We start from the raw sequence: 46,597 nt of genomic DNA, 5'->3' as shown, positions 1-46,597 counted from the left end.
CGCTCCGCTCCGCCGAAACCGCCTCCATCCAGGGCATCAGCGGCAAGGCCAACACCCGCGAAGTCATCGATGCCGTCATGAGCGCCGAACAGTCGCTCCAGACCGCGATCGCCATCCGCGACAAGATCGTCACGGCCTATCTCGAAATTGCCCGTACTCCGATCTGACGCGGATCTAAAGGACCAGTACCATGAAGGCTCTCTCCATTGCCGCTACCGGCATGAATGCCCAGCAGTTGAACCTCGAAGTGATCGCGAACAACATCGCGAACATCAACACGACGGGTTACAAGCGGGCCCGCGCCGAGTTTTCCGACCTTCTCTATCAGACCGAGCGTGCGGCCGGCGTGCCCAACCGGGCAAACCAGGCGGTCGTTCCGGAAGGCGCCAATGTCGGCCTCGGCGTCCAGACCTCCGCCGTGCGCAACCTGCACATCCAGGGCAGCCTCGTCTCCACGGGCAACGACCTCGATATGGCGCTGATCGGTCGGGGATGGTTCCAGGTGGAAACGCCGGACGGCCAGACGGCCTATACCCGGGCAGGCGCCTTCAACACCAACGATACGGGCCAGCTCGTCACCATCGACGGCTACACGGTCGTGCCCGGCATTACCATTCCGCAGGGTGCGTCGGAAGTCACGGTCAGCACCTCCGGCCAGGTCATGGCGCGCATCAATGGCAGCTCCATTCCCCAGGCGATCGGGCAGCTGACGATTGCCAACTTCATCAACGAGGCTGGCCTCGCACCGCAGGGCGACAACCTGTTCAAGGAAACGCCGGCATCGGGCGCGCCTGTCGTCGGATCTCCCGCAGATCCGGGCTATGCGCAGATCAAGCAGAAGTATCTTGAGGCGTCGAACGTCGATCCGGTCAAGGAAATCACCGACCTGATCTCGGCGCAGCGCGCCTACGAGATGAACTCCAAGATCATCCAGGCCGCCGACGAGATGGCCTCCACCGTCAGCAAGAACCTGAGATAAGCGGCCAGAGCCCGGAAGACACGGAAGGAGCGGCAGACATGATGTTTCGCCCGAAGGACAGGTTGAGAACGGTGAGGTCGGCGGCGCGCTTCGTGCAGCCCGCGCTTCGCCGCCTGCTGGCCACGATGCTGTGCGCTGCCGCTCTTTCGACGATGACGACCACCGGCGCCAACGGCCAGGCCGGCAGCCTGACCGGTGCCCAGGACGGCGCGCAGCCCGCGTCGAAAACCGCCGTCATTCCCACGGAAACCATCTACCCTGGCCAGACCATCGACGAGGCGCACCTGCAGGTGGTTGCCGTGACCAATCCGGACCTTGCCGGGGACTACGCCTCCGGGCTCGATCAGGTCGTGGGCAAGATCACCAACCGCACGCTTCTCGCCGGTCGCGTCATCTTCGTCGCCGGACTGCGCGAACCCTATGCCGTGGAACGCGGCAAGGCCGTGCGGATCGTCTATTCGAACGGGTCGCTGACGATCTCGGCCGGCGGCTCTCCGCTCGACAACGCCGCTGTCGGCGACCTCATCCGCATTCGCAACACCGATTCCGGCATGATCGTGTCGGGCACCGTCATGGCAGACGGAACAGTTCACGTGGTGGCAAAATGACCGTTTCCTTCGCACGGCGCCTGATTGCAGTGGTTGTAGCGGTTGCTCTCAGCCTGCCGCTCAACCTGACCCTCGGCGTCGATACCGCTTCCGCGGCCGCCCGCATCAAGGACGTGGCCTCGCTGCAGTCGGGTCGCGACAACCAGCTGATCGGCTACGGTCTCGTTGTCGGCCTGCAGGGCACAGGCGACAGCCTGCGATCCTCACCCTTTACCGAGCAGTCGCTGCGCGCCATGCTGCAAAATCTCGGCATCTCCACGCAGGGAGGCGAGTCGCGCTCGAAGAACATCGCAGCGGTGCTCGTCACCGCCAATCTTCCCCCGTTCGCAAGCCCCGGCAGCCGCATCGACGTGACCGTCGGCTCCCTCGGCGACAGCACGTCGCTGCGCGGCGGCACGCTGGTCATGACGTCGCTTTCGGGTGCCGACGGGCAGATCTATGCCGTAGCCCAGGGCTCTGTCGTCGTCACCGGCTTCAGCGCCGAGGGCGACGCGGCGACCTTGCAGCAGGGCATTACCACGGCCGGCCGCGTGCCGAACGGCGCGATCATCGAGCGTGAATTGCCGGCAAAATTCAAGGATGCGATCAATCTCGTCCTGCAGCTTCGCAATCCCGACTTCTCCACCGCGGTCGGCATGGCCGCGGCGATCAACCGCTATGGGCGCGAGCAGTTCGGCGGTCAGATCGCGGAAGCCCGCGACAGCCAGACCGTCATCATCGACAAGCCGAAGATGGCTGATCTCGCGCGCCTGATGGCGGATATCGAAAACCTCGTCATCGAAACCGACGTGCCGGCGCGCGTCGTCGTCAACGAGCGCACCGGCACGATCGTCATCGGGCAGGACGTTCAGATCTCGCCGGTCGCGGTCAGCTTCGGCACGTTGACGGTGCAGGTCACCGAAACGCCGACGGTCGTCCAGCCCGAACCCTTCTCGCGGGGCCAGACGGCCGTGGAGCCGAACACGCGGATCGACGCGAAGGAAGCCGGCGGCAAGGTCGCCATCCTCAACGGGTCCAATCTGCGGACCCTCGTCTCGGGCCTCAATTCGATCGGCGTAAAGCCGGACGGCATCATTTCCATTCTCCAGGGCATCAAATCGGCCGGTGCCCTCCAGGCGGAGCTCGTTCTGCAATGACCGCGACACACATGCCTTCCACACGCCTGCGCCAGCTGCTGGTGTCCGCCGCAGCATGCCTCGTCCTGACAATCCCGGGCGCCTTTGCCCAGGAGGTCGCATCGCCCGCCGGTGCCGGCATCCCAGAGGGTGGCGAGATCCAGCAGTTCTGCACGAACATCGCCGATGCCGCGCGCGACCAGCGCTATCTTCTGCAGAAGCAGCAGATCGAACAGCTGCAGGCCGGCGTCGACGAACGCATCGCCCTTCTCGAAAAGCGGCGTGCGGAATACGAGGACTGGCGCAAGCGGCGCGACGAGTTCCTGAAGCAGGCCGAGCTCAACCTCGTCGACATCTACAAGACCATGAAGCCGGACGCCGCGGCGAGCAAGCTGTCGCTGGTGCGCCCGGAAATCGCCGCTGCCGTCATCATGAAGCTGCCGCCCCGTCAGTCCAGCCTCATCCTCAGCGAGATGAGCGACGAGAAGGCGGCCGTCATGACCAACATCATTTCCAGCGCCGCCGATCCGAACACATCGAAGGAACCGTCATGAAAATTCGCCTTTCGGCCGCCCTGGCCGCAAGTCTTCTGACCGGTTGCCAGTCGTCCCTGCACGATGTCGGCCGCGCCCCCGCGATGAGCCCGATCGGCAGCGGTCTGCAATACACGCAGACGCCGCAGCTCGCGATGTATCCCAAGGAGCCGCATCAGGTGGCCAGCGGATATTCTCTGTGGAGCGACCAGCAGTCGGCGCTCTTCAAGGATGCCCGCGCCATGAAGATCGGCGACATCATTACCGTCGACATCCGGATCGACGACAAGGCAAGCTTCGACAACAAGACCGATCGCAAGCGCACGAACGACAGCGGCTACAATATCGGCGCGAGCGGCAACTCGCAGACGAGCGACTTCGCCTGGAAGGGCAACCTCGATTATGGCTCGAACACGTCGACGAAGGGGGAGGGAACCACGGAGCGCTCCGAAAAGCTCGTCCTTCTCGTCGCTGCCGTGGTCACAGGGGTCCTGGAGAACGGAAACCTGCTGATCAGCGGTTCGCAGGAGGTGCGCGTCAACCACGAGCTCCGCATCCTGAATGTCGCCGGTATCGTGCGGCCGCAGGACGTCGATGCGAAGAACATGATCTCCTACGACAAGATCGCAGAGGCCCGCATCTCCTATGGCGGCCGTGGGCGCCTGACCGAAGTGCAGCAGCCGCCCTGGGGTCAGCAGGTCATGGATATCATATCGCCGCTCTGACGCCGCTGCAGCCGGCAACCGGCAGCATCGAACAGAACGGACTTCCGAAGGCAGGAGCGAGGCGAGATGGACGGCATCGAAGACGGCGCACAGCCGAAAAAGAAAAAAGGCATGGTGATGACCATCGCGGCGATCGCCATCGTCTCGGTGGTCGGCGCCGGCGGGGGCTGGTTTCTCGGCGGCATGCTGGCGCCGGAGCCGTTGAGCTCGGACGAGGCACGCGTGCTGGAAGAGGCCAAGGCGACCATCAAGGCACGCGAAGCCGCGGAGGCCGCCCACGAGGCAGCGCCGGCGGGCGGCGAGCATGGCGATGCCAAGAAGGACGACAAGGACGGTTTGCCCAAGGCCTCTACGGAAGCCAACGGCGTCCTGCAGCTCGATCCGATCACCACCAACCTGTCCTATCCCACGGAAAACTGGATCCGGCTGGAGCTGGCGCTTCTCTTCCAGGGGAAACCCGACGTCGCGATGGCCGAGCAGATCCATGATGATGTCGCCGCATACCTGCGCACCGTCTCGCTGCAGCAGATCGAAGGGCCTCGCGGCTTCCAGTATCTCAGGGACGATATCCAGGAACGGGTTGACCTTCGCTCCGAAGGGCGCGTAACGAATGTGATCTTCAGAACATTCGTGGTCCAATGATTCGTCTGGTCGCATTCATAGCCGCCATGGTCGCCATGACGGGGATCGCAGGGGCGCAGGGGTTTCCCTCCCAGATCTTCAACCAGCCGATCGACGGCTCGGCCGCCTCGTGGATCATCCGCACCTTTGGGCTCCTGACGATCCTGTCGGTCGCGCCCGGCATTCTGATCATGGTCACGAGCTTTCCGCGCTTCGTCATCGCCTTCGCGATCCTGCGCACCGGCATGGGCCTGGCGACCACGCCGTCCAACATGATCATGGTGAGCCTGGCCCTGTTCATGACCTTCTACGTCATGGCGCCCACCTTCGACCGGGCGTGGCGGGAAGGCGTGGATCCGCTGATCCAGGACCAGATCACGGAAACCGAGGCCCTCACGCGCATCAGCGAACCCTTCCGCGAGTTCATGCTGGCCAATACGCGTGACCGGGATCTCCAGCTCTTCGTCGAGATCGCCCAGGAGAAGAACCAGACCGTCGTCGTGGATGGTCGCGTCGATCTGCGAGCCGTCATCCCGGCCTTCATGATTTCCGAGATCCGGCGCGGCTTCGAGATCGGCTTCCTGATCATGCTGCCCTTCCTCGTCATCGACCTGATCGTGGCGACCATCACGATGGCGATGGGCATGATGATGCTGCCGCCGACCTCGATCTCCCTGCCGTTCAAGATTCTCTTCTTCGTGCTGATCGACGGCTGGAACCTCCTCGTCGGCAGTTTGGTGCGCTCGTTCAACTGACGTTCGCGGCGTGGTTAACCAAGTACTGTTCGGCACGGTATATTTAGTCTTAATTGATTTTCTAGGTCATTGTTTTTAAACGTATATTCTGCGCAGAGACGGGAGTCTGCCGTGGTTGGCTGCGGTTTGCGCTCAAGGTCGATTTAAGCAAATCGCAAGCTTTGAATGCGATATTCAGCCTACATGACGGGTTTGGTTCTCCTGAGGAATTTACAGGTACCGAGTGGCATGATGCCGAACCGTTATCACCGGTAAGTTAGTCCGGTATGTCCCTAAGTTTTTTGTTTTGTGTACCTTAGAGGGACAGTCTAAATGTCAAGCATCAACACCAACGTTTCCGCAATGGCGGCACTCTCCACGCTGCGCACGATCAGCAACGACATGGAGACGACCCAGTCGCGCATCTCCTCCGGCCTCAAGGTCGGCTCGGCTTCCGACAACGCTGCATACTGGTCGATCTCCACGACCATGAAGTCGGACAACAAGGCACTGGCAACGGTCCAGGACGCCCTCGGCCTCGGCGCCGCAAAGACAGACGTCGCCTACACGGCGATGGACGCCTCCATCAAGGTTGTCGATGAAATCAAGTCCAAGCTGGTTGCCGCCAGCGAGCCGGGCGTGGACAAGGCCAAGGTTCAGAAGGACATTTCGGAACTCCAGAACCAGCTGAAGTCGATCGCAAAATCTGCTTCGTTCTCCGGTGAAAACTGGGTTCAGGGCGCAGCGGGCGGTGCGGTCAAGAACGTGGTTGGCGGTTTCAACCGTGACTCCAGCAATGCCGTCAGCCTGACGACACTCGATTTCGATACGAACAAGAGCCTTCTGATCGCCGTCGACAACACGGGTGCAGTTGTAACCGGCGGAAAGCTCACGACCGACCTCACCGGCACGAACATGACCGGCAAGACGGTTCTGAACCTTGACATCTCGACGATGAGCAATACCGATCTCGCCACCGCCATCTCCGGCGTCGACACGGTCCTTCAGGGAATGACGGACGCCGGTGCCGACCTCGGTGCCCTCAACAAGCGTATCGGCCTCCAGACCGATTTCGTCAGCGACCTCAGCGCTTCCTTCACCAAGGGCATCGGCCGTCTCGTCGACGCCGACATGAACGAAGAGTCGACCCGCCTCAAGGCTCTGCAGACGCAGCAGCAGCTCGGCATCCAGTCGCTCTCGATCGCCAACTCGGACTCGCAGAACATCCTGTCGCTCTTCCGTTAAGACGCGAAGGGCTCCGGCCCGCACGAACGACACCTACGAAAGGCCGCGTCTCGCAAGAGACGCGGCCTTTTTTCGTTCGTTCCAAAATGTTTGACGGCCTTAGCTGTTCTTTAACTCTGATGGTGTTTTCTATGGTTATCGAGACAGCGGGTTAACCAAGAGAATTAACACGTTAGCAGGCATGAAGCTGGCCGCTGTCTCCCGGTAAGGGCCGGAATGTCCCTTCCATTTTTCCTGTTCAAGAGGGGCAGATTACGATGACGAGCATTCTGACGAATTCTTCCGCAATGGCGGCACTCTCCACGTTGCGCCAGATCGGTGCCGACATGGAAACCACCCAGGGCCGCGTGTCCTCGGGCCTCAAGGTCGGCGTCGCCGCAGATAATGCCGCCTACTGGTCGATCGCAACGACCATGAAGTCGGACAACAAGGCGCTCGGCACGGTCCAGGACGCCCTCGGCCTCGGCGCTGCCAAGACCGACGTCGCCTACACCGCTATGGACTCCTCGATCAAGGTCGTTGACGAAATCAAGGCAAAGCTGGTTGCCGCCAGCGAGCCGGGTGTCGACAAGGGCAAGGTTCAGAAGGAAATCGACGAACTCCAGAACCAGTTGGTCTCGATTGCCAAGTCGGCTTCTTTCTCGGGCGAAAACTGGGTTCAGGGTACGGTTGGTGCCCCGAAGAACATCGTCGGCGGCTTCAACCGCGATTCCTCGAACGCCGTCAGCCTGACGACGCTGGATTTCGATACGACGAAGAGCATGCTGATCGAAGTTGACGTAAGCGGCAATCCCGCAACAGGCGGTACCGCTGGAAAGCTGACCACGGATCTGGCTGGCCTGACCAACATGAGCGTTCTGACCCTGGATATCTCCGCCATGACGCCCGCACTGCTTTCCGCCGCTATTTCGGGCGTCGATGGCGTTCTGCAGACCATGACCGACGCCGGTGCCGACCTCGGTGCCCTCAACAAGCGCATCGACATGCAGGCTGACTTTGTCAAGGATCTCAGCTCGTCCTTCGAAAAGGGCATCGGCCGCCTGGTGGATGCCGACATGAACGAGGAATCGACCCGCCTCAAGGCTCTGCAGACGCAGCAGCAGCTGGGCGTCCAGTCGCTCTCGATCGCCAACTCCAACTCCGAAAACATCCTGTCGCTCTTCCGTTAAGAGCGTCTGGAACAAGCGGCAGGACACACGCTGCCGCCACGGAAAAGGCCGTCTCGCAAGAGGCGGTCTTTTTTTGTTCGGCATTGCCAATTAAATCATTGATAAGACTGATTTATATTTGTTCATAAAGATTGACGGGCAAGTGCGGCTTTTAAATCTTTGTTAACCATAACACGATTAAATCATCCTTAAGACGAAGCGCTGCCGATCGGGTAAATCGGGCAGGTGCATGACGCTCCTTCGTCGTCGGTGGCCAACGGCCGCATGCTTTCGATCTTCCAAAAAAGGGTGAACCCCAATGACCAGCATCATGACCAACGGCGCAGCGATGGCTGCGCTGCAGACGCTTCGCACGATCAATACCGCCATGGAAGAAACGCAGGCGCGCGTCTCCTCGGGCTACCGCGTGGAAACGGCGTCCGACAACGCCGCTTACTGGTCGATCGCCACGACCATGCGGTCCGACAACATGGCACTTTCCACGGTCCAGGACGCGCTCGGGCTGGGCGCCGCCAAGGTCGACACGTCCTATTCCGCCATGGACTCCTCGATCCAGGTCATCACGGAGATCCAGTCCAAGCTGGTTGCCGCCAGCGAGCCGGGCGTCGACAAGTCCAAGATCAACAAGGAACTGACCGAGCTGAAGAACCAGCTCGCCGCCGCGGCACAGTCGGCCTCCTTCTCCGGCGAGAACTGGCTCTACAACTCAGGCGCGCCCGCTGTCGGCGTCAAGTCGATCGTCGGATCCTTCAACCGCTCGTCGGACGGGTCCGTTTCCGTGACGACGCTGGATTATGATACGTCGACCTCGATCATGATCGACCTTCAGAACCCGGCGCGTGGCCAGCTGACCAAGGACATCACGGTTGCTCAGCCCGATGGGGCAGGCGGCACCACTCCGGTCGATTACCATCTGATCAATGCACAGGGCGGCACGAATGCATCCGGCGCAGTGATCGAGCTCTCGCAGGCGACGACGCCGCAGCAGATCGCCGGCATGCTGTCCGCCGTGAACACAATCCTGTCCAGCCTGACGGATGCGGCCTCCACGCTCGGCGCCATCACCAAGCGCATCGATCTCCAGGAAGGCTTCGTCGCCAATCTGATCGACGTGATCGACAAGGGCGTCGGCCGCCTTGTGGATGCCGACATGAACGAGGAATCGACCCGCCTCAAGGCGCTGCAGACGCAGCAGCAGCTCGGCGTTCAGTCGCTCTCCATCGCCAACACCAATTCCGAAAACATCCTGCGTCTCTTCCAGCAGTAAGTCGAGACAAGCCTCGTACCTGCCATCGGCAGGGGCGGGGCCGTCATTCGCCGGAGCCGCGGTCATCGGCTTCGGTGGATCGGTTGGACCGCGTTATTGCCCGAACGCGGTCCAACACCCTTCAACCCTCGCACAAGTTTGACCCGCTAGTCTCTTCTCGCAGCCCCGTCTCCGGCGCGCGCCTTTTTCTTGGGCGCTCCCTCGGACAGAAGATCCCGCAGATCGCGGGACGGGTCGCCGGTGCATTCTGTCCTTGCACTGCCGCTTGCAGCCTTCCGGATATCGTTCCGCCTGTCTGCTCAACGAGATGTCCGGGCTCCGCCAGAATGGCACGGGCCCAGAAGGAGACGGTCGGACGTGCCCATGACCCGTTGTTTCGGCCCCGAAAGCCTGTTGTCCCCCGCCCGCAAACCGCTGGTCCTCGATGCGAGACGCGCGATGCCGGAGACGCAACGATGACGGCCCCGCTTTCCCGATATCTCAAGGATTTCAGCACGCCGAAGGTGGACCTGACGCGCGTGCCCAAGACCTATTTTCCGGAGATCGAAGAGCCGATCTCGCGGGACACGCGCCCTCTGGTCAAGGCACCCCCGGAGCCGGTCATCGATATCGAGGCGGAACGGCAGAGCGCCTATGGACGCGGCCGCGAGCATGCCGAAATGGAGATGCGCGCCCGCCATCAGGCCGAGATCGCCGCCCTGCGCGCCGAGCATGAGGCCGAGTGCGAAGCCATCCGCGAGCGGCTGGAAAACCAGGCCGCCGCCATGATCCATCAACGCTTCAGCGAAATCGGCTCTCTGCTTGCCGGCATGATCTGCGAGCAGACCGCCCAGGTTCTTGCGCCGATCCTGCAGGAAACATTGGCCGACAAGGCCGTGGAATCGCTCGCCGCCGCCATCCGCCATTCCATCGATGGCGAAGCCGTGAAGATCACGGTGCGCGGGCCGGCCCGGATGTTCGAGGCGCTCGAGACGCGCCTCTCGGGCACGGAGGTGACCTTCCGGCATGTCGAGACCGACGACATCGACCTCTCCGCCGAATTCGGCGATTCGATCCTGATGACCCGGCTGTCGGCCTGGGCTGACACCGTGCGGAAAGTGATAGCATGAGCGAGAGCAACAGCCATCACGGCAAGAACGAAATCATCATCATCAAGCGGCACGCGGCCGCGCATGGCGGTCATCACGGCGGCGCCTGGAAGATTGCCTATGCCGACTTCATGACCGCCATGATGGCCTTCTTTCTGGTCATGTGGCTCATCAACGCATCCAACCCGAAGACGAAGGCCGCCATTGCCTCCTATTTCAACCCGGTCCAGCTGACGCAGCAGGAACCGTCGGAAAAGGGCGTCAAGCAGCCGGCCAAGGACGCCAAGGGCGAAGAAACGCAGGCGCGGTCCCAGGTCGATGGCAGCCAGCCGAAAAGCGGCGGGTCGGCGAAATCCGGAGAGGACGAGTCTGCGACCTCCGGCGAGGAAACGAAGTATTCCGACGCCGACTTCTTCGAGAATCCCTATTCCGTCCTCTCCGAAATCGCCAACGAGGTCGGACGCGAAGCCAATATCAGCTCCAAGGGCGATGGCGGGGCCTCCACCTCGGGGCCGTCCACCGGCGCCTCCGGCGGCGAAGCCTATCGTGACCCGTTCGATCCGGATTTCTGGGCCAAGCAGGTCGAGCTGGAAAAGGTGAGCAAGGCGGGGTCGACGACCGGCGACAAGTCCGGCAACGGCGCGGCAGAGAATGTCGGAGACGGCAAGAGCGAGGCCAAGGGCGATGCCAAGGTCGCCGCAAACGACCCGGCGACGCCGAACCCCGCGCCCTCTGTGGCCGAAACCAAGGCGGCGACCGAACTCAAACAGGCGATCGAGAAGGAAATCGGGGGCGCAGCCGGCAAGCTTGCCGAAGGTCTTCTGGTAACGCCGACGGAGGGTGGCCTGCTCGTCTCGATCAGCGAGCAGAGCGATACCCCGATGTTCGGCCTCGGCTCCGCCGTTCCACAGCGCGAGACCGTTCTCGCCATGGAAAAGATCGGCAAGCTGCTCTCGGCCCGCCCCGGCGCGATCGCCATCCGCGGTCATACCGACGGGCGGCAGTACAAGTCCGGCGGCTATGACAATTGGCGCCTTTCGTCCGATCGGGCGCAGAGCGCCTATTACATGCTGATCCATGGCGGCCTTGCCGAAGACCGCGTCAGCCAGATCAGCGGCTTTGCCGATCGCCGCCTGCAGGTTCCCAACGATCCGAATGCCGCTGCCAACCGGCGCATCGAGATTCTCATCCAGACAAACCAGGCCGAGCCATGATCAAGGCCCTCCGTTCCCTCGCCATCGGCGCGTGCGCATCGGTCGCCTGGCTGGCGCTGCTGTCGCACGCCCAGGCAGCCGGGGAGAAGGATGAAAATCTTCCGCCCTACAAGATGATCCGCTCGCTCCAGCACGTGCAGGACAGCATCGTCCATGGCGATCTGTCGTCTGCCGACATGCAGCAGTTCATGCTGGGGGCCATCGACAAGCGGCTGATGGCCGCCGATCGCAGTGTCTTTGCCGATCCGCGCAATGTCGATGCGGCCTTGATCTATGCGATGAGCGGCGGCAATCCGAAGACGCTCGCCTATCTCGCCAGCCGCGACATCGACGGCAATTTCGACAACCGCATCACGGACTCTCTTGGCCACTATCTGAACGGCAAGGGCGGTCTGATCGTGGAAACGCTGTCGAAGACGATCGAGGAATACAAGAACGCGCCGATCGGCCCCTACCTCTTCCTGGTCTATGGCAATGCGGTCGCCCAGCAGGATCCGCGCAAGGCCGTGAAGGCATACGACTGGGCCCGTCTGGTCGCGCCGGGCACGAATATCGAGGAGGCCGCGCTCCGGCGGTCGCTGACGATCACCACGCATGCGGGCAAGGTCGACGAGGCATTGCGCTATTCGCTCGCCTATACGCGTCGGTTCATGACATCGCCCTATGCGGGGCAGTTCGCCGATACGTTCGTGGAGCTTGCGGTGGCGAGCTACGGCGATGCGACACGCGACAGGATCGAGGAGATCCTGTCCTTCATGGACAAGCCCCGCCAGCGCGAGGTCTTCCTGCGTCTCGCGCGCAACGCCGCGATTGCAGGGCTGAAGCCCTTGACGAAACTCGCGTCCGAGCGGGCCGCCGCACTGTCAGCACCGGGGGATGCCGAGCCCAACGCCCTCGCGAGCTTCTACTCGAACCTCGTGGATGTCCCGACGACCGGCATTCTCGAGGCCGTCAAGGACATCGAGTCCATTCCCGATGTCGAACTCTCGGCGCGCGACCGCAGCCTGAGGGAAGCCGCGCAGGCGGTCGCGCGGGAGGTCCTGCGTGCGCCTGTTGCGCCCGTGGAAACGCCGGTCGCCAGTTCAGCACAAGCTCACACTGATACACAACCCTTACAGACATTGTCTCCCGAAGCCCTTTCGGGATCCGGCAGCAAGGACAGCCCTTTCGCAGCGCCTGCGGCACCAGCCCCATCGCAGATGGCGGAAAAGCCGGCGGCTGAGACGGCCGCAGCCTCGGAAGCCGCGGCTGCCGACCCGGCGCTGGCGACATTTCTGACGAGCGGAAAGAACAAGCTGGGCGAGATCGACGCTCTGCTTCGGGAGGATAAGTAGGATGAATTCGCTTGATGAAGCGCTGCCGGCAGCCAGGACGGCCCGTGCCAGCGTTTCCACCGTCAAGAACCGGCACGACGATGCCGAAGGTGGCGCCGCTTTTCGCAAGACATTTGCCGATCTGAAGCATGGGCGGGAGGCCGAGGCAGCAACGGACGCGCCTAGCACTCAGGCCGCCGATCCGCTGGAGAGATCCGAGCCCGTGACATCGGCCGAAAACACCGGGATCCGGAAAGAGCCGCGCGCAGGAGCGTCGACCGCAGCGGCCGATGAGAAAAGTGCCCACACCGCTCTCGGAACCGCGCCCGGGTCGCCGGCGAGGCTCTCGGCAACGGCCACGCTGTCCGCCACGCTGGCCCTGAAGGCGATCAAGGCCGACGGCGGTGCGAAGGCAGGCGTCGAGCCCTTGAGCGGTGGCAAGACCGCGGCGGAGCTTGCAGCGCGCGCAAGCGGCCAGATCGTTCTTGAAGGCGTCCCCGAGGGATCACCAGCGGCGGATCCCGCCGCAAGCGTGGATAGCTTGCAGGCGACGCACGCGACCACGCGAGACGGGTCAGCAGCTTCCCATGCCATGCCGTCGATCGCGGTCGATGAGACCCTCCGCCCGTCGAGGTTCCAGCTGCCGGCCGCGGCGCTGTCGGCGGTCCGAGCCGCGGAGGCAAAGTCCGGCGGAATGCCGTCGACCGGGGCCGCGTTGACGGCCACATCGTCGGAAGAGGATGTCGATGCGCCCGCGGCCGTCGATGCGCGGATGCTTCACGAGGCAAAGGTGCAGGGCGCAGAGGAGCGCCCCCTGAAAGAGACGCAACCCGACGCAACGGACCCGGCCGCGATTGCCGCGGCTGCGGCACCGTCGCCGGATGCCGATCTTCGCAGCCTGATGGCCATTCTCGGTCCGGTAAAGGCAGCCACCGCCCAGGATGCACCTGCTCGAGACGAACCCGTGGCCGCCGAGACCGGGACGCGGAGCGCGAAGCTTGCGGGCACCCGGACCAATCTGCCGATGCCGGCCACGGACGCGCCGCCATCGGGCATGCCGACGTCGACCGAAGGCACCGACCAGGTGTTCCGCTTCGCGCGTGCAGATGGCAAGGTCGTGCCGATGACGCTTCGACCGGACGCGGAGCGGACATTGCCCGCAGCGGCGGGCGAGCAGGCCGCTTCCAAGGCTGAGACCGTGACCGTGCTGGACGCCCGGCGCTATCTCGGCATCGCCCCGACGCTCGGCAATGCGCTGCCCATGACGGCGAATGCCCAGGCCGTGGCCGCGGCCATCACCGGCAATGGTGACGCGACGCAGTCGCTGCAAGCCAATACAGGCCTTTCGGGAGCCCAGGGCGGGACCGGCAAGGTCGTGAACACCCTCAAGATCCAGATGCATCCGATCGACCTTGGCCTCGTCACCGCGACGCTGCGGCTTCGCGACGACGAGCTGCAGATCGATCTCCGTGTCCGGACCGGCGAGGCCTACCGCCAGCTGAGCGACGATCAGGACGCGATGATCAAGGCGCTCCGCGCGCAGGGCTTCCAGGTCGATCAGGTCAACGTGATCTTCACGGGCTCCGACAGCGCAGGCGGAAATGACGGCTCCTCCCAGCCGCAAGGCAATCAGCAGCAGCCGTCGCACAACGGACGGGACACCCAGAGCGGCCTTGCGGCCGGCAATGGCGGAGAAGGCCGAAATGGCGCAGGACAGCGGAATGCGGATGACGGGCGGACGAGACAGGATACCCTTCGCGAAGCGTCTGCGACGGCTCAGCCTGGCTCTTCTGACGAGCTTTACTTCTAGCGCTCCGATCTCGGCGGACGCCGCCCCTGGATCCAGTGTCGGGTCGGGTTCGGGCTTGTGCGAGAGACAGATCATCGCCGCAGCGGCCAGATACGGCATCCCCGAGGGCATTCTCTACTCGGTGGGGCTGACCGAGACGGGCCGCAAGGGATCGCTGCAGCCCTATGCCATGAACATCGACGGCAAGGCGGTCTTTGCGTCGAGCGCGGCCGAGGTCCTGCAGCGGTTCGAAGCCGCAAGGGCGGAGGGAGCAAGGCTGATCGACCTCGGCTGCATGCAGATCAATTATCGGTTCCACGGGGAGAATTTCGCGTCGCCCGAGGCCATGCTCGACCCGCGTGCAAACGTCGAATATGCAGCCCGCTTCCTAGCAAACCTGCATGCGCGACACGAGACCTGGACCATGGCCGTCGCCCGGTACCATGCCGGGCCCAACAACGATCCGGCACAGAAGCAATATGTCTGTCGGGTAATCGCCAATCTGGTTGCGACAGGCTACGGAAACTGGACCCCGAACGCCGCGTCCTTTTGTCAATAAGACGCCGACCACGACAACCTATGCGATTTCAAATCCCTCACTTCTTGCAGTAGCTGGGCGAAAATTTTTTGACGGAATTGCGGCGCGTGCAATGGGCTTCATTAACACGCGTTAACCTTTCCACAGGATTTATAGATGCCGTATCGAAATGAACCACTACATATTGATCAAATCGGCTCAAGACCCCGCAGCTAGTACCATTTCTACCCACCAAAACCCTCTAATTGTGACGAGGCGCCACGATTCGTACCAATGACGTATTGGAAAACACCATACTGATTCGGAGCGGACGAATGATCGTAGTGGTTGATGAACGTGAACTTGTAAAAGACGGGTATACTTCTCTCTTCGGACGGGAAGGCGTACCCTCCACTGGGTTTGATCCCAAGGAATTCGGCGACTGGGTTTCCACCGCCGCCGACAGCGATATCGACGCTGTCGAAGCCTTCCTGATCGGTCAGGGCGAACGGGCGATGACCCTTCCCCGAGCCATCCGCGATCGTTCCACGGCACCGGTCATCGCCATCAGCGACACCCCGTCGCTGGAAGCCACGCTCGCTTTCTTCGACTGCGGTGTCGACGATGTCGTGCGCAAGCCGGTCCATCCGCGTGAAATTCTGGCCCGTGCTGCTGCGATCCGCCGCCGCCTGAAGTCCCTCTCGAACTACACCGATATCGGTGCGATCCGCGTCTTCTCCGACGGCCGCGATCCCGAAATCGAAGGCGACACCTTCGCCCTGCCGCGCCGCGAGCGTCGCATCCTGGAATATCTGGTCGCAAACCGCGGCCGTCGCGTCTCCAAGTCGCAGATCTTCAACGCGATCTATGGCATCTTCGACGAGGACGTCGAAGAGAACGTTGTGGAAAGCCACATCAGCAAGCTGCGCAAGAAGCTGCGCAAGAAGCTCGGCTTCGATCCGATCGATAGCAAGCGCTTCCTGGGTTACTGCATCGACTGGAGCTGAGCCTCCACCGTCTGCCCCGGTTTCCAATGGGAGCCATGGGGTCTTTCGAAAGCGAACGACGAGGGTTCGCAATCGGGAGACGCCATGGCTCCCTTTCCGTTTCAAGCTCTTGGTTTCATTAAAAGAAAGTAGACGCAATCTGTCGCTCGACCGCCCGGGCGGACAGCCTGAACAGGTTCACGCAAGGCTTGCTTCCTAGTGTCTGCAGGACGAACGAAACGAGGATCGGACATGAGTCTCTACGGAATGATGCGGACCGGCGGATCCGGCATGAACGCCCAGGCCAACCGCTTGAGCACCGTCGCGGAGAACATCGCGAATGCCAGCACCACCGGCTACAAGCGCAGCTCGACGGAATTCTCCTCGCTGATCCTGCCGACCACCGGTGGCAGCTACAATTCGGGCGGCGTGGAGACGAAGATCCGTCGCAGCATCGACGATGAGGGCGCAACGACCTCCACGACCTCCGGCTCCGACCTGCGCATCAAGGGCGAAGGTTTCTTCGTCGTTTCCGATGCTGCTGGTAAGTCCTTCATGACCCGCGCCGGCGCCTTCACCAAGGACGACAAGGGCAATCTGGTCAATGCGGCCGGCTACAACCTTCAGGGCTATGCCTACGAGAACGGCAAAGCGCCGACCGCCGTTGCGAACGGTTTCGGCGGCCTGACGAACATCAATCTCCAGGCAGGCGGCCTCGTGGCCACGGGGACGACGAAGGTCGCTTTCGGCGCCAACCTCGACATGCGGACGGTCGACAATGCTCCCGCAGCGCAGACCTCCATCCAGGTCTTCGACACGCAGGGCAACACGCGGCTCCTCGACATCGCCTATACCAAGACGGCCACCAACACGTGGCGCGCCGATGTGACGGACCGCGCCAGCGGCACGCAGATCGGAACGGCGGCCATGACGTTCGATGACAAGGGCACGCTGACCTCGACGCCGCTGACGCTGACGACGACGTCGCTGCCCGTTGCGGGCGCCACGCTGGAATCGATCGAGATCGACATGTCCAACACGACGCAGCTCGGCGCCGCCTTCACGCCGGTGCCCGGGACGAAGAACGGCAATGCGCCGAGCGCCGTCGCCGGCTTCGAGATCGACGACGAAGGCATCGTCTACGTCCGATACGCCAACAATGACCTGGATCCGCGCTACCGCCTCGCGCTCGCATCGGTCCAGAGCATCAACAATCTCGAGCCGCAGGCCGGCAACGTCTATCTGGCGGGTTCCGCGTCCGGCGAAGTGTCGCTCGGCTATGCGGGAACGGGCCAGTTCGGCGGGATCCAGACCAACGCTCTCGAAAGCTCCAACGTCGATATCGCCGACGAACTGACGTCGATGATCGAATCCCAGCGCAGCTACACCGCCAATTCCAAGGTGTTCCAGACAGGTGCAGACCTTCTGGACGTCCTGGTCAACCTCAAGCGCTGATCTAGAAAAGGACGGACTCCGTCATGTCTCTCGCTTCCGCCATCACCACGGCTCAGACGATCTTCAGCAATACGGGCAAGCAGACGGCCGTCGTATCGCAGAACATCGCGAATGTCGGCAATGCCGACTACGCGCGTCGTCTCGCCATGATGGGTGTAGACACCGACGGCCAGCCCTTCCTCAAGGTGCAGCGAGCCCAGAACGAGGCGCTGTTCAAGCAGAACATTGCCAGCATCTCGGACAATTCGGGTCAGTCGAGACTGCTCTACGGCCTGCAGCAGATTCAGTCTGCCTTCGGCGGCGCGGATTATCCGACCGCGCCGGCGACCTACATGACCTCCTTCCGCAGCAGCCTTCAGACGCTTGCCGCGTCTCCGAGCAGCATCACCATTGCCAGATCCGCCGTTTCGGAAGCACGGGACGTTGCAAACTCCCTGAACTCCGCATCGAGGGTGATCGAAGAGGTCAAGGCGACAACGGACAAGGAAATCAGCGAGCAGGTCGGCCAGCTCAACGACTACCTGGCGGCTTTCGAAAAGACCAACAATGCCGTCGTCTCTCTGATCGCGAACGGCAAGGATGCGGGCGACGCGCTCGACAAGCGGGACTCGCTCCTGAAGTCGATCGCCGACATCGTCGGGATCTCGACCACCACCCGCGCCAGCATGGATACCGTCATCTACACGAGCGACGGGAGCGTGCTGTTTGAAACATCGGCACGGAAGGTGGAACTTGTCGGCAAGGACGGCAGCGGGTCTCCGCCGTTTCACGTCGAGGTCGACAATGAAGAGCTGAAGCCCGGCAAGGGCGGAAACACGACGGCGCAGGGCAGTCTGGCGGCTCTGTTCCAGCTTCGCGACGATGTCGCGCCGATGATGCAGAATCAGCTCGACGAAATCGCGCGCGGACTGATCGTCGCCTTCCGCGAAACCGACCAGACAATCGCCGTGGAGAACCGCGAACCCGGATTGCCGGGACTTTTCCTCGACGGCGACAGCACCGACATGCCGGCATCGGGAAAGATCTCGACCGGGCTCGCCGGACGCATCAAGCTCAACGCGGCGATCGAAAACAATCCGATGCTGTTGCGCGACGGCGGGTTCAACAACACGTCGACCTCGACGAACTACACCTACAATACGGCGAATGTCGCGGCCTATACCGGTCGCCTCAACGGCCTTATCGAGGAAATGGGAAAACCGCAGGCCTTCGACGCGACCGCCGATATCGGTAGCACCGCAACGCTCATGTCGTATTCCTCGAGCTCGATCGGCTGGATCGAGCAGCTGCGCAAGGCGGCAACCTCGGCCGACGAGACCAAGAGCGCCATGCTGGCCCAGACCTCGCAGACACTCAGCAACGAGACCGGTGTCAGTCTCGACGAGGAGCTGTCGCTCATGCTCGACCTCGAGCAGTCCTACAAGGCGTCGGCAAAGCTGATGACCACCGTGGACGAAATGCTCAAATCCCTGCTGGACATGGTGAGATAAGATGAAGACGTCATTCATTTCCAACCTGGCGGTTCAAAACGCCATGCGGCTCAGCGTCCAGCGCGGCCAGCAGGACGTCGTGAAGCTTCAGCAGGAGGCAACGACCGGCATCCACGCCGATCCCGGCGCATCGCTCGGTTCCAGTGCTTCGCGTCTGGTCAGCCTCAAGGATGAGCTGCAGCGTCTGACCAACATCAAGGATACCAATGCTCTCGTGACCCAGCGCCTGTCGACGTCCCAGTTGGCCGTCGAATCCATGCGCAAGGCCGGCGAGGAAATGAACACGACCCTGGTCGGCGCCATGGGCGTGGAAGACATGTCCCGCCTCGGCAACACGAAGACGGCGGTCGTCTCGACATTCAATGCATTCTTCGTTGCGGCGAACTCCCAGTCGAACGGCGAGTACCTCCTGTCGGGTATCAATTCCGACGCCCGTCCGCTGACCCCCTATGCCGAGAACGCGGCAGCCCAGCAGACCTTCAAGGACGCGTTCGAGAGCTACAAGCTGGAAAACAACGGCAATCCGGCCAACAATCCGGTTGCGACCCTCAAGGATCTGACGGGCGCGCAGATGCAGGACTTCATCGATCGCAAGATCGTGCCTCTCTATGTCGGCGACACCAGTGCCGGCGAAAAGGCCGTTCCCGATCAGTGGCGGACGGACTGGTCGAAGGCATCGGACAACAACGTCCAGAGCCGCATTTCCGGCTCCGAGGTCGTGTCCTCGAACACCAATGCCAACGAGGCCGGCGTGCGCAAGATGGTGCTCGCCTCCGTCCTCGCCTCCGAGCTCATCGCGGCGGACCTGACGAGCGAAGCCCGCCTGGTCGCCAACCAGAAGGCACAGAACTACACCCAGCAGGCCATCTCCGGCATGATCAGCATGGGCAGCGATCTGGGCACCTCCGAGGGGCGCGTCACCAAGGCCAACACGCTGCTGGACTCGCAGACGAAGCTGCTCACCACGCACGTCAGCGATCTCGAAGGGGTCGACCCCTATGAGGCCACCACGCGGATGAAGGCCCTGATGACGCAGATCGAGACGTCCTACACACTCACGTCGCGGATGCAGCAGCTGAGCTTGATCAATTTCCTCTGATGCGAAGAGGCTTAGACAAACATGAGGGATGTCTGAATGTATCAGTTTTCGTATGCCGAGATCATGGAGGACGGCGTTGTCGACTCCAAGGATCGTGAGCGACAGGTCCTCGACCGTTCGATAGCGCTGCTCGCATCTGCTGCCCGGCAGAAGGGATACTCGCGGGAGGCGATCGAGGCGGTCTATTACACGCGGCGTCTCTGGATCCGTTTCATCGAGGACCTGCGCGCACCCGACAACCAGCTGGACGAGTCGCTGCGCGCCAACCTCATCTCCATCGCCATCTGGATTTTGAGCGAGACCGAGAAGATCCGCAAACGCGAATCCTCGAACTTCCAGGGCATCATCGACATCACAACCATCATCAGGGATGGACTGAAATGAAAAGCACACTGCGCATCTCGCTGAAGTCGGGCGAACGGATCTTTGTGAATGGCGCCGTTCTGCGGGTCGATCGCAAGGTTGCCGTCGAGTTTCTGAACGATGTCACCTTTCTGCTCGAAAACCACGTCCTCCAGCCGGAGGATGCGACCACCCCGCTGCGTCAGCTCTATTTCATCGCCCAGATGATCCTGATCAATCCGGAAGGCGCCGAGCAGTCGACGATCATGTTCCGCAAGTCGATCGTCATGCTGCTCAACTGCTTCAAGAACGACGAGATCCTGTCGGAGCTGAAGCGCATCGACGCTCTCGTCATGCAGGGACGCGCCTTCGACGCCCTGAAGGCGATCCGTGGCCTCTATCCGATCGAGGACAAGATCCTCAACGCACAGGAGATGGCACCCGCCATGATCGAACATATCCGCAAGGAGATCGCACCATGGCGTTAGGCAGTCTGATTGGCGCGACAGCCGCCCCGAGCCCGACCAGCACCCCGAATACGACGGCCAAGGATGCAGCCAGTGCGTCCAGCAAGGCCAATCTCAACTATGACAGCTTTCTGAAACTGCTCGTTGCCCAGATGAAGAATCAGGATCCGACGCAGCCGATGGACAGCACGCAGCAGATCGCCCAGCTGGCGACCTTCTCGCAGGTCGAGCAGACCATCCAGACCAACACCAATCTGGAAAGCCTGCTGCAGCGCACCTCGCTCTCGGAAGCCAATGCCGTCATCGGCAAGACGGTGACGAGCGCGGACGGCAAGACGACCGGCGTCGTCAAGGAGGTCACGCTCTATTCCGACGGAATCGTGGCGCTCCTCGAAAACGGAAGCAAGCTTGCCATCGGTCCCGGCGTTTCGGTAAAGTAAACGTCTCGGCAAGCAGCCGTGTCGGGCGGACATCGCCCGATTCTCCGTCGCGAAGTGATGTTGCAATGAATGAGGCCGACGCTCTCGACATGGTTCAGACGGCGATGTGGACGGTGATCGTGGCGTCTGGCCCGCCCGTCCTCGCCGCGATGATCGTCGGCCTCGTTGTCGCCCTCATCCAGGCACTGACGCAGGTGCAGGAAATGACGCTGACCTTCGTTCCGAAGATCCTCGCGGTTCTCGTGACCGTCGCGATCGCCGCGCCGTTTATCGGCTCGCAGGTCTCGATCTTCACCGATATCGTCTTTTCGCGCATTCAGACCGGATTCTGATCGGTTTCAGGGCCTGCACGCTGCCGTCGCGCAGCGGCGCGGTCCGATCGCGAGCCATCCCCACGCAAGCTTGAGCGCCTAGAACGGTCGTCATATGGGGCGACAGGTATGAATGTCGCCCGCCTCTCATGACGAGACGGACATTCCGATGGCACAACCTCCTGCAATTGTCATTCCCAAGATCGCCCCGAAAGGGCGCGATATCGGCTTCGCGCTTGGTATCGTTTCGATCCTGTCGATCCTTTTCCTGCCGATCCCGCCCTTCCTGATCGACATGGGCCTGGCCTTCTCCATCGCCTTCTCCATTCTCATCCTGATGGTGTCGCTCTGGATCCAGCGGCCGCTCGATTTCTCGTCCTTTCCGGTCATCCTGCTGATCTCCACCATGATCCGCCTCGCGCTCAACATCGCGACGACCCGCGTGATCCTGTCGCATGGGCACCAGGGGCACGATGCTGCGGGCAGCGTCATCGCGGGCTTTGCGAGCCTGGTGATGTCCGGCGATTTCGTCATCGGTCTGATCGTCTTCCTGATCCTGATCACGGTAAACTTCATCGTCATCACCAAGGGCGCCACGCGTATCGCGGAAGTCGGCGCCCGCTTCACCCTCGATGCCATTCCGGGCAAGCAGATGTCGATCGATGCCGATCTGTCCGCCGGCCTGATCAACGAGAAGGAGGCGCAGCATCGCCGGCGCGAGCTCGAAGAGGAAAGCTCGTTCTTCGGCTCCATGGACGGTGCGTCGAAGTTCGTGCGCGGCGATGCGGTCGCCGGCCTCCTCATCACCGGCATCAATGTGTTCGGCGGCATCATCATTGGCTATTTCCGCCACGGCATGTCGATCGGCGAAGCAGCCGACGTGTTCGTCAAGCTCTCCGTCGGCGACGGTCTCGTGTCGCAGATTCCGGCCCTGATCGTCTCTCTGGCGGCAGGCCTTCTCGTCTCGCGCGGCGGCACATCCGGCTCGACCGACCAGGCAGTCGTCGGCCAGCTCAGCAACTACCCCCGCGCGCTGATGGTCGCGGCCGGCCTGCTGGCCATGCTGGCCATCATTCCGGGTCTGCCCTTCATTCCCTTCGCCACGCTTGCCGTCGGCATGGCCGCCATGGCCTACATCATCCCGCGCCGGGCCGCAGCCGCCAGCCAGCTGAAGCGCGAGCAGGATCTGCAGACGGCAGCGCAGGTGAAGGACAGCGAGAAGGACAGCGTCAAGTCTGTTCTCAAGACCGCGGAAATCGAGCTGCTGCTCGGCAAGCAGGTCTCCACGCGCCTGCTTGGCGCCCACCAGGAGCTCGCCTTCCGCGTCGGCAAGATGCGCCGCAAGTTCGCCAGCCAGTACGGGCTCATCGTCCCCGAGATCAAGGTGTCCGACGATATCGCCGTGCCCGACAAGGCCTATCATATCCGCGTGCACGGAACGACGATCGCGTCGAACACGGTGCGCGTCGGGGAGGTCATCGTGGTCACCGGCGGCGGCCGTCGCCCGACCGTTCCGGGCGACGACATCCGGGAACCCGCCTTCGGCATGCCTGCCGTGTCGATCCTGGAAACCTTTACCGAAGACCTGAAACGCGAGGGCTTCCACCCGATCGACAACGTTTCCGTCGTTCTGACGCATCTGTCGGAAGTCATTCGCAACAACCTGCCACAACTGCTCTCCTACAAGGACGTCAAGATCCTCATCGAGCGTCTCGACCCGGAATACCGCAAGCTCGCCGACGAGATCTGCACCTCGCACATGTCCTATTCGGGCCTGCAGGCCGTGCTGAAGCTGCTGCTGGCCGAGCGGGTCTCCATCCGCAACCTGCACCTGATCCTGGAAGCGGTGGCCGAGCTCGCTCCGCATGTGCGCAAGACCGAGCACATCGTCGAACATGTCCGCGTCCGCATGTCGCAGCAGCTCTGCGGCGATCTGTCCGACAACGGCACGCTACGCGTCCTGCGTCTCGGCAACAAGTGGGACATGGTGTTCCATCAGGCGCTCAAGCGGGATGCGAAGGGCGATATCGTCGAGTTCGATATCGATCCGCGCCATCTCGAAGAGTTCAGCGAAGAGGCGACGCGCGTCATCCGCGAGCATCTCGACCGCGGCATGCCGTTCGTGCTGGTATCTTCGCCCGAATCCCGCTCTTATGTGCGCATGATCATCGAACGCTTGTTTGCCACGCTGCCGGTCCTCAGCCATGTCGAGCTTGCAAAGGGGCTCGAGATCAAGATCATCGGCTCCATTTCATGATAACGGACCCGGAGGGCACGGTGCTCGCGCTGTTTGCGGCGTTTTGCCGGATCGGCGCCTGCATCATGGTCATGCCGGGTTTTTCCTCGGCACGGGTCTCCGTGCAGATCCGCCTGTTTACAGCCGTCGCGATCTCCATGGCGATCCTGCCGATCATGTGGGACGACATCTACCCGCAGATCTCCGGCAAGGGGCATACCTACATCTACATCATCACCACCGAAGTCGTCATCGGCAGCGTGATCGGCCTGATCGCCCGCTATTATGCGCTGGGCCTCCAGTTCGTCGGCTCCGTGCTCACGATGATGATCGGCTTCACGGCGCCGCCCGCGAGCGACGTTCTCGAAGACACCGCGGAAAACCAGGTGACGAACCTGATCTCGTTCGGCGGGCTCATGGTGCTCTTCATGCTGGATTTCCATCATGTGATCTTCGAGTCCATCTTCGACAGCTACAAGGCCATGCCGCTCGGTGTCGGATTTGATCCGCAGGGCATCCTGATCACGATGACGAATGCGCTGGAAATGACCTTCATGATCATGCTGCGCCTGTCGAGCCCGTTCATCATCTACGGCCTGCTCTTCAACGTCGCGCTGGGCATGGTCAACAAGCTGGCGCCGCAGATGCCGCTTTACTTCATTTCGGCGCCCTATCTCATCATGGGCGGCATGTTCCTGCTTTATCTCGGCATTGCCGCCATGCTGCGACTGTTTGCCGATGGGTTTGCCGTCGTCATGCAGGGGATATAGCCATGGCCGAGAACCGTTCCGACAAGCTGAGACGTCTCGTTGCCGTCCAGCGTCATCTCGAGCAGATGGCGGAGAACGAACTTTCCGAAACCGCGCGACAGCGTCGGGAACTGGCGACCACGATCGATGTCGTGGCAGACGCCATGGGCTCGGCCAAGCCGCTTCATGCCATGTTCTCGGGCCATTACGCCTCGCAGCTCGGCCGGCTGGCGCAGAAGGACCAGATGCTCGAGGGCATCCAGCAGGTGCACGAGGCGCGCGTGCTGAAAGAGCGGGCAAAAGGCGACAGGCTGGCCGAGCACATGAAGGACGCCCGCGCCCTCGAAGAGCGGGCCGCGGCAGACGATGCGATCTACGATCTGATCGACCAGCACGTCATGCTGGGCGCGCCAGCTTCCGGTAAGCTTGACCCCTCATAGTGTCCCGGTCGGCTGGGCGCGGCTTTCACCGCCCGTTCAACCCCCGATACGGATTTTCATGGCCGGTTTTCGCACCTTCCAGAGGGGCGGGCGGCGTGACGAAGGAAGCAACCGGATGGCCATTTCTCCTCCGACCGATCTGGTGATGGATGTCCTGCGCGCGGCGGATCCGACGCAGGTCAAGGAAGCACAGGCGCGTTTGCAGTCCAGCCGGGCCGCGTTCCGCGCCTCGAGCCTTGCGGAAACCGGCAACGGCTTTGCCAACACGGTTGCGGTTCTCAACCAGAGCCCGGCCGGTTCGGGCCTTGGCAACATCGACAATCGCGCCGAGCCGAAGAAGGTGCCGGAAACCTACCGGAAATTCGAAGCGATGGTGCTCCAGAATTTCGTCAAGTCGATGATGCCGAGCAACAGCGAGGACGTTTACGGCAAGGGGACGGCCGGCGACATCTGGAAGAGCATGATGGCCGAGCAGATCGGCAACGTCATGGCAAAGGGCAACGGGGTCGGGATCGCCGCCAGCATGGTGGCCGATGGCGCCGGCGGCACGAGCATGACCAACCGCGTCAGCGCGCAACTCGACGGCAACAGCGCCAACATGGCCCAGAGCATGGTGCAGGAATACCAGCGCAAGGCGCTGGATGGCTTCCGGGCAAGCGAAGCTCTGTCGACGACGGATGGCAAGGACTGACTGGACGCCTGGCCCGATAGGGGCGGGTGTCGCAAACCGGGGGCGGGCATCATGACATGCACCGGCGCCGGGCGAGGTTTGTGGTCCGCACGCGACGGCAAGGGGCTGGCCCCGGGCGTCGAGACGCGCGGACAATCAGGAATGCAGGCGGCACGGTGAGCGGCGACGTTCAACCGGACGCCGTGCCAAGACGGGAGACGTTTTATGGAAATTCAAGCTTCGGGCGACGTGCGGATCCGCAGTATTCTGGGTCGGCTCGAGATGATCCTCGACAATGAGAACGCCCGTATCGGCGTCGATCCGACCTTCGACCTCAAGGCTTCCAACCTGCGCAAGAGCCGGTGCCTCTACGAGCTGACGATGCTCAGCCGCAAGGAAACGCCGGCCGACGCGACACCGTCCTATGTGTCGCAGGCAAAGCATATCCGCAACAAGCTTGCGGCCAATTCCGAGAAGGTCGAGGCCCATCTCGATGCGTGCCGTTCCGTGGTCGAGCTTCTGAAGGCTGCGGCGCAGGATGCGGATGCCGACGGCATCTACTCCGAGGAACAGTTCCGTTACGGCGCGATGTAATGCTCAAGCTTCTCCTCACCGGCGTCTGGGTCGCGGGCATTACACTCGGATCGGTCTATCTCTCGATGCGTCACGCTTCCGCACCGGTGGAATCCAGTGAGGAGCAGGCGCGACTGGCCGTCCAGGAATATCTCCCGGGCGAGATGATCACGGTTCCCGTGCTGCGCAACGGCGGCGTTCAGGGCTACTTCCTGACAAAGCTTTCCTTTGCTGTCGACAAGACGAAGGTGAAGACCTTGCAGGTGCCCTTCAAGGAGACCGTCACCAACGCGCTGTTCGATATCCTGGTCGGCAAGCAGCTGATCAATGTCGAGGACAAGAACTCCTTCGATCTCGCGAACTTCAAGTCCGCCGTGAAGACGGGCCTGAACGAGCAGATGAAGAACGAGGTCGTCTTCGAGGTCCTGGTCGAACAGCTCGAATATCTTTCCAAAACGGACGTGGCGCGCGTGGCCAACCCCGAGGGCCGCAAGCAGCCGGAGCCCGTGGCGATCGTCGATCGCAACGGCGATACCGCGCACGACGTCATTCCGGGCGCCGCCGAAAAGATAGCGGCCGGCCACTGAGGACGTAAAATTCAAGGGGGCTCTGCTATTCTCAACAGAGTTCCTGACCGAGAGGGTGACGAAAGAGTTAATCGTTCTTTCACGAGCGTCACCATGCTGCATTTTCAGGTTGTGGAAAGCGGGATTCATCTAGAAATTTCGTAAGCAAAATCTTAATCCGCAAAAATGCTTTTGATAGAATGGTTTAAACGCGATTTCAGACCGCGTTGCTATGGTGCCGGTCATTGATCCGAGGATCGTGACCGCACAGGCACCGGGAAATGTTCGCGTTCGCTCCGTTAACGTCGCACAAAGCGGCGGCGTATGGAGGCCGTAACAGGCGAATGAGGGACGATGCCGTGCGTGCGTGATGCTCCTGATGGAGGATTGCCGCATGAAATATTTTCCGCCTGTTTCGCTTCAGCCGTCCCAACGCGATATTCTCGACCTTGCTGTCTGCGATTTCGGATGGGAGGAAGCCTTCACCTTCGTGGACGAAGTCGCGTCGCTGCCGATCGGACAGACGATCATCTCTTTTCTGAATGCCAATAATGCGAACTACATGATGACGGATCCGGACTACCGCGCGATCCTCGACCGCCACGTCGTGTTCCCCGACGGGCACGGCATCGACATCGCCTCCAAGATCTTTCACGGCAAGCCCTTTCCCGCCAATCTGAACGGCACTGATTTCGTCCCGGCGATGCTGACCTATATGCGGACGCCGCGACGCGTCGCCATGGTCGGTGCGCGATCCGACGTGCTGCAACGGGCAGCCGAGAATTTCGCGAGACACACGCCCTGGCACACCTTTCTTCCGGTTTCGGACGGCTATTTCGACGCGTCGGAGTCGGATGCCGTGATGGCGAAGGTGCGCGAGGCAAAGCCGGACATCCTGCTGATCGCCATGGGCACCCCGCGCCAGGAAAAGTGGATCGACCGCCACGTCGGCCCGGGGCATGCCCGTCTCGTGCTGGGTGTAGGGGCCCTGTTCGACTTCGTCGCCGGCGAAGTGCCGCGCGCGCCTGAATCCATCCGCCGCATGCGGCTGGAATGGCTCTATCGCATGACGATCGAGCCGCAGCGGCTGTGGAAGCGTTACGTCATCGGCATCCCTGTCTTCCTGCGGTTCATCCTCTGGCGGAAATTTGCCGGGCCGCAGATCGTGCGGTCCGAGCCGGTGCGCTCCGAGCCGGTGCGTCGGCTCACATCGCTGTAGGGCGCGTCTTCGCGCCCGCTCCGGGAAACGCGCGCGCCTTCGCTAAAAAAGCGGTGCACCGGAGCGCGATCTTCCCAGGAGGCCCGAGCACGACCTTGAAATCCTCGCGAAGAACGGCTTAGGACGCATTGAGGCGATCAACCGGCGTTTCCGCGCTGTATATCCCTCAGCACGAACCATATGCGCGAGGGACTGATGAGCACCGTTATCGATGGAAAGACCGTAGCCGCCTCCGTTCTCGACCGGGTCAAGACCGCGGCGCGCGCGTTGGAAGAAAGCCGTGGCATCAAGACAGGCCTTGCCGTCGTCATCGTCGGCAACGATCCGGCAAGCCACACCTATGTCTCTTCGAAAAGCCGCATGGCCAAGGAGTGCGGCTTTGTCTCGGTTCAGCACACGCTGCCGGAAGAGACGCGCCAGGACGATCTCGCGGCCATCGTCGATCGCCTCAATGCCGATCCGTCGATCCACGGCATTCTCGTGCAGCTGCCGCTTCCGGGGCACTTCGACGCCGACGCCATCATCCAGTCGATCAGGCCGGAAAAGGACGTGGATGGATTGAACGTCGTCAATGCCGGCAAGCTTGCAACGGGCGACGTGAAGGGCGGTCTCGTGTCCTGCACGCCGGCAGGGGCCATGGTGTTCGTGCGGCAGACCCACGGAGACGATCTCTCGGGCCTGAACGCGGTCGTCATCGGCCGCTCGAACCTGTTCGGCAAGCCCATGGCGGCACTGCTGCTGGCTGCCAACGCAACCGTGACCGTCGCGCACTCCCGCACGAAGGATCTGCCGTCCGTCTGCCGCAATGCCGATATCCTCGTTGCTGCGGTCGGGCGTCCGGAAATGGTCAAGGCTGATTGGGTCAAGCCGGGCGCGACTGTCATCGACGTCGGCATCAATCGCATTGCGGCACCCGAGCGCGGGGAGGGCAAGACCCGTCTCGTCGGCGACGTCGCCTTCGCCGAATGCAAGGATGTCGCCGCGACCATCACGCCGGTCCCGGGCGGCGTTGGCCCGATGACCATCGCCATGCTGATGGCCAATACCGTCATCGCCGCCCACCGCGCGGCAGGCGTTGTCGCGCCGACGTTCTGACGCCTCGATAAGAACGCGCCGGAGATCCGAAGTTCGAGCCAACCCGACCCGACCCGACCCGACGAGAGATCTTAGCGGCGTGGCGCAGGCTTGGTCGAATCGCGCAGGATCAGCTCCGCCTGCCAGACTTCGCGCTCCAGCGCGTCCGCCGGATTGAGCACATGGGTGATCAGACGCTCGGCAATGCGCGCGCCGGCTGCCCGGAGCGACGATTGCGTCGTGGTCAGCGGAACGTTGAAATGTTCCGGCTTGAGAAGCGGCAGCACGTCGTCATGCGCGATCAGCGAGACGTCGTCGCCGACCTTCAGCCCGGCGCGGGTCAGCGCCCTGACGACGCCCAGCGCCATCACCGTGCTCGAGCAGAGAATGGCCGTCGGCGGGCGTGCATCGGCCAGGAACGCGGTCGTTGCCCGAAACCCATATTCATCCGTCATGAAATCATGGGCGATCAGGACGTCGTCGGTTTCCAGGCCGGCTTCCGTGAGAGCGGCGAGCATGCCGGCCTTCCGGCGCATGGCGAAGGTCAGATGCTCCTGCCCGTTGATCAGCGCGATGCGGCGATGCCCGAGCGCGATCAGCAGCTGCGTCGCCTCGTAGAACGCACCTTCGTTATCGATGTCGAGAAAGGGATAATCGTCGCCCTGGCCGATGGCCCGACCATGCACAAGGTAGGGGATGGGCAGCGACCGCAGCATGTCGATCCTCGGATCGTCCCGGCGGACAGAGGCGATGAACAGGGCGTCGACATTGCCGCTGGCCGCCAGTCGGCGAAAGGTCGTCTCTTCGTCTTCCGGGGCGCTCGGATTGATCACGAAGTGAAAATCGTGGCGAACCGAGGCCTCGCCGAGACCGGTCAGGAAGGCGCTGAAGTGAACGTCGGCGTCGATATCGGGCGCGACCGTCATCACGAGCCCGATCGAGGCCGCACGCCCGGTCGCAAGCCTCTGCGCAGCCCGGTTTGGCCGATATCCGGTGTCATGAACGGCCTTCAACACGCGCTCGCGCGTTTCCGCATTGACCTCGGGATAGCCGTTCAGCGCCCGGCTGACCGTCGTCTGCGACAGGCCGAGCATCTCCGCAAGCTGCCTGAGATTGACGACCATCCTCCAACTCCCACCAAAGCGCTTTGATACCGTCTCAAAGCGGTGTGATCGCTCAGTATCATCAAAGACTTGTCGGTGCAAAAGAGTTTGCGGATGCGGCATTGCAAACCTTTGCTGCACCGCGAATGAACAACTTACGATGGACGGCGGCGCAAAATCCCTTGACTTGCAGCCTCGACCAATGGTTTCTTACGCTTCTCAAAGCGCTTTGAAAGCAGGTGTCGATGAAAGATACCAGCAAGGTGCCGCGGATTTTCGGGAGGAATCACGTGAAGACAACATTGATCCTGGGCGCAGCTGCGCTTGCTCTGATCGCAGGAACGGCCTCGGCCGCAGACTTGAAGTTCAAGCCGGGCGACGACGCCAAGTTCAACTGGAAAAGCTACGAGGACTTCAAGTCCGGACATGATCTCAAGGGGCAGTCGCTGACCATCTTCGGTCCGTGGCGTGGCGAAGACCAGGTCCTATTCGAAAGCGTGCTCGACTATTTCCGCGAGGTCACCGGGGCCGACGTGAAATATTCGTCCTCCGAGAACTACGAGCAGCAGATCGTCATCGACACGCAGGCCGGTTCGCCGCCGGACGTGGCGATCCTGCCCCAGCCGGGCCTCATCGCCGATCTCGCCTCCAAGGGCTATCTGACGCCGCTCAGCGAGGGCACGGACAAGTGGCTGCTCGACAACTATGCGGCCGGCCAGTCCTGGGTGGATCTGTCCACCTATGCCGGCAAGGACGGCAAGAAGGCGCTCTACGCGTTCCCCTACAAGATCGACGTCAAGTCGCTGGTCTGGTACGTGCCCGAGAACTTCGAGGATGCGGGTTATGAAGTGCCCAAGACCATGGAAGAGCTGAAGGCGCTGACGGACAAGATCGTCGCCGACGGCGGCACGCCCTGGTGCATCGGCCTCGGTTCGGGCGGCGCAACCGGCTGGCCGGCCACCGACTGGGTGGAAGACATGATGCTGCGCACGCAGCCGGCCGACACCTACGACAAGTGGGTCACCAACGCCATTCCGTTCACCGATCCGGCCGTCGTGGGCGCGATCGACGAGTTCGGCTTCTTCGCCAAGAATCCGAAATATGTCGATGGCGGGACGCAGGCGGTCTCGTCGACGGACTTCCGCGACAGCCCGAAGGGTCTCTTTGCCTCGCCGCCCAAGTGCTATCTGCATCATCAGGCCTCCTTCATCCCGTCCTTCTTCCCGGAAGGCACGAAGGTCGGCGAGGATGCGGACTTCTTCTACATGCCGCCCTACGCCAGCAAGCCGGATCTCGGCAACCCGGTTCTCGGTGCCGGCACGCTCGCCATGATCACCAAGGACACCCCGGCATCGCGCGCCTTCCTCGACTTCCTGAAGACGCCGATCGCCCATGAAGTCTGGATGGCCCAGTCGAGCTTCCTGACCCCCTACAAGGGCGTCAATCTGGACACCTATGCCAATCCGCCGATGAAGAAGCAGGGGGACATTCTCCTCAATGCGACCACCTTCCGCTTTGACGGCTCCGACCTGATGCCCGGCAAGATCGGTGCAGGTGCCTTCTGGACCGGCATGATCGACTATGTCGGCGGCAAGCCGGCAGCCGACGTGGCGGCCGACATCCAGAAGTCGTGGGATAGCATCAAGTAAGCACCGTTTCGGGGCGGCCGCCACGCGGTCGTCCCGAAACCGTCTACCGGAACACCCCCTGCGTCCTGCCGCTGCCGGCACCGTGCCTTCAGGCATGACCGCCGCGCGATCGGCGATCGTGTCTGCGGATGGGATGCGCTGCGGGTGTCCATGACCGCAAGGCGATGCCGGCCGAAAGGCTGCGATCGCAGCGCGGGCATGCGGCGATCTCGGATCCAGGCGGTTCGAGGCCGAACTTGAGCAGAACGGAGCGTTCCAGCGGAACCGCGGCACATCGTGTCCGATGCAAAGCGCTGGTAAGGGGGGAACATGCAGCAATTGTTGATGGCCGTCGTCACGATGGTAGCCGGCGTTCTCGCCTGCGCTGCCTACTTCTACGGAACGAACCTCATCCTCGACCTGATCTTTCCCTCGAAGGGACGATCGGGCGCACAGGCGTCGCGGAACCTGCGCATCAGCAATGCGATCCGCCCCTGGCTTTTCCTGTTTCCCGCGCTCTTCGCCATGACGATCTACCTGATCTATCCGGTGATCGAATCCGTCTGGCTCTCCTTCCACGACCGGGCCGGGCAGAATTTCGTCGGAGGTGCCAATTACGTCTGGATGATCCATGACGGCGAATTCCGTCAATCGATCTTCAACAACTTCCTCTGGCTGCTGGTCGTCCCGGCGCTCGCCACCTTTTTCGGCCTGATCATCGCCGCACTCACCGATCGCATCTGGTGGGGCAACATTGCAAAGACGCTGATTTTCATGCCGATGGCCATTTCCTTCGTCGGCGCATCCGTGATCTGGAAGTTCATCTACGATTACAGGGCTGCGGGATCCGAGCAGATCGGCCTTCTCAACGCGATCGTCACCGCGTTCGGCTTCGAGCCGCAGGCATGGGTCACCATCCCGCTCTGGAACAACTTCTTCCTGATGGCAATTCTCGTCTGGATCCAGACAGGCTTTGCCATGGTCATCCTGTCGGCAGCGCTGCGGGGCATTCCCGAGGAAACCGTGGAGGCCGCCGTGATCGACGGCGCCAACGGCTTCCAGATCTTCTTCAAGATCATGATCCCGCAGATCTGGGGCACCATCGCTGTGGTCTGGACCACCATCACGATCCTGGTCCTCAAGGTGTTCGACATCGTTCTCGCCATGACCAACGGGCAGTGGCAGACGCAGGTGCTGGCCAATCTCATGTTCGACTGGATGTTCCGGGGTGGCGGCGATTTCGGCCGCGGCGCGGCGATCGCCGTCGTCATCATGCTCCTCGTCGTGCCGATCATGATCTGGAACATCCGCAATGCCGCCCGAGAGATGAAGGGACACTGAGATGATCGCGTCGAAACGCTCCCCGCTCGTCCTGTTCGTGCACCTGTCCGTGCTGCTGCTGGTCATTCTCTGGACCATCCCGACGGCAGGCCTTCTGATCTCGTCGCTGCGCGACAAGGACCAGCTTGCCGTCTCCGGCTGGTGGACGGCCTTGTCCACCTCCAGCCAGAACCTGACGGTGCGTGCGCCGGGCCCCGAAACGCAGCAGCAGCGCGACGGCAAGTTCGTGATTTCCGGCAACGTGCTCGACAATACCGGCGCCAAGGTTTCCGCCTTCGGCTTCCGCACCCAGGAGCCTGCGGCGTTCGAGCCCGGTCAGACGGCGACGCTTAACGATGGCGAACGATTGACCGTCCAGGAGGACGGAACGTTCGAGATCGTGTCCGATGTCGCCATGGAAGGCTCGCGCGGCCAGCGCATCTTCGTGCAGGCCGCCGTTCCCTCGCGCTTCACCTTCGACAATTACCGCGAGGTGCTGAATGCCGAAGGCATCGGCGCGTCCTTCATCAACTCGCTCACCGTCTCCATTCCCTCGACCATTATCCCGATCCTCGTCGCGGCCTTTGCCGCCTATGCGCTCGCCTGGATGCCGTTTCCCGGACGCACCCTGCTCATCGCTGTCGTCGTCGGCCTCCTGGTCGTGCCGCTGCAGATGTCGCTCATCCCGCTCCTGAAGCTCTACAACGGGGTCGGCGCCTTTCTCGGCGTGCCGGCCAAGACCTATGTCGGCATCTGGCTGGCGCATATGGGGTTCGGCCTGCCGCTTGCCATCTATCTCCTGCGCAACTACATGGCCGGCCTGCCGCGCGAGATCATGGAGTCGGCCCGGGTCGACGGCGCGAGTGATTTCGACATCTTCGTCAAGATCATCCTGCCGCTGTCCTTCCCGGCGCTTGCCTCCTTCGCCATCTTCCAGTTCCTCTGGACCTGGAACGACCTTCTCGTCGCCATGGTCTTTCTGGGCACCGGCAACAACGAGCTCGTGCTGACCGGCCGCCTCGTCAACCTGCTCGGGTCGCGCGGCGGAAACTGGGAAATCCTGACGGCATCGGCCTTCATCACCATCATCATCCCGCTGATCGTCTTCTTCAGTTTGCAGCGCTATCTCGTGCGCGGCCTGCTGGCCGGATCGGTCAAAGGCGGCTGATCGCCCGAAGGACGGCCGAACCCGCCGTCTCCCGAACCCACCGTCCAAGGACTTCCGCCCTCCCATGAGCCTGCCTCTCCGCAAGACCCAGACCGAGACGACCTCCACCCTGCCAGCCGCCGATCGCGACTGGTGGCGTGGCGCCGTGATCTACCAGATCTATCCGCGGTCCTATCAGGACTCGAACGACGACGGGATCGGCGATCTCAAGGGGATTACGCGCCGGCTGCCCTACATCGCCGCGCTGAATGTCGATGCGATTTGGATCTCGCCCTTCTTCACCTCGCCGATGAAGGACTTCGGCTACGACGTTTCCAACTACAAGGACGTCGATCCGATCTTCGGTCTCCTCTCGGATTTCGACGCGTTGATCGCGGAAGCCCATCGTCTGGGAATCCGGGTCATGATCGATCTCGTGCTCTCCCACACGTCCGACCAGCATTCCTGGTTTGCCGAAAGCCGCTCCAGCCGTTTCAACCCGAAGGCGGACTGGTATGTCTGGTCGGACTCCAAGCCCGATGGCACGCCGCCCAACAACTGGATGTCGATCTTCGGCGGTTCCGCCTGGCAGTGGGATCCGACGCGCCTGCAATATTACATGCACAACTTCCTGACCTCGCAGCCGGACCTGAACCTGCACAATGCCGAGGTGCAGGAGGCGCTGATCTCGGTCGAGCGTTTCTGGCTGGAACGCGGCGTGGATGGCTTTCGCCTCGACACGATCAACTTCTATTTCCACGACCTGCAACTGCGCGACAACCCGGCCCTGGCGCCCGAGCGTCGCAATGCCAATACGGCGCCGGCCGTGAACCCCTACAATTACCAGGAGCATCTCTACGACAAGAACCGGCCCGAAAATATCGCCTTCCTCCAGCGGTTTCGCGCCGTCATGGACGAATATCCCGCCATTGCCGCGGTCGGCGAAGTGGGCGACAGCCAGATCGGTCTCGAAATCGCCGGGCAGTACACGTCGGGCGGCGACAAGATGCATATGTGCTATGCCTTCGAGTTCCTGGCGCCCGATCCGCTCACCCCGGCCCGCGTCGCCGAGGTTCAGCATGCCTTCGAGCGGGCGGCGCCGGAAGGTTGGGCCTGCTGGGCGTTCTCCAACCACGATGTCGTGCGTCACGTCTCCCGCTGGGGACAGGGCATCACCGACCATGACGGGCATGCGAAGTTTCTGGCCAGCCTCTTGATGTCGCTGCGCGGCTCGGTCTGCATCTACCAGGGCGAAGAGCTGGCGCTGACCGAGGCGGACCTTGCCTTCGAGGATCTGCAGGACCCTTACGGCATTCAGTTCTGGCCCGACTTCAAGGGTCGCGACGGCTGCCGCACGCCGATGGTCTGGGAAGCGGATGCGCCGAACGGCGGCTTCGGCGACGGGAGGCCCTGGCTGCCGGTGGCTGAAGCGCATCTCGCCCGGGCCGTTTCGGTCCAGGAGCAGGACATGCGCTCCGTCCTTCACCACTATCGCCGGTTTCTCGCCTTTCGCCGGCAGCACAAGGCGCTGTCCAAGGGCGAGATTGCCTTCAAGGCCCATGCGGCGCCCGTGCTCGGCTTCGAGCGGAGCCATGGCAACGAGACGCTGCTCTGCCTTTTCAACATGAGCGGCGAAACGGCTTCGGTCGAGCGGCCGGCGGAGCGCCTCGAGGTGCTCTCCGGTCACGGTTTCGGCTCGGAACTGGGTGACAACAGCATTACATTGCCCGCCTGGAGCGGATTTTTCGCGCGGATCGTCTGACGATCATCAACCGAGTGAACGGGGAGGGACCCATGTCCGGACTGGAACTACGCAAGATCCGCAAATCCTACGGTGCGGTGGATGTCATCCATGGCATCGACCTCACGATCGAGAAGGGCGAATTCATCGTCTTCGTCGGCCCGTCCGGCTGCGGAAAGTCGACGCTCCTGCGCATGATCGCCGGTCTCGAGGAGATCACCGGCGGCGAGATGTTCATCGAGGGTGAAAAGGTCAACGACACCCCGCCGTCCAAGCGTGGCATCGCCATGGTGTTCCAGTCCTATGCGCTCTACCCGCATATGACGGTGTACGACAACATGGCCTTCGGGATGCGCATCGCCAAGGAAAGCAAGGAAGAGATCGACCGCCGCGTGCGCGCCGCAGCCGAAATCCTGCAGCTCACCCAGTATCTGGACCGTCTGCCCAAAGCGCTTTCGGGTGGTCAGCGCCAGCGCGTCGCGATCGGTCGCGCCATCTGCCGCGATCCCAAGGTGTTCCTGTTCGACGAACCGCTGTCGAACCTCGACGCGGCGCTGCGGGTCGCAACCCGTATCGAAATCGCCCGGCTGAACGAGCAGATGGCCGATACGACCATGATCTACGTCACCCACGACCAGGTGGAGGCCATGACGCTCGCCGACCGTATCGTCGTTCTCTCGGGCGGCCATATCGAGCAGGTCGGCCCGCCGCTCGAACTCTACGAGCGCCCCGCCAACCTGTTCGTCGCGCAGTTCATCGGCTCGCCCGCCATGAACGTCATCCCCGCCAAGATCGTCGCCACCGGCGTCCAGACCACGGTCGAACTCGTCGGCGGCAAGCGCGACATTCTCGACATCGCGACGCCCGATACCGAATCCGGCCGGTCGGCAAGCTTCGGCGTCCGACCGGAGGATCTCCAGATCACCACCGGCGACAGCTTCCTCTTCGAGGGCACCGTTTCCATCGTCGAAGCGCTTGGCGAAGTCACGCTCCTCTACATCGAAGGCCTCGTCCCCGACGAGCCCATCATCGCCAAGCTTGCCGGCATCCAGCCGATCAAGCGCGGCGACCGCGTCCGCTTCACCGCCGAGCGCGCCAAGCTGCATCTGTTCGACGGGGAGGGGAAGACGTATCGGCGGTAGTGCCGTCGCCCCGGATGTGATGCGCGCCTGCCGGAACCAAACCTTGTCTCCCGGAATTGGAAGAGGCGAGACAGAAAAGGAGTTCCGCATGGCGTATATCGACGCAAAGGACGGCACGAAACTACATGTCAAGGATATGGGGCAGGGCCGTCCCGTCGTCCTCATTCACGGCTGGCCGCTGACAGGCGACATGTTCGAGTATCAGACCGTGGCGCTGCTCGAGGCAGGTTACCGCGTCATCACCTATGACCGTCGCGGCTTCGGCCAGTCTGGGCATCCGGCGACCGGCTACACCTACGATATCTTTGCCGACGATCTGGCGAGCGTGATTGACGGGCTCGATCTGCAGGACGTCTCTCTGGTCGGTTTCTCCATGGGAGGCGGCGAGATTGCGCGCTATCTGTCGCGTCACGGGGCATCGCGCATCGCCAAGGCCGTGCTTGTCGCATCCGTCGCCCCGTATCTGCTGAAGGATGACAGCAATCCGGACGGTGTCGATGGCAGCGTGTTCGAGGATATGAAGACACAGATCCGCGAGGATCGCTTCGCCTTCCTGCAGAGCTTTGCCAAGACATTCTACGGCGTCGGCCTCGTCAGCCGCCCGGTTAGCCAGGGCGTGCTCGACTGGTCGTTCGTGCTCGGCGTCATGGCAAGCCCGAAGGCGACGATCGACTGCGTGACGGCCTTCGGCACGACCGATTTCCGTCCGGACCTTGCGGCGTTCACCATCCCGACGCTCGTCATTCATGGAACGGCCGACAAGACCGTGCCGATCGACCCGTCGGGCCGTGCTGCCGCGAAGGGCATCAGAGGCGCGCGTCTGATCGAGTACGACGGCGAGCCCCACGGCCTGTTTGCAACCGCACCGGAGCGGCTGAACAAGGACCTTCTCGCGTTTCTCGCCTGAAACGAAAAGAGCGCGCCGAACCGATCGGCGCGCTCTTTTTCCGGATCATGTGTTTCCGCCGTTTCCGGCGTCTAAAGCGCGTTGCGTGTAAAGGATTCACGCACGGCGCTTTAAGGTCTTGTTTGATGCATGTTGTTTCCCGAAACCGCTGCACACTCTCGGGCGACAGGCATTAGTGGAAAAACACGCTCGCGCCGTGTTCGGCCGCGCCCGTCAAGGCGCGGAACGGGGCAAAGAGCTCCCGGCCCATACCGAACGCATTGCCGTCGAGATCGGCCTCGGCGGGCGCGCGCGCCGCCAGTTCCGCGTCCGACACGAGCACGTTGACCTCGCCGGTCGTTGCGTCGAGCCGGATGATGTCGCCTTCGCGGATCTTGGAGATCGGGCCGCCGTCCTTGGCTTCCGGCGTCATGTGGATCGCGGACGGCACCTTGCCGGAGGCGCCGGACATGCGGCCGTCGGTAATGAGTGCGACCATCTGGCCGCGGTCCTGCAGGATGCCGAGCACGGTCGTCAGCTTGTGCAGCTCCGGCATGCCGTTCGCCTTCGGGCCCTGGAAGCGGACGACCGCGACGAAATTGCCCTCCAGCTTGCCGTCCTTGAAGGCGTCGTTGAGGCTTGCCTGATCGTGGAAGATCTTCGCCGGCGCTTCGATGATGTGGCGCTCCGGCTTGACCGCCGAGATCTTGATGACGGCCTTGCCGAGATTGCCGGTCAGCATCTTCAGTCCGCCCGTCGCCTGGAACGGCTTGTCGATGGTGGCGAGCACCTTCGGGTCGTGGCTGACCTCGGGGGCGCGCTCGCGCGCGACGGTGCCGTTCTCGCCGAGCTTGACGTCGATCGCATAGGCCTCAAGGCCGTGACCGAAGACGGTGCGGACATCCTCGTGCAGCATGCCGGCCTTCAGCAGCTGGCCGATAAGGTAGCCGATGCCGCCGGCGGCATGGAAATGGTTCACGTCGGCAAGCCCGTTCGGATAGACCCGGGCGAGCAGCGGAATGATGTCGGAGAGCTCCGAGATATCCTGCCATGTCAGCTGGATGCCGGCAGCACGTGCCATGGCGACGAGATGCATCGTGTGGTTGGTCGAGCCGCCGGTCGCATGCAGGCCGATGACGCCATTGACGATGGACCGCTCGTCGATCATTTCGCCGGCCGGGGTGAAGGCATTGCCGAGCGCGGTGATCGCGAGCGCCCGCTTGGTTGCCTCGCGCGTCAAGGCATCGCGCAGCGGCGTGCCGGGATTGACGAAGGACGCACCGGGCATGTGGAAGCCCATGATCTCCATGACCATCTGGTTGGAGTTGGCCGTGCCGTAGAAGGTGCAGGTCCCGGGACCATGATAGGATTTGGACTCGGCTTCCAGCAGTTCGTCCCGACCGATCTTGCCTTCGGCATAGAGCTGGCGCACGCGCGCCTTTTCGTCGTTCGGCAGGCCCGTCGTCATGGGCCCGGCGGGAATGAACACGGCCGGCAGGTGACCGAATGTCATGGCGGCGATCATCAGGCCAGGCACGATCTTGTCGCAGACACCGAGATAGACCGTGCTGTCGAACATGTTGTGCGACAGGCCGATACCGGCGGCCATGGCGATAAGGTCGCGGGAAAACAGCGACAGCTCCATGCCCGGCTGGCCCTGTGTCACGCCGTCGCACATGGCGGGGACGCCGCCGGCGACCTGGGCGATCCCGCCGGCTTCCGCTGCGGCTGCCCGGATCATCGCCGGATAGGTCTCGAACGGCTGATGCGCCGAAAGCATGTCGTTATAGGAGGTGATGATGCCGAGATTGGGCACGGTGTCGCCCGACAGCGCCACCTTCTCGGAGGGGGAACAGACCGCGAAGCCATGGGCAAGGTTGCCGCAGCCGAGCACGGAGCGGTGGACGCCCTTGGCAGCGGCATTGCGCACGCGGTCCAGATACGGCTCGCGCGAGGGCTTGGAGCGCTCGACGATGCGGGCGGTGATGGCTGCGATACGGGGATCGACGGTCATGGCCTATCCTTCCGGGGCCCTCCGGGCCCCTGTCTCAGATGTGGATCATCGGTATCGGCGCGGGTGAACGCCGGTTGTGTCAAGTGTCATGCCACAGGCCGGTGACCGAAACGGTGCACCTCTTACGGAGCCCAGTAGATCTCGACCGGCGCGGCGGCCCGGCGCAGCATGGCGCGGATGGGCATTTCGGTCTCGGGGCCGTCGCCTTGCGCCGCTTCCAGCGCGGCCTTCTTGGCGTCGCCCTCGATGTGGAGCACCAGAAGCCGCGCATCGTGCAGGCTCGTGAATGTATAGGTCAGACGCGGCTCGCCGGCGCCGGCGGCTTGCATGGTCATCACGCCGCGCGGTGTCTGCGGGTCGAGCGCTTCGGCAAGGCGTGATCCGCCGGGGAAGAACGAGGCGGTGTGTCCGTCCCCGCCCATGCCCAGCACCACGACGTCGAAGGGCCGTCCGATCCGCGCCGTCTCCTTGGTGGCGGTCGCTGCGGCCTCCTCGGCACTGGCCGTCGGGTAGTAGAGCGGCTCGAATTCTGCCGCCGCGGCATTCCCGACCAGCAGATTGTCGCGCACCAGCTTCTCGTTGGACCGATCGCTATCGGGCGCCACGAACCGTTCGTCCACCAGCGTCACCGTGACCTTGCTCCAGTCGAGCGAGGCGCCGGACAGCACCTTGAAGAACGCCTTGGGCGTCGAGCCGCCGGAAACCGCGATGGAGGCGGAACCGGCAGCCGCGATGCCGGCGGCCAGGGCGTCTGCAACGGCTGTCGCCAGGCGTTCGGCAAGAATGGCCGGGGTCTCGAACGTGTGGAACTGGACGGTCATGGCTCAGACCACTTCGTGCCAGGTGCGGCCGTCCCGCTCGATGAGCGCGATGGCCTGGCTCGGGCCCCAGGTGCCCGCGGTATAGGACTGCGGCTTCTGGCCCACTTCGTCCCAGGCCTTCAGGATCGGATCGACCCAGCGCCATGCCGCTTCCACTTCGTCGCGGCGCATGAACAAGGTCTGGTTGTTGCGGATCACGTCGAGCAGAAGGCGCTCATAGGCATCGGCGCTGCGCGCCTTGAACGACTCGGCGAAGGTCATGTCCAGCGACACGTTGCGCAGGCGCATGCCGCCCGGGCCGGGATCCTTGATCATCAGCGACTGCTTCACGCCTTCGTCGGGCTGCAGGCGGATAATGAGCTGGTTGGCTTCCACACGCCCGGCCGCCTCGTCGAAGATCGAATGCGGGATCGGCTTGAAGGAAATGACGATCTCCGACATGCGGGTCGCCATGCGCTTGCCGGTGCGGATGTAGAAGGGCACGCCCGCCCAGCGCCAATTGTTGATCTCGGCCTTGATGCCGACGAAGGTCTCGGTGTTGGAGACCCCGCCTTCCAGTTCCTCGAGGTAGCCCTTGACGGGCCCACCGGCGGAGGCGCCGGCCTTGTACTGACCGCGCACCGTCATCTTTTCGACATTGGCGGCGGTGATCGGCTTCAGCGCGCGCAGAACCTTGAGCTTCTCGTCGCGCACGGCCTCGGCGTTCATCGAGGGCGGAACCTCCATCGCGACAAGGCAGAGCAGCTGCAGGATATGGTTCTGCACCATGTCGCGCAGCGCGCCGGCCGTGTCGTAATAGCCGGCCCGGCTCTCCAGCCCGACGGCTTCCGCCACGGTGATCTGGATATGGTCGATGTAGGAGGAATTCCACAGCGGTTCGTACAGCGTGTTGGCGAAGCGCAGCGCCATCAGGTTCTGCACGGTCTCCTTGCCGAGGTAATGATCAATGCGGAAGATCTGTTCTTCCCGGAAGACCTTGCCGATCGTGTCGTTCAGTTCGAGCGCGGACGCAAGGTCGCGGCCGATCGGCTTTTCGACCACGATGCGCGTGGTCTTGGTGATCAGCTTGTGGTCGCGGATCTTCTCGGAAATGGCACCGAAAATTCCGGGGGCGACGGCGAGATAGAAGGCCCGCACGCGGTCCTTTGCCTCATCGAGCAGCGACTTCAGCTTGTCCCAGCCCTGATCGCTCTTGGCATCCACGGAAATGTAGAAAAGGCGGTCGGTGAAGGCCTTGACCTGGGCCTCGTCAAATTCGCCGGCCTTGAGGTGCTCTTTCAGCGCGTCGCGTCCGAACTGGCGATACTCCTCGTGCGTCATCGCGGTGCGCGAGGCGCCGATGATGCGGGTCGGATCGGTCAGCTGGCCGTCGAGCTGGCGATGATACAGGGCCGGAAGGAGCTTTCGCTCGGCAAGATCGCCTGTGCCGCCGAAGACGACGTAGTCAAAGGGTTCGACGGGAATGATCTGGCTGCTCATGGGATATCGATCTCTCTCGGGTCGGGCGTTCTATAATCTAATCGATTTAAAGACGCTAGTAGTATGGTGCAAAAAATGCGCCGGGGAGGGGGTCAAAGCCTGTCGCGGAGAGCATACCAAGTGAGCGCCAGGAACAAAAGCGGCGATCGGAACCGGCGTCCGCCGGGGAAGGCCGGAATGCGCAGGTCCTTCAACAGGTCCAGTTCCGAGCCACGGCCGAGGAGGAGGTCTGCATAGAGCCTTCCGCAGTGGTTGGACAGCATGACGCCGTGCCCGGAAAAGCCGCCGATGGTGGTGACGCCCGGCATGACCTCGCGCACGAAGGGCTGGCGTGGCATCGTGATGCCGACGGACCCGCCCCAGGCATGCGTCATTTCGACCTCGGCAAGATCCGGATAGATTTCGGCGATCTGCCGCCGGATATGCTTGGACATGTCGCGCGGATTGTCGGCCGTGTAGGCCTCGCGGCCGCCAAACAGCAGCCGTCCGTCCCGCGACCGGCGGAAATAGCGCACGACGAAGCGGCTGTCGGCCACGGACTCGCCACCGGGCAGAACGGGCGACGTCTCTCCGAGCGGCACCGTCGCGCCGATGAAGGATCGGATCGGCATGACATGCGATGCCGTCACGGGCTCGAGGCTGCCGATATGGGCGTTGCAGGCAATCAGAGCCCGATCGGCGCGAAGCGTACCGCGCGCCGTTTCCACGACCACCTTGCCCTGCGCAAGCCGGATAGCGGTCGCCGGCGTGTTCTCGAAAAGCTGCGCGCCGGCCGCTTGGGCAACGCGGGCAAGGCCGACCAGGAGCTTCATCGGCTGGATATGGCCCGTGCCGCCGTCCCGGATGCCGAGGACATAATGCCGGGAGCCCACACGACGTGCCGTCTCCTCGGCGTCCATCATCTGCAGGTGCGGATAGGCGTAGTCGCGCGCCATGCTCTCCACATAAGCGCGGTAGTCCCCGGCGTAGGAAGCCTTGTGCGTCACCGAAAGATGGCCCGGCTGATACTCCATGTCGATGTCGTGGCGGGCGGCGAAATCGAGAAGGCCGCGCTTGGCCTTCTCGGCCATGTCGAACAGGGCCTTGGCCCGCTCCCGGCCATATTGCTTCTCGAGTTCGTCCACTTCGGCGCGCTGGCCCGTGCCCATTTGCCCGCCATTGCGCCCGGATGCTCCGTCGCCAAAGCGGCAGGCGTCGATCAGCACGACCCGCACGCCGCCCGCGGCAAGATTGCAGGCCGCCTGCAGACCGGTGAAGCCGCCGCCGATGACGACGACATCGGCGGTCATGTCGCCATCAAGCGTCGGGTAGACGGGCCGCTCGCGCACGGCGTCCTCGTAGTACGAGATCCCGGGCGAGATCGGGCTCTGCCATGTTTCCGGCGAGGTCATGATGCGCCTCACACGTTGAGAAGCAGATATTCCCGCTCCCAGGGGCTGATCACCTGCATGAACGTCTCGAACTCGCCACGCTTCACGCCGGCATAGATGGCAATGAACTCGGCCGAGAACACATCATGGAAGGCGGGTTCCGCCTCAAGCGCCGCCACGGCTTCCAGCAGGCCGCGCGGCAGCTCGATCGCCTTGGTGTTGACACTGTCGTCGGCCGGTGCCGTCGGCTCCAGGCCCTGGATCAGGCCGAGATAACCGCAGCCGAGCGACGCTGCGAGCGCGAGATAGGGGTTGGCGTCTGAACTCGGCAGCCGGTTTTCGACCCGCCGGGCGGCCGGTTCGGAATCCGGCACACGAAAGGCCGTCGTCCGGTTGTCGTAGCCCCAGGCATTGTTGACCGGTGCCGACATGTCGGGCGTCAGGCGGCGATAGGAGTTGACGTAGGGCGCCATCATCGACAGCGCCTTTGGAATGTAGGTCTGCATGCCCCCGATAAAGTGGAAGAACTCCTTGGACGCCGAGCCATCCGCGTTCGAGAACAGATTGCGGCCGGTGTTCACCTCGACGATCGACTGGTGGATATGCATGGCGGAGCCTGCTTGGCTCTGCATGGGCTTGGCCATGAAGGTCGCATAGATCCCGTGCTTCAGCGCGGCTTCGCGGATCGTGCGCTTGAACAGGAACACCTGGTCGGCCAGCTCGATCGGATCGCCGTGCCGCAGGTTGATCTCGAGCTGCGCCGGTCCCTCTTCGTGGATCAGGGTGTCGATCTCCAGGCCCTGCTTTTCGGAGAAGTGGTAGATGTCGTCGATCAGCTCGTCGAACTCGTTGACGCCGGCGATGGAATAGGCCTGCCCACCCTGGATGGAGCGGCCGGAGCGGCCTTTCGGCGGATGCAGCGGATAGTCGGGGTCGTCGTTCTTGGCGACCAGGTAGAATTCGATCTCGGGCGCGACGACCGGCTTCCAGCCTTTCAGCCGATAGAGTTCCAGCACGTGCTTCAGCACGTTGCGGGGCGTGTAGGGCACGTTTTCGCCCTTGGAGCCGGCGATGTCGCAGATCACCTGCGCCGTCGGGTCGGTCTCCCAGGGCACGATCGAAAGCGTGGAAAGGTCGGGGACGAGCTTGATGTCGCTGTCGCGGCTGTCGTAGCGGAAGTCGCCGGTCTCCTCGGGATATTCACCCGAAATCGTGTGCCGATAAATGGCGGAGGGCAGAGCGAGCGACGTGTTGGAAGTGAACTTGGAAGACGGCATCATCTTGCCGCGGGGGACCCCGGCGATATCGGGGGTGATGCACTCCACGTCTTCGATACCGCGAACTTTCAGCCAGTCGGCGGCTTCCTTCCAGGTCTTCACGCCACGTGGCGCCTGGAGGGCGGATGGGATTTTGTTGCTCTTGGTCGATTTCGTCGTCTGGTTGGCGATGGTTTTCTTCGCAGGCATAAATCACCGGGGTTCTTTCGGATATTTCTATCATAGCCAGTGTTTGAAGATTGGCCAGCTTGACCGGCGCGAAAATGCTGGCGGTCAGATGCCATTGACGTTATCCGGGCGTCACTGACCAAGGGAGACGCGCGGTGGCAAAGAGCTTCGACGTGGTGATCATCGGCGCCGGCGCTGCGGGAATGATGTGCGCGGCGCAAGCCGGTCGCCGCGGCCGCAGCGTGCTTGTCCTGGATCATGCCAAGGCGCCGGGTGAGAAGATCCGCATCTCGGGCGGCGGCCGCTGCAACTTCACCAATCTTCACACGACGCCCGCCAACTTCCTCTCGCAGAACCCGCACTTTGCCAAATCGGCGCTTGCCCGCTACACGCCGCGCGATTTCGTCGCTTTGGTCGAGCGGTACGGGATCGCCTGGCATGAAAAGACGCTCGGTCAGCTGTTTTGCGACGACACCGCCCGCGACATCGTCCGCATGCTGCTGGAGGAAATGAAGGCTGCGGGCGTCGTGCTCCGGTTGGAAACGGAGATCGCCGGCGTCGAGACGTCCGCGACCGGCTTTCGCGTCTTGCTGGCGGACGGTACGATCGAGGCCCAGTCGCTCGTCATCGCCACAGGTGGCAAGTCCATCCCGAAGATGGGCGCAACCGGGTTTGCCTATCGCGTCGCCGAGCAGTTCGGCCTGAATCTGGTCGAAACACGCCCGGGTCTGGTTCCGCTGACGGTGTCGGATGCGGCGAAGGAAAACCTTGGCGCATTGGCGGGCCTCGCCGTCGACGTGCGCGCCGCCTGCGGGAAGACGACATTTCGCGAGGCCATGCTCTTCACCCATCGCGGCCTCAGCGGCCCGGCGATCCTGCAGATCTCGTCCTATTGGCGGGAAGGCGACGAGATCCGCTTGGCTTTCGAGCCGGAAACCGATGTCGGGGGACTCTTGAAGGCAGCGCGCCGCACGCAGGGCCGGCAGGCCGTACAGACCGTGCTCGGAGAGCACCTGCCGAAGCGGCTTGCCCAGCACCTCGCCGTCGAGGCGGGACTGCTCGACCGGCCGTTGGCGGATCTCTCCGACAAGGCGATCGACCGGCTGATGGAGCACGTGTCCGGCTGGTCCTTGAAGCCGGCGGGCTCGGAAGGCTTCCGGACGGCAGAGGTAACGCTTGGCGGGGTGGACACGCGGCATCTCGACTCCCGCACCATGATGGCGAAAGCTGTCCCAGGCCTCTTTTTCATCGGCGAATGTGTCGATGTCACCGGCTGGCTCGGCGGATACAATTTTCAATGGGCCTGGGCATCCGGATTCTGTTGTGGCCAGGCGGCCTGACGCGGATCAAGAGACCATCCTGCGATCACGTTCCGGTGATCGCCAGAACGCGATCGCGATATCTTCGGTCGGGCATGGCGCGTCGGGATGCCGCCTCGGAGGTGCCGAGGAGTGACCAAGCGGCGTC

General features: G+C 62.8%; 45 protein-coding genes. 39 read left to right on the top strand and 6 right to left on the bottom strand.

From position 1 onward, the window contains the following. The 32 genes from ASG03_RS20955 to folD all read left to right on the top strand — a co-directional run. A partial coding sequence (locus tag ASG03_RS20955; RefSeq protein WP_210168547.1) for a flagellar hook-basal body complex protein FliE occupies positions 1 to 167 on the top strand: 167 nt, incomplete at its 5' end. Between the two features lie 23 nt (positions 168 to 190). Further along, on the top strand, positions 191 to 979 hold the full coding sequence (gene flgG, locus ASG03_RS04260) for a flagellar basal-body rod protein FlgG (protein ID WP_062470309.1): 789 nt from the start codon (positions 191 to 193) through the stop codon (positions 977 to 979). Between the two features lie 38 nt (positions 980 to 1,017). Further along, positions 1,018 to 1,587, top strand: coding sequence for a flagellar basal body P-ring formation chaperone FlgA (flgA, locus tag ASG03_RS04255; RefSeq protein WP_062692423.1), 570 nt, complete (start codon positions 1,018 to 1,020; stop codon positions 1,585 to 1,587). Next, positions 1,584 to 2,723, top strand: a complete 1,140-nt coding sequence (locus ASG03_RS04250; protein WP_062692422.1) for a flagellar basal body P-ring protein FlgI — start codon at positions 1,584 to 1,586, stop codon at positions 2,721 to 2,723. The genes flgA and ASG03_RS04250 overlap by 4 nt, the downstream gene beginning before the upstream one ends. Positions 2,724 to 2,734: 11 nt before the next feature. Next, on the top strand, positions 2,735 to 3,256 hold the full coding sequence (locus tag ASG03_RS04245) for a MotE family protein (RefSeq protein WP_244475155.1): 522 nt from the start codon (positions 2,735 to 2,737) through the stop codon (positions 3,254 to 3,256). Then, positions 3,253 to 3,960 (top strand): flagellar basal body L-ring protein FlgH, encoded by a 708-nt coding sequence (gene flgH / locus ASG03_RS04240; RefSeq protein ID WP_062470296.1) that lies wholly within the window; start codon positions 3,253 to 3,255, stop codon positions 3,958 to 3,960. The genes ASG03_RS04245 and flgH overlap by 4 nt, the downstream gene beginning before the upstream one ends. Positions 3,961 to 4,026: 66 nt before the next feature. After that, positions 4,027 to 4,602 carry a flagellar basal body-associated FliL family protein gene (locus tag ASG03_RS04235; RefSeq protein ID WP_062470292.1) on the top strand — a complete coding sequence of 192 codons (576 nt, stop codon included), beginning with the start codon at positions 4,027 to 4,029 and terminating at the stop codon, positions 4,600 to 4,602. Next, positions 4,599 to 5,336 (top strand): flagellar type III secretion system pore protein FliP, encoded by a 738-nt coding sequence (fliP, locus tag ASG03_RS04230; protein WP_062692418.1) that lies wholly within the window; start codon positions 4,599 to 4,601, stop codon positions 5,334 to 5,336. The genes ASG03_RS04235 and fliP overlap by 4 nt, the downstream gene beginning before the upstream one ends. A 312-nt stretch (positions 5,337 to 5,648) precedes the next feature. Next, complete coding sequence (locus ASG03_RS04225; RefSeq protein WP_062470283.1) at positions 5,649 to 6,560, top strand: flagellin N-terminal helical domain-containing protein; 912 nt, start codon at positions 5,649 to 5,651, stop codon at positions 6,558 to 6,560. A gap of 257 nt (positions 6,561 to 6,817) precedes the next feature. Further along, entirely contained in the window at positions 6,818 to 7,729 is a 912-nt protein-coding gene (locus ASG03_RS04220; RefSeq protein ID WP_062470278.1) for a flagellin N-terminal helical domain-containing protein, read from the top strand. Positions 7,730 to 8,027: 298 nt separating this feature from the next. Next, positions 8,028 to 8,996, top strand: a complete 969-nt coding sequence (locus tag ASG03_RS04215; protein WP_062470275.1) for a flagellin N-terminal helical domain-containing protein — start codon at positions 8,028 to 8,030, stop codon at positions 8,994 to 8,996. A 455-nt stretch (positions 8,997 to 9,451) separates the two neighbouring features. Then, complete coding sequence (locus tag ASG03_RS04210) at positions 9,452 to 10,105, top strand: hypothetical protein (RefSeq protein ID WP_062470272.1); 654 nt, start codon at positions 9,452 to 9,454, stop codon at positions 10,103 to 10,105. Beyond that, positions 10,102 to 11,298, top strand: coding sequence for a flagellar motor protein MotB (locus ASG03_RS04205; RefSeq protein WP_062470269.1), 1,197 nt, complete (start codon positions 10,102 to 10,104; stop codon positions 11,296 to 11,298). The genes ASG03_RS04210 and ASG03_RS04205 overlap by 4 nt, the downstream gene beginning before the upstream one ends. Continuing rightward, positions 11,295 to 12,632: a chemotaxis protein MotC gene (gene motC, locus ASG03_RS04200; RefSeq protein WP_062470265.1), complete on the top strand. Its 1,338-nt coding sequence runs from the start codon at positions 11,295 to 11,297 to the stop codon at positions 12,630 to 12,632. Before ASG03_RS04205 ends, motC begins: the two co-directional genes overlap by 4 nt. 1 nt (position 12,633) lies before the next feature. After that, entirely contained in the window at positions 12,634 to 14,421 is a 1,788-nt protein-coding gene (locus tag ASG03_RS04195; RefSeq protein WP_062470262.1) for a flagellar hook-length control protein FliK, read from the top strand. Then, positions 14,339 to 14,959 (top strand): transglycosylase SLT domain-containing protein, encoded by a 621-nt coding sequence (locus tag ASG03_RS04190; protein WP_082475588.1) that lies wholly within the window; start codon positions 14,339 to 14,341, stop codon positions 14,957 to 14,959. Before ASG03_RS04195 ends, ASG03_RS04190 begins: the two co-directional genes overlap by 83 nt. 293 nt (positions 14,960 to 15,252) lie before the next feature. Beyond that, positions 15,253 to 15,924, top strand: a complete 672-nt coding sequence (rem, locus tag ASG03_RS04185; RefSeq protein ID WP_062470258.1) for a transcriptional activator Rem — start codon at positions 15,253 to 15,255, stop codon at positions 15,922 to 15,924. Between the two features lie 231 nt (positions 15,925 to 16,155). Then, entirely contained in the window at positions 16,156 to 17,358 is a 1,203-nt protein-coding gene (locus tag ASG03_RS04180; protein ID WP_062692412.1) for a flagellar hook protein FlgE, read from the top strand. A gap of 23 nt (positions 17,359 to 17,381) precedes the next feature. Continuing rightward, positions 17,382 to 18,848 (top strand): flagellar hook-associated protein FlgK, encoded by a 1,467-nt coding sequence (gene flgK, locus ASG03_RS04175; protein ID WP_062692410.1) that lies wholly within the window; start codon positions 17,382 to 17,384, stop codon positions 18,846 to 18,848. A gap of 1 nt (position 18,849) precedes the next feature. Then, a complete protein-coding gene (locus tag ASG03_RS04170) occupies positions 18,850 to 19,947 on the top strand; it encodes a flagellar hook-associated family protein (protein ID WP_062470249.1) in 1,098 nt (365 codons plus the stop codon). A 36-nt stretch (positions 19,948 to 19,983) separates the two neighbouring features. Next, positions 19,984 to 20,331 carry a flagellar biosynthesis regulator FlaF gene (gene flaF / locus ASG03_RS04165; protein ID WP_062470246.1) on the top strand — a complete coding sequence of 116 codons (348 nt, stop codon included), beginning with the start codon at positions 19,984 to 19,986 and terminating at the stop codon, positions 20,329 to 20,331. Continuing rightward, positions 20,328 to 20,777, top strand: coding sequence for a flagellar biosynthesis repressor FlbT (gene flbT / locus ASG03_RS04160; RefSeq protein ID WP_062470241.1), 450 nt, complete (start codon positions 20,328 to 20,330; stop codon positions 20,775 to 20,777). The genes flaF and flbT overlap by 4 nt, the downstream gene beginning before the upstream one ends. After that, positions 20,768 to 21,196: a flagellar hook assembly protein FlgD gene (gene flgD, locus ASG03_RS04155; RefSeq protein ID WP_062470238.1), complete on the top strand. Its 429-nt coding sequence runs from the start codon at positions 20,768 to 20,770 to the stop codon at positions 21,194 to 21,196. The genes flbT and flgD overlap by 10 nt, the downstream gene beginning before the upstream one ends. Before the next feature lie 65 nt (positions 21,197 to 21,261). Further along, positions 21,262 to 21,528, top strand: coding sequence for a flagellar biosynthesis protein FliQ (gene fliQ, locus ASG03_RS04150; protein ID WP_062470235.1), 267 nt, complete (start codon positions 21,262 to 21,264; stop codon positions 21,526 to 21,528). A gap of 148 nt (positions 21,529 to 21,676) precedes the next feature. Beyond that, on the top strand, positions 21,677 to 23,764 hold the full coding sequence (flhA, locus tag ASG03_RS04145; protein WP_062472239.1) for a flagellar biosynthesis protein FlhA: 2,088 nt from the start codon (positions 21,677 to 21,679) through the stop codon (positions 23,762 to 23,764). Continuing rightward, positions 23,761 to 24,513: a flagellar biosynthetic protein FliR gene (fliR, locus tag ASG03_RS04140; protein ID WP_062470233.1), complete on the top strand. Its 753-nt coding sequence runs from the start codon at positions 23,761 to 23,763 to the stop codon at positions 24,511 to 24,513. The genes flhA and fliR overlap by 4 nt, the downstream gene beginning before the upstream one ends. Before the next feature lie 2 nt (positions 24,514 to 24,515). Beyond that, positions 24,516 to 24,932, top strand: a complete 417-nt coding sequence (locus ASG03_RS04135; protein WP_062692408.1) for a hypothetical protein — start codon at positions 24,516 to 24,518, stop codon at positions 24,930 to 24,932. Positions 24,933 to 25,047: 115 nt separating this feature from the next. Then, the gene (locus ASG03_RS04130; protein ID WP_062692406.1) at positions 25,048 to 25,623 is read left to right on the top strand and encodes a rod-binding protein; all 576 of its coding nucleotides are present in this window, start codon (positions 25,048 to 25,050) and stop codon (positions 25,621 to 25,623) included. A 204-nt stretch (positions 25,624 to 25,827) separates the two neighbouring features. Beyond that, positions 25,828 to 26,196: a hypothetical protein gene (locus ASG03_RS04125; protein WP_062470222.1), complete on the top strand. Its 369-nt coding sequence runs from the start codon at positions 25,828 to 25,830 to the stop codon at positions 26,194 to 26,196. Next, a complete protein-coding gene (locus tag ASG03_RS04120; protein WP_062692404.1) occupies positions 26,196 to 26,762 on the top strand; it encodes a hypothetical protein in 567 nt (188 codons plus the stop codon). The genes ASG03_RS04125 and ASG03_RS04120 overlap by 1 nt, the downstream gene beginning before the upstream one ends. Positions 26,763 to 27,135: 373 nt before the next feature. Continuing rightward, on the top strand, positions 27,136 to 27,960 hold the full coding sequence (locus ASG03_RS04115; RefSeq protein WP_062472236.1) for a WecB/TagA/CpsF family glycosyltransferase: 825 nt from the start codon (positions 27,136 to 27,138) through the stop codon (positions 27,958 to 27,960). Positions 27,961 to 28,155: 195 nt separating this feature from the next. After that, entirely contained in the window at positions 28,156 to 29,055 is a 900-nt protein-coding gene (gene folD, locus ASG03_RS04110; RefSeq protein WP_062693035.1) for a bifunctional methylenetetrahydrofolate dehydrogenase/methenyltetrahydrofolate cyclohydrolase FolD, read from the top strand. Between the two features lie 71 nt (positions 29,056 to 29,126). Here folD and ASG03_RS04105 read toward each other — a convergent pair whose 3' ends face one another. Beyond that, positions 29,127 to 30,158 carry a LacI family DNA-binding transcriptional regulator gene (locus tag ASG03_RS04105; RefSeq protein ID WP_062470215.1) on the bottom strand — a complete coding sequence of 344 codons (1,032 nt, stop codon included), beginning with the start codon at positions 30,156 to 30,158 and terminating at the stop codon, positions 29,127 to 29,129. 269 nt (positions 30,159 to 30,427) lie between these two features. Here ASG03_RS04105 and ASG03_RS04100 point away from each other — a divergent pair, with 269 nt between their 5' ends. From ASG03_RS04100 to ASG03_RS04075, 6 genes are all read left to right on the top strand, one after another. Then, positions 30,428 to 31,786, top strand: coding sequence for an ABC transporter substrate-binding protein (locus ASG03_RS04100; protein ID WP_062472227.1), 1,359 nt, complete (start codon positions 30,428 to 30,430; stop codon positions 31,784 to 31,786). Positions 31,787 to 32,095: 309 nt separating this feature from the next. Continuing rightward, positions 32,096 to 33,106 (top strand): carbohydrate ABC transporter permease, encoded by a 1,011-nt coding sequence (locus tag ASG03_RS04095; protein ID WP_062470212.1) that lies wholly within the window; start codon positions 32,096 to 32,098, stop codon positions 33,104 to 33,106. A gap of 1 nt (position 33,107) precedes the next feature. Continuing rightward, the gene (locus ASG03_RS04090; RefSeq protein WP_062692401.1) at positions 33,108 to 34,253 is read left to right on the top strand and encodes a carbohydrate ABC transporter permease; all 1,146 of its coding nucleotides are present in this window, start codon (positions 33,108 to 33,110) and stop codon (positions 34,251 to 34,253) included. Between the two features lie 64 nt (positions 34,254 to 34,317). After that, positions 34,318 to 35,994 (top strand): beta-galactosidase BglA, encoded by a 1,677-nt coding sequence (gene bglA / locus ASG03_RS04085; protein WP_062692399.1) that lies wholly within the window; start codon positions 34,318 to 34,320, stop codon positions 35,992 to 35,994. 32 nt (positions 35,995 to 36,026) lie between these two features. Continuing rightward, positions 36,027 to 37,115: an ABC transporter ATP-binding protein gene (locus ASG03_RS04080; RefSeq protein ID WP_062692397.1), complete on the top strand. Its 1,089-nt coding sequence runs from the start codon at positions 36,027 to 36,029 to the stop codon at positions 37,113 to 37,115. Between the two features lie 88 nt (positions 37,116 to 37,203). Next, positions 37,204 to 38,022 carry an alpha/beta fold hydrolase gene (locus ASG03_RS04075; protein ID WP_062692394.1) on the top strand — a complete coding sequence of 273 codons (819 nt, stop codon included), beginning with the start codon at positions 37,204 to 37,206 and terminating at the stop codon, positions 38,020 to 38,022. Positions 38,023 to 38,194: 172 nt separating this feature from the next. Here the strand turns inward: ASG03_RS04075 and edd are convergent, their stop codons facing one another. From edd to ASG03_RS04050, 5 genes are all read right to left on the bottom strand, one after another. Then, positions 38,195 to 40,015: a phosphogluconate dehydratase gene (edd, locus tag ASG03_RS04070; RefSeq protein ID WP_062470197.1), complete on the bottom strand. Its 1,821-nt coding sequence runs from the start codon at positions 40,013 to 40,015 to the stop codon at positions 38,195 to 38,197. Between the two features lie 122 nt (positions 40,016 to 40,137). After that, on the bottom strand, positions 40,138 to 40,836 hold the full coding sequence (pgl, locus tag ASG03_RS04065) for a 6-phosphogluconolactonase (RefSeq protein WP_062692393.1): 699 nt from the start codon (positions 40,834 to 40,836) through the stop codon (positions 40,138 to 40,140). 3 nt (positions 40,837 to 40,839) lie between these two features. Further along, positions 40,840 to 42,315: a glucose-6-phosphate dehydrogenase gene (zwf, locus tag ASG03_RS04060; RefSeq protein ID WP_062470191.1), complete on the bottom strand. Its 1,476-nt coding sequence runs from the start codon at positions 42,313 to 42,315 to the stop codon at positions 40,840 to 40,842. A 92-nt stretch (positions 42,316 to 42,407) separates the two neighbouring features. Beyond that, on the bottom strand, positions 42,408 to 43,706 hold the full coding sequence (locus ASG03_RS04055) for an NAD(P)/FAD-dependent oxidoreductase (RefSeq protein WP_062692391.1): 1,299 nt from the start codon (positions 43,704 to 43,706) through the stop codon (positions 42,408 to 42,410). An 8-nt stretch (positions 43,707 to 43,714) separates the two neighbouring features. Next, positions 43,715 to 45,151, bottom strand: a complete 1,437-nt coding sequence (locus ASG03_RS04050; RefSeq protein WP_062470185.1) for a glutamine synthetase family protein — start codon at positions 45,149 to 45,151, stop codon at positions 43,715 to 43,717. 134 nt (positions 45,152 to 45,285) lie between these two features. Here ASG03_RS04050 and ASG03_RS04045 point away from each other — a divergent pair, with 134 nt between their 5' ends. Next, entirely contained in the window at positions 45,286 to 46,470 is a 1,185-nt protein-coding gene (locus ASG03_RS04045; protein ID WP_062692389.1) for an NAD(P)/FAD-dependent oxidoreductase, read from the top strand. Positions 46,471 to 46,597: the final 127 nt, after the last annotated feature.

It is taken from the genome of Rhizobium sp. Leaf341, from assembly GCF_001424325.1.
In the GTDB taxonomy this organism is placed as follows: Bacteria; Pseudomonadota; Alphaproteobacteria; order Rhizobiales; family Rhizobiaceae; genus Ferranicluibacter.
Note: the sequence above shows the minus strand (reverse complement) of the source record. Positions and strands in the feature narration are given on the sequence as shown.

Coding starts and splice junctions, on each gene's coding strand:
- ASG03_RS04125 (WP_062470222.1), top strand. CDS start 25,828: ATGGAAATTCAAGCTTCGGGCGACGTGCGGATCCGCAGTATTCTGGGT.
- pgl (WP_062692393.1), bottom strand. CDS start 40,836: ATGACCGTCCAGTTCCACACGTTCGAGACCCCGGCCATTCTTGCCGAA.
- ASG03_RS04170 (WP_062470249.1), top strand. CDS start 18,850: ATGAAGACGTCATTCATTTCCAACCTGGCGGTTCAAAACGCCATGCGG.
- ASG03_RS04050 (WP_062470185.1), bottom strand. CDS start 45,151: ATGCCTGCGAAGAAAACCATCGCCAACCAGACGACGAAATCGACCAAG.
- ASG03_RS04180 (WP_062692412.1), top strand. CDS start 16,156: ATGAGTCTCTACGGAATGATGCGGACCGGCGGATCCGGCATGAACGCC.
- folD (WP_062693035.1), top strand. CDS start 28,156: ATGAGCACCGTTATCGATGGAAAGACCGTAGCCGCCTCCGTTCTCGAC.
- ASG03_RS04205 (WP_062470269.1), top strand. CDS start 10,102: ATGAGCGAGAGCAACAGCCATCACGGCAAGAACGAAATCATCATCATC.
- ASG03_RS04080 (WP_062692397.1), top strand. CDS start 36,027: ATGTCCGGACTGGAACTACGCAAGATCCGCAAATCCTACGGTGCGGTG.
- ASG03_RS04055 (WP_062692391.1), bottom strand. CDS start 43,706: ATGACCTCGCCGGAAACATGGCAGAGCCCGATCTCGCCCGGGATCTCG.
- ASG03_RS04215 (WP_062470275.1), top strand. CDS start 8,028: ATGACCAGCATCATGACCAACGGCGCAGCGATGGCTGCGCTGCAGACG.
- ASG03_RS04220 (WP_062470278.1), top strand. CDS start 6,818: ATGACGAGCATTCTGACGAATTCTTCCGCAATGGCGGCACTCTCCACG.
- flgD (WP_062470238.1), top strand. CDS start 20,768: ATGGCGTTAGGCAGTCTGATTGGCGCGACAGCCGCCCCGAGCCCGACC.
- ASG03_RS04130 (WP_062692406.1), top strand. CDS start 25,048: ATGGCCATTTCTCCTCCGACCGATCTGGTGATGGATGTCCTGCGCGCG.
- ASG03_RS04210 (WP_062470272.1), top strand. CDS start 9,452: ATGACGGCCCCGCTTTCCCGATATCTCAAGGATTTCAGCACGCCGAAG.
- ASG03_RS04090 (WP_062692401.1), top strand. CDS start 33,108: ATGATCGCGTCGAAACGCTCCCCGCTCGTCCTGTTCGTGCACCTGTCC.
- ASG03_RS04250 (WP_062692422.1), top strand. CDS start 1,584: ATGACCGTTTCCTTCGCACGGCGCCTGATTGCAGTGGTTGTAGCGGTT.
- flgG (WP_062470309.1), top strand. CDS start 191: ATGAAGGCTCTCTCCATTGCCGCTACCGGCATGAATGCCCAGCAGTTG.
- ASG03_RS04225 (WP_062470283.1), top strand. CDS start 5,649: ATGTCAAGCATCAACACCAACGTTTCCGCAATGGCGGCACTCTCCACG.
- motC (WP_062470265.1), top strand. CDS start 11,295: ATGATCAAGGCCCTCCGTTCCCTCGCCATCGGCGCGTGCGCATCGGTC.
- ASG03_RS04195 (WP_062470262.1), top strand. CDS start 12,634: ATGAATTCGCTTGATGAAGCGCTGCCGGCAGCCAGGACGGCCCGTGCC.
- fliP (WP_062692418.1), top strand. CDS start 4,599: ATGATTCGTCTGGTCGCATTCATAGCCGCCATGGTCGCCATGACGGGG.
- zwf (WP_062470191.1), bottom strand. CDS start 42,315: ATGAGCAGCCAGATCATTCCCGTCGAACCCTTTGACTACGTCGTCTTC.
- ASG03_RS04190 (WP_082475588.1), top strand. CDS start 14,339: ATGACGGGCGGACGAGACAGGATACCCTTCGCGAAGCGTCTGCGACGG.
- ASG03_RS04235 (WP_062470292.1), top strand. CDS start 4,027: ATGGACGGCATCGAAGACGGCGCACAGCCGAAAAAGAAAAAAGGCATG.
- ASG03_RS04075 (WP_062692394.1), top strand. CDS start 37,204: ATGGCGTATATCGACGCAAAGGACGGCACGAAACTACATGTCAAGGAT.
- ASG03_RS04245 (WP_244475155.1), top strand. CDS start 2,735: ATGCCTTCCACACGCCTGCGCCAGCTGCTGGTGTCCGCCGCAGCATGC.
- bglA (WP_062692399.1), top strand. CDS start 34,318: ATGAGCCTGCCTCTCCGCAAGACCCAGACCGAGACGACCTCCACCCTG.
- fliR (WP_062470233.1), top strand. CDS start 23,761: ATGATAACGGACCCGGAGGGCACGGTGCTCGCGCTGTTTGCGGCGTTT.
- flgA (WP_062692423.1), top strand. CDS start 1,018: ATGATGTTTCGCCCGAAGGACAGGTTGAGAACGGTGAGGTCGGCGGCG.
- ASG03_RS04135 (WP_062692408.1), top strand. CDS start 24,516: ATGGCCGAGAACCGTTCCGACAAGCTGAGACGTCTCGTTGCCGTCCAG.
- edd (WP_062470197.1), bottom strand. CDS start 40,015: ATGACCGTCGATCCCCGTATCGCAGCCATCACCGCCCGCATCGTCGAG.
- ASG03_RS04120 (WP_062692404.1), top strand. CDS start 26,196: ATGCTCAAGCTTCTCCTCACCGGCGTCTGGGTCGCGGGCATTACACTC.
- fliQ (WP_062470235.1), top strand. CDS start 21,262: ATGAATGAGGCCGACGCTCTCGACATGGTTCAGACGGCGATGTGGACG.
- flgK (WP_062692410.1), top strand. CDS start 17,382: ATGTCTCTCGCTTCCGCCATCACCACGGCTCAGACGATCTTCAGCAAT.
- ASG03_RS04095 (WP_062470212.1), top strand. CDS start 32,096: ATGCAGCAATTGTTGATGGCCGTCGTCACGATGGTAGCCGGCGTTCTC.
- flbT (WP_062470241.1), top strand. CDS start 20,328: ATGAAAAGCACACTGCGCATCTCGCTGAAGTCGGGCGAACGGATCTTT.
- flaF (WP_062470246.1), top strand. CDS start 19,984: ATGTATCAGTTTTCGTATGCCGAGATCATGGAGGACGGCGTTGTCGAC.
- ASG03_RS04115 (WP_062472236.1), top strand. CDS start 27,136: ATGAAATATTTTCCGCCTGTTTCGCTTCAGCCGTCCCAACGCGATATT.
- flhA (WP_062472239.1), top strand. CDS start 21,677: ATGGCACAACCTCCTGCAATTGTCATTCCCAAGATCGCCCCGAAAGGG.
- rem (WP_062470258.1), top strand. CDS start 15,253: ATGATCGTAGTGGTTGATGAACGTGAACTTGTAAAAGACGGGTATACT.
- ASG03_RS04105 (WP_062470215.1), bottom strand. CDS start 30,158: ATGGTCGTCAATCTCAGGCAGCTTGCGGAGATGCTCGGCCTGTCGCAG.
- flgH (WP_062470296.1), top strand. CDS start 3,253: ATGAAAATTCGCCTTTCGGCCGCCCTGGCCGCAAGTCTTCTGACCGGT.